At 62.2% G+C, this 57671-nt stretch carries 35 protein-coding genes, 2 rRNA genes, 1 pseudogene and 1 CRISPR repeat array (1 of these 39 running past the window's edge); of the genes and pseudogenes, 11 read left to right on the top strand and 27 right to left on the bottom strand.

Features of this window, described 5'->3' with window-relative positions:
* The 4 genes from AC1AYP_RS09425 to AC1AYP_RS09410 all read right to left on the bottom strand — a co-directional run.
* A protein-coding gene (locus tag AC1AYP_RS09425) for a hypothetical protein (protein ID WP_476547679.1) crosses the window boundary here: on the bottom strand, window positions 1-594 show its 5' portion. 405 nt of this gene lie to the left of the window's left edge; only the first 594 of its 999 coding nucleotides appear in the window; the start codon lies at window positions 592-594; its stop codon lies off the left edge, out of view.
* 5 nt (window positions 595-599) lie between these two features.
* On the bottom strand, window positions 600-1559 hold the full coding sequence (locus AC1AYP_RS09420; protein WP_476547677.1) for an ATP-binding cassette domain-containing protein: 960 nt from the start codon (window positions 1557-1559) through the stop codon (window positions 600-602).
* Window positions 1556-1924 carry a GntR family transcriptional regulator gene (locus AC1AYP_RS09415; protein WP_476503340.1) on the bottom strand — a complete coding sequence of 123 codons (369 nt, stop codon included), beginning with the start codon at window positions 1922-1924 and terminating at the stop codon, window positions 1556-1558. Before AC1AYP_RS09415 ends, AC1AYP_RS09420 begins: the two co-directional genes overlap by 4 nt.
* Before the next feature lie 70 nt (window positions 1925-1994).
* A complete protein-coding gene (locus AC1AYP_RS09410; protein WP_476547675.1) occupies window positions 1995-2516 on the bottom strand; it encodes a hypothetical protein in 522 nt (173 codons plus the stop codon).
* A 249-nt stretch (window positions 2517-2765) separates the two neighbouring features.
* Here AC1AYP_RS09410 and AC1AYP_RS09405 point away from each other — a divergent pair, with 249 nt between their 5' ends.
* Complete coding sequence (locus tag AC1AYP_RS09405; protein ID WP_476547671.1) at window positions 2766-3467, top strand: DUF1206 domain-containing protein; 702 nt, start codon at window positions 2766-2768, stop codon at window positions 3465-3467.
* A 33-nt stretch (window positions 3468-3500) separates the two neighbouring features.
* On the opposite strand, the gene AC1AYP_RS09400 is transcribed toward AC1AYP_RS09405, so the two are convergent.
* The 5 genes from AC1AYP_RS09400 to AC1AYP_RS09380 form a co-directional block, all read right to left on the bottom strand.
* On the bottom strand, window positions 3501-4286 hold the full coding sequence (locus AC1AYP_RS09400) for an ABC transporter ATP-binding protein (protein WP_476547712.1): 786 nt from the start codon (window positions 4284-4286) through the stop codon (window positions 3501-3503).
* A 49-nt stretch (window positions 4287-4335) separates the two neighbouring features.
* Window positions 4336-5139 carry an ATP-binding cassette domain-containing protein gene (locus tag AC1AYP_RS09395; protein WP_476547669.1) on the bottom strand — a complete coding sequence of 268 codons (804 nt, stop codon included), beginning with the start codon at window positions 5137-5139 and terminating at the stop codon, window positions 4336-4338.
* Complete coding sequence (locus AC1AYP_RS09390) at window positions 5129-6007, bottom strand: ABC transporter permease (RefSeq protein ID WP_476545130.1); 879 nt, start codon at window positions 6005-6007, stop codon at window positions 5129-5131. The genes AC1AYP_RS09395 and AC1AYP_RS09390 overlap by 11 nt, the downstream gene beginning before the upstream one ends.
* Window positions 6008-6036: 29 nt before the next feature.
* Window positions 6037-7005: an ABC transporter permease gene (locus AC1AYP_RS09385; protein ID WP_476545125.1), complete on the bottom strand. Its 969-nt coding sequence runs from the start codon at window positions 7003-7005 to the stop codon at window positions 6037-6039.
* A gap of 93 nt (window positions 7006-7098) precedes the next feature.
* On the bottom strand, window positions 7099-8802 hold the full coding sequence (locus AC1AYP_RS09380; protein ID WP_476545127.1) for an ABC transporter substrate-binding protein: 1704 nt from the start codon (window positions 8800-8802) through the stop codon (window positions 7099-7101).
* A 504-nt stretch (window positions 8803-9306) separates the two neighbouring features.
* Between AC1AYP_RS09380 and AC1AYP_RS09375 the strand changes: the two genes are divergently transcribed.
* Entirely contained in the window at window positions 9307-10371 is a 1065-nt protein-coding gene (locus tag AC1AYP_RS09375) for a hypothetical protein (RefSeq protein WP_476503333.1), read from the top strand.
* Between the two features lie 219 nt (window positions 10372-10590).
* Window positions 10591-14030: a CRISPR direct-repeat array (repeat unit 36 nt; unit sequence TCCTCAATGAAGTTCCCGGAGTGAGACTCCGGGAAT).
* 241 nt (window positions 14031-14271) lie between these two features.
* Here the strand turns inward: AC1AYP_RS09375 and cas2 are convergent.
* The 12 genes from cas2 to AC1AYP_RS09315 form a co-directional block, all read right to left on the bottom strand.
* The gene (cas2, locus tag AC1AYP_RS09370; protein WP_476533138.1) at window positions 14272-14568 is read right to left on the bottom strand and encodes a CRISPR-associated endonuclease Cas2; all 297 of its coding nucleotides are present in this window, start codon (window positions 14566-14568) and stop codon (window positions 14272-14274) included.
* Window positions 14565-16154: a CRISPR-associated endonuclease Cas1 gene (cas1, locus tag AC1AYP_RS09365; RefSeq protein ID WP_476547667.1), complete on the bottom strand. Its 1590-nt coding sequence runs from the start codon at window positions 16152-16154 to the stop codon at window positions 14565-14567. Before cas1 ends, cas2 begins: the two co-directional genes overlap by 4 nt.
* Entirely contained in the window at window positions 16144-17274 is a 1131-nt protein-coding gene (locus AC1AYP_RS09360; protein WP_476533141.1) for a hypothetical protein, read from the bottom strand. Before AC1AYP_RS09360 ends, cas1 begins: the two co-directional genes overlap by 11 nt.
* Entirely contained in the window at window positions 17274-20402 is a 3129-nt protein-coding gene (gene cas3g / locus AC1AYP_RS09355; protein ID WP_476547665.1) for a type I-G CRISPR-associated helicase/endonuclease Cas3g, read from the bottom strand. The genes AC1AYP_RS09360 and cas3g overlap by 1 nt, the downstream gene beginning before the upstream one ends.
* Window positions 20399-22072 (bottom strand): type I-G CRISPR-associated protein Csb2, encoded by a 1674-nt coding sequence (gene csb2 / locus AC1AYP_RS09350; RefSeq protein ID WP_476547663.1) that lies wholly within the window; start codon window positions 22070-22072, stop codon window positions 20399-20401. Before csb2 ends, cas3g begins: the two co-directional genes overlap by 4 nt.
* 12 nt (window positions 22073-22084) lie before the next feature.
* Window positions 22085-23350, bottom strand: a complete 1266-nt coding sequence (locus AC1AYP_RS09345; RefSeq protein WP_476547662.1) for a type I-G CRISPR-associated protein Cas7 — start codon at window positions 23348-23350, stop codon at window positions 22085-22087.
* A gap of 325 nt (window positions 23351-23675) precedes the next feature.
* Window positions 23676-26972 carry a mupirocin-resistant isoleucine--tRNA ligase gene (gene ileS / locus AC1AYP_RS09340; RefSeq protein ID WP_476547660.1) on the bottom strand — a complete coding sequence of 1099 codons (3297 nt, stop codon included), beginning with the start codon at window positions 26970-26972 and terminating at the stop codon, window positions 23676-23678.
* 430 nt (window positions 26973-27402) lie between these two features.
* Window positions 27403-28389: a nucleoside hydrolase gene (locus AC1AYP_RS09335; protein ID WP_476547658.1), complete on the bottom strand. Its 987-nt coding sequence runs from the start codon at window positions 28387-28389 to the stop codon at window positions 27403-27405.
* 31 nt (window positions 28390-28420) lie between these two features.
* The gene (locus AC1AYP_RS09330; protein WP_476547656.1) at window positions 28421-31840 is read right to left on the bottom strand and encodes an AAA family ATPase; all 3420 of its coding nucleotides are present in this window, start codon (window positions 31838-31840) and stop codon (window positions 28421-28423) included.
* A 1-nt stretch (window position 31841) separates the two neighbouring features.
* Entirely contained in the window at window positions 31842-33221 is a 1380-nt protein-coding gene (locus AC1AYP_RS09325) for an exonuclease SbcCD subunit D (RefSeq protein WP_476547654.1), read from the bottom strand.
* A gap of 140 nt (window positions 33222-33361) precedes the next feature.
* Complete coding sequence (locus AC1AYP_RS09320) at window positions 33362-33799, bottom strand: hypothetical protein (protein WP_476547652.1); 438 nt, start codon at window positions 33797-33799, stop codon at window positions 33362-33364.
* Entirely contained in the window at window positions 33796-33930 is a 135-nt protein-coding gene (locus AC1AYP_RS09315; RefSeq protein WP_476547650.1) for a hypothetical protein, read from the bottom strand. The genes AC1AYP_RS09320 and AC1AYP_RS09315 overlap by 4 nt, the downstream gene beginning before the upstream one ends.
* 254 nt (window positions 33931-34184) lie before the next feature.
* Here AC1AYP_RS09315 and AC1AYP_RS09310 point away from each other — a divergent pair, with 254 nt between their 5' ends.
* The 9 genes and pseudogenes from AC1AYP_RS09310 to AC1AYP_RS09270 all read left to right on the top strand — a co-directional run bounded on the left by AC1AYP_RS09310 (window position 34185) and on the right by AC1AYP_RS09270 (window position 55653).
* Complete coding sequence (locus AC1AYP_RS09310) at window positions 34185-35240, top strand: hypothetical protein (RefSeq protein WP_476547649.1); 1056 nt, start codon at window positions 34185-34187, stop codon at window positions 35238-35240.
* Between the two features lie 5 nt (window positions 35241-35245).
* A complete protein-coding gene (locus AC1AYP_RS09305; RefSeq protein ID WP_476547647.1) occupies window positions 35246-36214 on the top strand; it encodes a hypothetical protein in 969 nt (322 codons plus the stop codon).
* A gap of 50 nt (window positions 36215-36264) precedes the next feature.
* A complete protein-coding gene (locus AC1AYP_RS09300) occupies window positions 36265-37080 on the top strand; it encodes an ImmA/IrrE family metallo-endopeptidase (RefSeq protein ID WP_476547645.1) in 816 nt (271 codons plus the stop codon).
* A 57-nt stretch (window positions 37081-37137) separates the two neighbouring features.
* Complete coding sequence (locus AC1AYP_RS09295; RefSeq protein ID WP_476547643.1) at window positions 37138-40122, top strand: DEAD/DEAH box helicase; 2985 nt, start codon at window positions 37138-37140, stop codon at window positions 40120-40122.
* The gene (locus AC1AYP_RS09290; RefSeq protein ID WP_476547641.1) at window positions 40119-44945 is read left to right on the top strand and encodes an Eco57I restriction-modification methylase domain-containing protein; all 4827 of its coding nucleotides are present in this window, start codon (window positions 40119-40121) and stop codon (window positions 44943-44945) included. The genes AC1AYP_RS09295 and AC1AYP_RS09290 overlap by 4 nt, the downstream gene beginning before the upstream one ends.
* A gap of 43 nt (window positions 44946-44988) precedes the next feature.
* Window positions 44989-46680: an SIR2 family protein gene (locus AC1AYP_RS09285; RefSeq protein ID WP_476547638.1), complete on the top strand. Its 1692-nt coding sequence runs from the start codon at window positions 44989-44991 to the stop codon at window positions 46678-46680.
* 94 nt (window positions 46681-46774) lie between these two features.
* Window positions 46775-47587: pseudogene (locus AC1AYP_RS09280) on the top strand (DEAD/DEAH box helicase); the annotation flags it as partial.
* A gap of 165 nt (window positions 47588-47752) precedes the next feature.
* The gene (locus AC1AYP_RS09275) at window positions 47753-53329 is read left to right on the top strand and encodes a helicase-related protein (RefSeq protein ID WP_476547710.1); all 5577 of its coding nucleotides are present in this window, start codon (window positions 47753-47755) and stop codon (window positions 53327-53329) included.
* On the top strand, window positions 53329-55653 hold the full coding sequence (locus tag AC1AYP_RS09270; RefSeq protein WP_476547635.1) for a UvrD-helicase domain-containing protein: 2325 nt from the start codon (window positions 53329-53331) through the stop codon (window positions 55651-55653). The genes AC1AYP_RS09275 and AC1AYP_RS09270 overlap by 1 nt, the downstream gene beginning before the upstream one ends.
* 201 nt (window positions 55654-55854) lie before the next feature.
* Here the strand turns inward: AC1AYP_RS09270 and AC1AYP_RS09265 are convergent, their stop codons facing one another.
* The 6 genes from AC1AYP_RS09265 to AC1AYP_RS09240 form a co-directional block, all read right to left on the bottom strand.
* Window positions 55855-56004 carry a hypothetical protein gene (locus AC1AYP_RS09265; RefSeq protein ID WP_476547633.1) on the bottom strand — a complete coding sequence of 50 codons (150 nt, stop codon included), beginning with the start codon at window positions 56002-56004 and terminating at the stop codon, window positions 55855-55857.
* A 13-nt stretch (window positions 56005-56017) separates the two neighbouring features.
* On the bottom strand, window positions 56018-56236 hold the full coding sequence (locus tag AC1AYP_RS09260; protein ID WP_476547629.1) for a hypothetical protein: 219 nt from the start codon (window positions 56234-56236) through the stop codon (window positions 56018-56020).
* Window positions 56237-56375: 139 nt separating this feature from the next.
* Complete coding sequence (locus AC1AYP_RS09255) at window positions 56376-56765, bottom strand: hypothetical protein (RefSeq protein ID WP_476503290.1); 390 nt, start codon at window positions 56763-56765, stop codon at window positions 56376-56378.
* A 183-nt stretch (window positions 56766-56948) separates the two neighbouring features.
* Window positions 56949-57131, bottom strand: coding sequence for a hypothetical protein (locus AC1AYP_RS09250; protein ID WP_476547627.1), 183 nt, complete (start codon window positions 57129-57131; stop codon window positions 56949-56951).
* A 19-nt stretch (window positions 57132-57150) separates the two neighbouring features.
* Window positions 57151-57267 (bottom strand): 5S ribosomal RNA (gene rrf / locus AC1AYP_RS09245).
* A gap of 160 nt (window positions 57268-57427) precedes the next feature.
* Window positions 57428-57671 (bottom strand): 23S ribosomal RNA (locus AC1AYP_RS09240); the annotation flags it as partial.

The following is a 57671-nucleotide window of genomic DNA, read 5'->3' as shown; positions in this document are numbered from 1 at the left end:
GACGCCGCCCGTGGAGGCCGGAATATACTGCCATGCGTACAGGAACCGGTAGGAGAACGGCGTCTGGTAGAGGTCGTTGCCCCACCAGCCGTAGACCGGGGATGCGCCGGCCGTCACCTCGACGGAACCTTGCCGAACGCGATCCACCAACCCGTATTCCAGCGCGGTCATCGCCACCGCCGACAGGGCGCTGGCTGCCACACCGCATGCGGCCGGCGCGAACGTCAGCGAGCGCCGGTCCACGCCGTGGCACAGTTCCGGCCCCACGAACGCCAGGAACCAGACCAGCCCGGCGGCGAACAGCATCAGCCCCATCAATGATTCGATGTCGGCGGCGCCGGCGCCCATCATGATGTCGTCAAACGCATACGGCATCCGCACATGCCAGTGCCCCTGCAGGGTGAGATACCGCACGCCGCCGCCGATCGCGGCCATCACGACGCCCACGCCGAGCACCGCCGCATACAGTCCCGCGCATCGCCGCATCATGACGCGCGTCTGCCGGCCGGCCCGATGACGCCGCGCCGTCCGCACCGCCACGCCATCGGCATGCACGTCGCTTCGCGCATCGCCCGACGTTGTTCTTTTCGTCATCGCAGTCATCGCGACACCTCGTCTTTCTCCGTTCCGGCACCGACGACACCAGAAGAATCGTCGGTCTCGTCGATGGCATCGTCGTCGGCCGTATTCCCCGCAACACCGCCGTCGCCGGTCACGCGGATGAAGTAGTCCTGCAGGCCGAGCCCGCTCACGGCGATGCCGTCGGGCACGTCGCGTTCGTCCACGTGGCCGCGCACGGTGACGGTGGCGAGACGCCCCATGCGCTCGACCGCGACCGGCTGCAGTCCTTCCGCGTGGACGAACGCGTGCACGCTCGTCTCGTCGCCGACGAGTACGGTGGCGCGGGAGGCGACGTCGCCGGCGTCGAACGCGTCGACGACCCGGCCACGGTCGAGGATGACGGCGCGTTCGACGACCTGCGCGACCTCGTCGATGATGTGCGTGGAGACGACGATGACGCGCGGCCGTTCGGCGAACGATGCGATGAGAAGCCGGTAGAAGCGTTCGCGGTTCGCCGCGTCGAGCCCGTTGACCGGTTCGTCGAGCAGCAGCACGTCGACGGGCAGGCACAGGCCGGAGACGAGGCGCACGATCTGGCGTTGGCCGAGCGAAAGCCCGCCGTATGAGGCGTTCGCCTTGATGCCGAACGCGGCGAGCATGCGATCGGCCGCCTCGCCGTCGATGCCGCCGTAGTAGCGGCCTTCGCGCTTGAGGAACGAGGAGACGTGCATGCCGAACAGGAACGGGAGCGTCTCGTTGACGAGGTGGATGCGCGCCTGCGCGTGCTCGTTGTCGCGCACGTCCTCGCCGTCGAGTTCGACGTCGCCGGATGTGGGCAGGAGCCGGTTGGCGATGGTGGCGAGCAGCGTGCTTTTGCCGGCGCCGTTGCGGCCGAACAGGCCGTGGATGCCCGGTTCGAGCGTGAGGTTCACGTGGTCGAGGGCCGGCGCGGACGCCTTGTGGAAGGTCTTGGTCAGGTCGTTGATGATGAGGCTCATGATCGGTATCCCCTGTCGATGATGTCCTTGAGTTCGTCGGCGCCGATGCCGAGCCGTTTCGCCTCGGCGATGAATGCGCCGACGCGCGTGGTGAGGAATTCGTCGCGTTTGGCGTCGCCGGCCTTGCGCCTGGCCCCGGCGGTGACGAACATGCCGAGCCCGCGGCGCTTCTCCAGCAGCCCCTGGTCGACGAGCAGGTTCATGCCTTTGAGCACGGTGGCCGGGTTGATCTTGTACGTGGTGGAGATCTCCGTGGTGCTGGGCACCTGCTCGCCTTCGGCGAAGGCCCCGGAGACGATCGCCTCGCCCAGCTGTTCGGCCACCTGACGGAACAGCGGCGTGGTCCCCGAAAAATCGAATCGCATGTGGCTTCAACTCCGTTCATGGTGGGTCCGTGGCCATGCGCGCGGCGTTTGCGCACGGCCACGGGCGGCGTCACTCCCAGGCGGTTTTGGCCGGATTGGCGCGCATGTCGTCATACAGGTCGAAGACCTCATCGTACCCGTATCGCTCGCCGCACGCCGCGACCTCCTCGTTGCCGGAGAAGGTGCCGTCGGCGTTTTTGACGACCGGCCCGGTGGGCAGGGTGTTGTAGTCGGCCTTGGCGGCGTAGACCGGCTCGGTGGGTTCGACCCATCGGATGCCCTTGGCGGCGAGACACTGCGTGTATCCGGCGGTGAGACCGGACAGCTCGTCCTGCGTGATGACGCCGTCGGCCAGCACTTGCCTGGCCTCGGCACTGGAGACGGTGTCGCGCAGCCGCGCGATCTCGGACGCATACGTCTTCTGGACGTCGTCGGGCACGACCGGCTCCAACGCATCCGCCGGCCGTGCGGCCGCGGAGGTCGAAGCCGGTTCGCCCAGCGCATCGCCGCGCGCATTGACCGACAATCCCGCCAGCGGGATCAGCATCGCGCACACGACCGCGATCGCCGCATATCGCCCTTGGATCTTCATGATGACCTCCTTGCAGCCTGATGAATAATCCGATGCAAGCAACCTTGTTAGTTAGTCAGTTAGTTACTTGTTTAACTAACCATATAACCAACCAATCGCGCCGTCAAATGCGACGTGCCATATCGACACGCCAAACCCACCCGGACTTCAACAATGATATATTTATTGATAGTTTATCAATATCATTACCGATAGATAGAGCGCCATTCCACCCGCACGCCTACGAAAACCAGCCGAAAGGAGGCGACAATGCTGTTGCGCATCGATTCGACGAGACTCCGCTATCTGCTCGAACGACGACGGGAGCGAATCGGATTCGGACACCGGGAAACGCATCTGACCGCGGTCGCGGAAGGGTTGTTCCTCATACTGACCGCGTGCACGACGTCCATGGGCATATGGTGGCGGTTCGGATTCGTCGCGATCGCCGTCGCGGTCACCGTATACGCCGTACTGTCCACTATCATTACTTGGAGCAAAGGCTACAACGCCGGGAATCTGTACAGGGAGCTGATCGATTTGGACCGCACGGAGATACGAAGCAGCATCATCGCCGTCAACGACGGCAACCGGTATCTGCTCTACCACGACACCGGCTGGGACTGCGACTTCTTCCCCAACCACGCGACGCGCGACGACGAGTCCGAGAACCTTCGCACGCTGACGGAATACTTGTCGCGCGGATTCGACATCCCGCAGGCGGATTTCACGCTCACGCGCGTAGGCGGAGAGTCCCACGAGAAATGGTCGGCGGAGCACCACGAGACACGGTTCTATGATTACGTTCTCTACAAAGCCGACGTCACGCACATGCCCGAAGCTTGGAAGGCCGACCGGTTCCACGTGGACTCGAAGGACTGCCGTTGGATGACCGTGGACGAGATGCTCGCCGATCCGCGTATCCGTGAGATCAACGCCGACGTGGTGGGCATGGTCAAAGCACGGATGTAGGAGCCATCCGCCACCAGCCCATATCGCGGGACGTTACAGCGAAGCGGCCTCGATGAGGCGGCGCGTGTAGTCGGACCGCGGCGACCCCAATACCTGCGCGGTGGGGCCGGTCTCCTCGACGCGGCCGCCGTGCAGCACGAGGATGCGGTCGGCGATGTGCTGGACCACGCCCAGATCATGCGAGACGACGATCAACGCCGGACGCTCATCCCGCCCGCCGGCGGCCCCGGAGCCGTGCACGATCGACTGCAGCGTCTCCAGGATCCGCACACGGGCGGCCACGTCGATGGCGCTCATCGGCTCATCGGCGAGAATCACCTTCGGCTCGTTGACGATGGCGCGTGCGATGGCGACGCGCTGCGCCTGCCCGCCGGACAGGTCGCACGGGTAGCGGTTCAGGAACTCGCGCGGGTCGAGGCCGACTCGCGCCAACGCCTGCACGGTCTTCGCGCCGACCTCGTCGAACGCGTAGCCAAGCGCGCGACGGCGCAGCCACAACGGTTCGGACACGGAGCGTTCCACCGTCCACCGCGGGTCGAGCGAGCCATACGGGTCCTGGAACACGATCGACGATTCGGCACGCAAGGCGCGCATGCCGGCGGAGCCGTGCGAGACCGGCTCCCCCCGGTATGCGATCTCACCGGAGTCGGCGGCGCCGAGTCCCAGCATGATGCGCGTCAGCGTGGTCTTGCCCGAACCGGACGCGCCGATCACGGCAAGGCACTCCCCCGCACGCACCTCGGCGGACACGTCGAACAGCACCTGACGACGCGTCGGACGCGCGAACAGCCGCGTCAGACCGCGCAGTCCGGCGTGCATGTCGCGCGCGGCGAACGACGCGTCGACATGACGGGCGGCGAGCAACGGTTCAGTCATGGTGCACCTCCAGCGTGAGTGTGCGTGCGGCGGCGACGAGTTCACGGGTCGGCGCGGCCTGGGGCGCGGCGAGCAGGTCGGCGGTCGACCCGGATTCGACGATGCGTCCCGCGTCGAGCACATAGCACCGCGTGGTGGCGCGTTGCAGCACGGCGAAATCATGGGTGATGAACAGCATGGACGCGCCCGCGTCGTCGACGAGCGAGACGAGCAGGTCGACGATCTGGCGTTGCGTGATCGAGTCGAGCGCGGTGGTCGGTTCGTCGGCGATGATGAGTCGTGGCGACGTGACGAGCGCCGCGGCGATGCCGACGCGCTGCCGTTGCCCGCCCGACAGTTCGTGCGGCCGTTTGAGCAGCGCGTCCTGCGGCAGGCCGACCTTGTCGAGCATCGCCTTGATGCGGTCCACGCGTTCGGCGAGCGTCAGATCGTAATGCAGGTAGAGCGGCAGCCCGACGATCTGCGCGACGGTCATCACCGGGTTGAGCGCGCGCGTCGGGTTCTGGAACACGACGCCCACGTATCGCCCGCGCAGGTCGGCGAGTGTGCGCTCGTCCGCGTAGACGGACGCAGCGCCGCCCGACGTGAGGATCGCCGTGTCTCCCATCGTGATCGCGCCGGACAACGCCGCCTCGCGCGGCAGCAGTCCGAGCAGCGATTTCGCGATCATCGATTTGCCGGAGCCGGACGACCCGATGAGGCCGACGCGCTCCCCGTCGCCGATATGCAGGTCCACGCCGTGCACGATCTCCTTCGCGCCGAGCGCGACGTGCAGGCCGGAAATCTCAACGGCCATCGGGAGCCTCCTTTCGACCGGCGTCATGCGGAACCGCCGTCGCGACCGCCGCCCGCAACGCGGGATTCGCGACCGGGTCGGCGGCGTCGCGCAGCGCGTCGCCGAACAGGTTCAACGCGACGACGACGAGCGTGACGACGAGTCCCGGCCACAGGACGGTCAGCGGGAACACGTTGATGAGTTTGACCGATGTGGCGAGCGAGTGCCCCCAACTGGGCACGCCCGCGCCGACACCCACGCCAAGGTACGTGAGTCCCGCCTCAGCGAGCACGGACGTTCCGGCGGACATGGACAGCTGCACGGCGAGCACCGGCGTGATGTTCGGCACGATGTGCCTCACGAGCACGCCGAAGCCGCCGGCACCGTTCGCGCGCGCCGATTCGACGTACTGCGAGCGTGCGGCGAGCAGTGCGGCGGGCCGCGCGACGCGGGCGAGGTTCAGTCCGTAGGCGATCGAGCAGGCGCCGACGACGACCGCGGCGGACGCGCCGAACGGCACGGCGAGCAGCAGCGCGATGAGCACGGTGGGGATGGAGATGAGCGCGTCGACGACGGCGACGGAGATGGAAGCGAGCGCGTTCGAGCGCGCGACCATGAGCCCGACGAGCAGCAGTCCCAGCGCGCCCGAGCAGACGACGGTGAGCGCGGCGATGGCGAGGTTCGTGCGAGAACCGGCCATCAGCCAGCTCAGCACGTCGGCACCGGTGCCGTCGGTGCCGAGCCAGTGCGAGGACGACGGCACGGCCCACACATGGTAGCCGTCGGTCTCCAGCAGCGGCCGCGGCGTCCAGAACAGGGAGACGAGCGCGACGAGCAGCCAGATCCCGAGCGCGACGAGCGCATAGCGTCCCGTCCCGCGCGACCACATGGTTCGTGCGATGATGCGCAGTCGCGCCATCATTCCTCCTCTCCGGCGGCGAGGCGCGGGTCGAGCGCGCGGTGCGCCAGGTCGACGACGAGACCGAGCGTCAGGAAGAATGCGGTCAGCAGGAACAGTTCGCTCTGCACGGCGACGAGGTCGCGGTTGCCGACGTCGCCGACGAGCAACGCGCCGAGCCCGGGCAGGGCGAACAGGTTCTCGATGACCATGACGCCGGTGATCATCGAGGCGAACGTCAATCCGATGACGGAGACGAGCTGCGGGGTGGCGAGGCGGAGCCCGACTCGCAGCAGCGCCTGCGTGCGCGTCATGCCGCACGCCATCGCCATGTCGACAGGACCGCCTTCCGCGGCGATGTCCTCCAAGGCGGCGCGCGTGTAGCGCATGATGCCGGCGGCCGCGACGAATCCGGTGGCGAGCGCGGGCAGGACGAGTGAGGCGAACGCGCGTCCGGGCGCGCCCGTCCAGCCGTCGGCGGGGAATCCCTGCGACGGGAGCACGCCGAGCAGGCCCATGCCCCGGCCGAACAGGAGGAGCAGCAGCAGGCCGCTCCACAGGGCGGGCACGGCGCCGCCCGCGATGGCGAGCACGTGGAAGAATCCGCGCAGTCGGCGATTCCGCGTGATGACGGCGGCGCAGCCGAGCGGCAGTCCGACGGCGAGCGCGACGACGAGACTCATGACGATGAGCGGGAACGTGATCGCGGCGCGCTGGCCGACCTGTGCGGCGACCGCGCGGCCGGTCAGCGCAGACATGCCGAGGTCGCCGTGCAGGAGACCGCCCGCCCAGTCGAGGTATTGGACGGGGTATGGCCGGTCGAGGCCGAATTCGGCGCGCAGCTCGGCGACGCGCGCGGCGGTCGCGTTGGTGCCGGCCATGACGACGGCCACGTCGCCCGGCAGGATACGCAGCGCGGCGAACACGAGCACGGAGATGCCGAACAACGCCGCGACGAACAGCAGCAACCGCCGTATCACGAATCGCATCGATGATCCTTTCCTATCATGGCTCCCTCTGACGAGGGAGCTGGACGCCATAGGCGGACTGAGGGAGAGATCCCGTGGCCCGTCACCGCTCAATCACTTCTCGTAGGTGATCTGCCACAGGGGCAGCACGGTCTGGCTGAGGTTCTGCGGGAAACCGTGGACGCCCTTCGCGTAGGCGATGGTGACGCGCCAGGAGAACAGCCAGTCGGCGGGAGCGTCCTCGGAGACGATCTTCGCGGCCTTGGCGAGATAGTCGGAGGCCTCCTCGTCCGTGGTGGCGGCGAGCGCCTTCGCGTACAGGTCCTGCACCTGCGTGTTGTCGTAGTGGTAGTAGTAGCTGGGGGTGGCCCACTTGTAGAAGTCGTGGCTTTCGGCGTGGTCGACGAGGGAGAGCTCGTAGTCGCCGTTGGTGTGCACGTCCTGCAGCCAGGTGGAGAACTCCACGAGATTGACGTGCAGGTCGATGCCGATGGGTGCCAGCTGGCTTTGCAGCTGTTCGCCGAGTTCGCTGCCGTACACGTTCGCGTAGGTGAGAGTGATCTCGAGCGGCTGGCTTTCGGTGTAGCCGGCGGCCTTCATGAGCCGCTTCGCCTTGGCCACGTCATGCGGGTAGACGCCGGTCAGGTCCTCGTAGCCGGGGTCGACCTTGGGGATCGGGCCGCCGAGCTTCGCGTCGACGCCGCCGCGCGAGGCGATGAGCTGCTTGTGGTCGATGGCGTAGCGGATGGCCTGGCGCACGCGCTTGTCCTTGAGTTTGGCATCGGTCATGTTGAACGCGAGCACGAACTTGTCAGAGCCGTCGCCCGCCTTGACCACGTAGTCGGGGTTGTCGCGGAACGGTCCGGCGAGGGTGGCGGCAATCGGCGAGAGCACCTGCACGTCGCCGCTCTTCAACGCGTTGATTCCCGCGTTGTCGTCGGGGAGGAAGCGGATGATGACGTTCTCGGTCTTCGCCTTGTGCGCGGTCCCCCAATACTTCGGGTTGGCCTTGAACACGATCTTGTCGCTCGGGTCGAAGGATTCGACCGTGTACGGTCCGGAGCCAAGCGCGCCGGTCTTTTCGTCCCAGGTCGCGTCCTTGTCGTAGACGAGGCCGGGGCGGCCGGTCAGGTACCACAGCATGTTCGAGTCGGGCGCGGAGAGCGTGATCCTCACCGTGTGCGCGTCGACGGCCTCGGCCTTGTCGAGGTTGGCGACCTGGTCGTAGTTGTAGTATTTCCTCGCCTTGAGCTCGTTGATCGACCAGGCCACGTCCTCGGCGTCGAGTGTGTCGCCGTTGGAGAAGTTCATGTGGTCGTTCAGGTGGAACGTGTAGGTGAGCCCGTCCTTGGACACGTCCCAGCTTTTCGCGAGGCCTGGATGCACCTTGTTGTCGGAGCCGCGGGAGACGAGGCTTTCGTACACGTTGCCGATGAGGATCTGCTCGAGCGCGGAGCCGGACTGGTGGCGGATGTCGAGGTTCACGGGGGCGAGCTTCAGTCCGATGGCGACGGTGTCCGCCGTCTTCGCCGAGGACGCGCTGCCTGCGCCTGCTCCGGTGCCGTCCGCATCGTCCTGCTTGTTCGTGAAGAACGCGTTGACGCCGACGACGAGCGCCGCGACGACGATGACGGCGATCAGCGACCACAGCCATGCCTTTGACCTGCCGCCGCCGCGTCGTTTCGATGATTTCGCGCGGCCTTCGAGACTCGCGTCGGTGCTGGCCGCGCCAGCCGTGTTGCCGTTTGTCGTATCGTTGTTCGTCGCCTTGTCGCTGGTTGCGCCGGCCTCGCCGTGCACACCGTCATGCTGGGACATGCAATGCTCCCTTGTCGTGGCGCACGCGTTCGCGGGCATGCTTACGCCCCGCGAATCCACGCGCGTGAATCGTGATTGATCGTCGGTTGACCGCCCACGCGGGTCGATCACCGGGTCCCACTATAGACCACGCCGCTGTCGGCCGCGGCATCCCCTCCCATCCGCTGCCATATGGAACCGCGACGGCGCTTCCATGGCCGTCATCGCGGCGGTATGCTGGGGACAACGCCCGCGTTCAATGAGGACACGGCGAGAAGGGAACCCGACATGAGCCAGCCATATCCGCCTCCGCAGTACCCGGGACCGCAATATCCCCAGAATCCGCAGTACCCGCAGAATCCGCACGGACAGTATCCACAGTCGCCGAACGGACGATACCCGAGTGGGCAGTATCCGGCGGGGCCGGGGTACCCACCGCCGTACGGTCCGCAATATCCGTACGGCGGCCGGCCGATGCCGCCGCGACGACCACCGCGGAAGAGCAGCGGCACGACGGTCGCCGTGGTGGCCATCTCCGTGATCGTGATCGTGGTCCTCACGCTCGGACTCGTGTTCGCCGGCATCGCGTGGAAGGTGAACGCCATCCAACGCGACCTGACGAGCGCCGTCGAAAACGGTTCCGGCGGCTCGGGGTCCGGTTCGGGAGGCTCGGGTTCCGGTTCGGGTTCCAGCGTCCTGCCGGACGACGGGAAGGACATCGTCCCGTGTTCGGCGTCCGAACAGTACGCCTCCTATACGGATCTCGTGAATGACACGTACGACAAGTACGAACGGAAGATCGACGCGGGCACGATCTTCGACGATCTGAACCTGCAGCCCACGCAGGATTCCGCCGATTACGTGCACGATTTCATGCTCATCCTCACGGACCGCAAGGCGGCGCTGCGGTTCGGCTGCGAGATCACCACGAGCGTGGACGAGCTCGACGACATCTACGCGGCGAAGTCGGACGAAGTCAAGGAGCTGGAACGCAAGCTCAACGACCATGAGGATTTCGGCATCAAAATCAGCATCAAACGTTCGGATGGTTCCGTCTACGAGTCCGACGGCGGCGCTCCCCCGGAACAGACGATCTCCGACGTGGAGGCCGCGATCAGGGCGGTGCCGGTCACGCCGGGCGCCGACGGCACGTATCTGGGCGTCGGCGAAAGCATCGTCCAGGCGGCGGGGCTCAGCGCGAACTACGATTTCCAGCAGATCTACCAGTACTGCTCGCGTTCCGCCGACAACGACGAATACACGGTGGCCGCGTTCTGTTCGGCGAATCCGCGCGTGATCTACGTGAACCAGGCGCACGCCGGATACTCGTCCAACATCACGACCCCGTACTATGCGGACGTGATCAAACACGAGATGGGCCACGCGCTCGTCTACCAGCAGTGCGGCACGACCCGTCCGCCGGTCGGCGTGAACAGCGAGGCCCTGGCGAACAGCTACGCGCTCAAATACCTCGGCGGAGACCGGTCCAACCTGCAACGCAACACGAAGTCCTACCCAGAATACGCGATATCGGACGCCAGCGACCAAGCCGCCGAACGAGTCCACAACAAACAATGCACCGCCGGCTGAGAGCCGCAAGCAATCCGCTTCCCTCAGGCGGAGCAGCCCGGCAAAGCCGACCGTACCGGACATTGTCCTCGCTCCCCCTTCTAGGGGGAGCTGTCCGGCGACGCCGGACTGAGGGGGTACGCCACACTCCGCAAACCACAACCCCACAGGCCAATGCATTCCCGGAGCAAGACTCCGGGAATCCGACTTCGTCAGATATAGGTCCCCGTCCGGGTTCGCTCCTCAATGAAGTTCCCGGAGTGAGACTCCGGGAATATCTGCCGTTGGCCCGAGCTCAGCGACGTGTACAGTCCTCAATGAAGTTCCCGGAGTGAGACTCCGGGAATCCGTATGCGTCCTCGTAGGCCTTGCGCACGTTGGCGTATCCTCAATGAAGTTCCCGGAGTGAGACTCCGGGAATGGGAACGGTCGAGGACAAAGGCAATCCCGGTGACGTGGATCCTCAATGAAGTTCCCGGAGTGAGACTCCGGGAATACGCGATCTCACGCTCGGCCAGCTCCTCAACGAGGCTCCTCAATGAAGTTCCCGGAGTGAGACTCCGGGAATGCCCGACGTGACTATGAAGCCCGCCGGCGGCCTCCATCCTCAATGAAGTTCCCGGAGTGAGACTCCGGGAATGATGGGGTCCACCCAGGCGCGCACCCAGTCCGACAGTCCTCAATGAAGTTCCCGGAGTGAGACTCCGGGAATGACGCACGCCCAGCAGCATGCCTCCGGCCTGACGCTTTCCTCAATGAAGTTCCCGGAGTGAGACTCCGGGAATCTTCACCAAGTAACCGCCGACCTGCAGATTGTCGATGGAATCCTCAATGAAGTTCCCGGAGTGAGACTCCGGGAATATCGCGTACACGACGCTGGTGGCGTGGATGCTCGCATCTCCTCAATGAAGTTCCCGGAGTGAGACTCCGGGAATTCTGCGACATGGTGCTCAGACTGGCCCGCCAGTACCATCCTCAATGAAGTTCCCGGAGTGAGACTCCGGGAATGCTCGGCTACGCGCCGGGGGCGGCCGGGTGGAAAACTCCTCAATGAAGTTCCCGGAGTGAGACTCCGGGAATCCTTGCAGCGGCCGATGGGCAGGACGATGGGGTTGCCTCCTCAATGAAGTTCCCGGAGTGAGACTCCGGGAATGGATGGGGTGCGAGTGTGAATCTCGTGAAAGGAGAATCCTCAATGAAGTTCCCGGAGTGAGACTCCGGGAATTCGCCAGGATGACGCGCCTGTTGCCGTCGTATACCCGTCCTCAATGAAGTTCCCGGAGTGAGACTCCGGGAATCCAGGGCGTCATCAGCGACTCGACCGGCAAGGTCATTCCTCAATGAAGTTCCCGGAGTGAGACTCCGGGAATATATCGCCCTTGTCGCCCACGCGCGGCGAATCCGGCCCTCCTCAATGAAGTTCCCGGAGTGAGACTCCAGGAATCCGGATCGTGCTGCAGGTCGGGCCGTTTGCTGACCGGTCCTCAATGAAGTTCCCGGAGTGAGACTCCGGGAATAGTGATCCGGGGCCGAGTGTTCTGATTTTTTCCGTCTCCTCAATGAAGTTCCCGGAGTGAGACTCCGGGAATATGGGCGTGCCGTCGACGATGTTCACGCCCAGACGTCCTCAATGAAGTTCCCGGAGTGAGACTCCGGGAATCGGCGCACCGGACTGTGGACGGTCAGCCGCGAGGATCCTCAATGAAGTTCCCGGAGTGAGACTCCGGGAATGTCATGTTCTTGTCCGTGCCGGTGACGTTGTCGCCGCCTCCTCAATGAAGTTCCCGGAGTGAGACTCCGGGAATCGTAGACGACTTCGATGGTGCATCCGCAGTTGGCGTGTCCTCAATGAAGTTCCCGGAGTGAGACTCCGGGAATCTGCGTGGCGTGGTTGCGCACCCGCACCGTTTGCGATTCCTCAATGAAGTTCCCGGAGTGAGACTCCGGGAATCGGGTCGAATCCTTTGACCCGGCTTCCGGTCGGATCCTCAATGAAGTTCCCGGAGTGAGACTCCGGGAATCTGAGCCGCGGACGGACACCGTGGCGGGCGCCGCTCCTCAATGAAGTTCCCGGAGTGAGACTCCGGGAATCATGCGTGATGGCCGGACCCGTTTTTGTGCGGACGTTCCTCAATGAAGTTCCCGGAGTGAGACTCCGGGAATTTTCGCGCCCGAGGGTCGGAAGGCGTACTCCCCCTGTCCTCAATGAAGTTCCCGGAGTGAGACTCCGGGAATATGGGTCGGCGATGAAATCTCCCGACGACCATGATCCTCAATGAAGTTCCCGGAGTGAGACTCCGGGAATTATGACCCGCACCATGAGTGCGTCGCCTCGGAAGATCCTCAATGAAGTTCCCGGAGTGAGACTCCGGGAATCAGTAGGCCGTTCCGCGTCCGTCGCCGGTCTTCACTCCTCAATGAAGTTCCCGGAGTGAGACTCCGGGAATCAGTAGGCCGTTCCGCGTCCGTCGCCGGTCTTCACTCCTCAATGAAGTTCCCGGAGTGAGACTCCGGGAATTACAGCGTCGCACCGTGGAGCTTCGCCGCCGCCTGGCATCCTCAATGAAGTTCCCGGAGTGAGACTCCGGGAATCGGACAGCCGCCGCCCGCCGCGTGCAGTTCATACGCTCCTCAATGAAGTTCCCGGAGTGAGACTCCGGGAATTCCGCCATTCGTCGGCCCCGCTCGTCCAACGCCTGTCCTCAATGAAGTTCCCGGAGTGAGACTCCGGGAATCGCTGGGCTCGTATCCGAGCTGGCAGAGTGCCGATCCTCAATGAAGTTCCCGGAGTGAGACTCCGGGAATGAGCCCCGTCATCCGCGACAGTCGCGGTCATGCCGTCCTCAATGAAGTTCCCGGAGTGAGACTCCGGGAATTCGCCCGCCGCATCACATGGCGACTCGGCTGGAACCTCTCCTCAATGAAGTTCCCGGAGTGAGACTCCGGGAATGTCCACCAACGGACTCGACGCGACGGCGTCGGTCGCACCTCCTCAATGAAGTTCCCGGAGTGAGACTCCGGGAATTATATATAACGCGTGCCAAATACGGCGATATTCCGTCCTCAATGAAGTTCCCGGAGTGAGACTCCGGGAATCGCGCCTCATCCGCCGGCACCCAACGGACCTTCGCTCCTCAATGAAGTTCCCGGAGTGAGACTCCGGGAATAGCTCACGACCACCATCGCCGACAAGGAGACCGTGGATCCTCAATGAAGTTCCCGGAGTGAGACTCCGGGAATCGCGTAGAATTCACGCACCGCCGCGCACGCCTCCTCTCCTCAATGAAGTTCCCGGAGTGAGACTCCGGGAATTGGCCTCTTTGCCGCCGAGCACGCCCTTGAGGTCGAATCCTCAATGAAGTTCCCGGAGTGAGACTCCGGGAATCAGAGCAGGACACACACGAGCAAGGGACCCAAGACCACTCCTCAATGAAGTTCCCGGAGTGAGACTCCGGGAATACGGGTGCCTGCGGGTCGCGCGCATGCGCGAGCGTCGCTCCTCAATGAAGTTCCCGGAGTGAGACTCCGGGAATCCGGTACGGCGTGCAGACCGCCGCCGTCTCCCCGGTGATCCTCAATGAAGTTCCCGGAGTGAGACTCCGGGAATCCCCGACCTCGCGCCGAACGGGCTGAACTACATCTACTCCTCAATGAAGTTCCCGGAGTGAGACTCCGGGAATAGCCGGGTGGCAAATCCCTGTGGGAGTTGGGCTCCTGCGGGGATTTGCGAGAGCTGCCAGTACCAGTATAGGCACACTCGGTCTGGGAATCGTTCCACAATCGGATTCCCCTACTGCCACCGGTTGCGAGCGCTTCCGGGGGATATACCAGCTGATTCAGCTCTCGCAGAATATTCCGCATACTCTCTCTGTAGTTTTCAAACGGCATGCATGCGTGATGCTCAAAGACTGATCCAACTGTTCAAATCACTGTGGGAATCACGGTGTCCTCGTATCGTCGATGTCCGAGAAACGTCAGATTCCGTTTTGTTCGACTGCTGAGACCGACATCGCATACAAGAACGGAATCCGACGTTCCATCGATTTCGCGTTCCAATGCCGATTGCAGTCTCAACAGCTGCGCAGGACGTATGCGGAGGAGAAACACGCTGTATTGCAGACGCTCGCCATGGCTTTGCAGCACCTTGGCGACATGCGAACGCCGCACGTCATCGTTGATGTCGTATGCGATCAGATAGCTTCGCTGCTCGTCACTCATCGTATGCGAATCCCCTTGTACTCATGCTGCGTTCCGTCAAGATAGCCGAGAATCATCCTGGCCTGGATCTCGATGATTCTGCGCCATGATGCCTTATATCCGAAAATCGGATGCGTCAACTCGGTCTGCAGTCGACGCTCATACGCGGATATGAGTGACTTGCGTGCAGTGTCGCTCAGCCGGACCGATCCCAGTGAATACGAGAATCCCCCAGGTTTCACTTCTCCGTTGTTGATGACCGTCTGAACTACGGAGTCCGCCACCGGAGCGCGGAACTCCTCCATCAGGTCAAGCGCCAAGGCCGGCTTGTTGCGCTTGCTGCTGTGCAGGAATCCCGCGTAAGGGTCCAGCCCGCAGGAAATCAACGCCCGCACGCAATCCGACAACAGCATCGAATACGTATAGTCGAGCAACGCGTTCACGGCATCGGGAGCGGGACGTCTCCTCCGTGCCGTCCATGGCCATTCGTTTCGCTTATCCGGCTTGATGAGCTGCCCGAACTGACTGAAATACACGGAAGCGGCCTCACCTTCCAGCCCCAGCACGTCCTGCCACCGATTCGCATTACGAGCGGTCTTCTCGATTGCGAGAAGTTCTCCGACAGCCGGATTCGCCTTGTCGGATCGACGCAGCAACACCGCTTGATTGTGGATTTTCGCGACGACGAATTCACGCGCGAGTCCTAACCGTCCTTCACGCGAGGCGACATGCTGATCAGCGCGCTGCTCACCGTTCGGACCATACGAGGGCATCGTCCAACCATACAGCCGCCCGGTCCCACTGCACCACAGAATCGGCACGTCTCTCCACATCAGTTCACGAATCAGGCCACTGGAAAGATCCGTGTTGCCATGAATCTGCAACCCTTGGATGGTGTCCAAAGGAACGGACGCGAGTTCCTCGCCATTCTTGACGACCACCATCCTGCCCGCCCGACTAAACGCCTTCGCTCCCGGACTGGCCAGATGCGTGACCTGATTATCAGGCGAAGCGACCATGACCCGTCTGGGCACCGCTTGCAGTTTGCGTTCCTCGGGCAGACAGATACCGACATGCGAACATCTCATGCACCGCGCACTGTCCTCAAGTGGCTCCGGCGCGGAGTCCGAGGTAATGAGGCGACGCGTATCCTCCACCGCCCGACGTGCGTTCCGATAGTCGTCCTCGTCCAGTTCGACGACAACGTTGCGATGGTGCGTGGTGAAGAATATCTCGGTTTGCGCGACGCGATACCCCATATCCTCAAGACACGCGGCCTGCAATGCCAGCTGGATGCGCATGGCCTCAGTGACGATCATCTCCCGCTTCACGGGAGTGGCCTTGTATTCCCGGATGATGACGCCGTCGTCGGTGAGCTTCGCGGCGTCAAGACGCCCCGATACGTTCCACGTCTCATGACGGATGTCGATCGACTGGTATTCGTCGGCATCCCCTATGGTCCCGACACGGTCGACCTTACGGTGATCGTACATGCCGTGGGCCATTTGGGCGCTGTCGACCTTCTCACCCACGGCTTCCAGCCATGCGCGACGTGGACAGAACATGTAGTTCGCCACCAGGCTGATCGGAATCGGCTCATCGTCCATGGGCTTCTCCCTCCGACCGCAACGACAGAGCCTTGCCCTGCAGCAGCCAGCGTTCGGGTGCCGACTTGTTGTTGGACACCGACTGGGGAAACAGCATGCAGGTCTCCACGCCTTTGTCTATAAGCCACTTCCGGCTCTTCTGGACGTTCGCCGTCGTGAGCAGTTGCGCATCGATGTCGTCTTTCGCCCTCTCTTCTTCCTTCGTCTCTCCTTCCTTTGTCTTCTCTGCTGCTTTCGGAATACCCAATACGGATTCCAAGGCGACGACCAGCAACGCCTGGCTACGCACCACGGCACGATACCGTTGCAGCGTCCACGGCTCATCCCATAGAGGCAGCACCGCGAACGGGTTCCGTCCTTTGACCTGGAACAACGCGGTCGTCGGACCACGTTTCGCCTGGGTCGACCGGAACACCGGAAAAGCGGACACTCCGAACAACGCGCACCAGACCTGCGCGTTATCGGTGGTGGAGGGGAGACGCAGCCCAGTGGGGCTCCTGCTGTCGGATTTGTTCTTGCCGATCTCGTCGACGACGGAAATGCCGACCAGTCCCTCTGCAATCTGCTCATCTGTCCTGTTTGCGATCGCTCGCGCCAACGGCACCAGACGACCGGTGACGAATTCCTGACCTCGATTGCGCGGAACCATCTCCCAGCGGGACGCTCCCCTGTCCGGCGTATAACCTTGCGCGTCCATGGAACCAGCCCAATAAGCCGGCTCACCCAACGCGCCTACATATCGTCGATCGAGTATCGTCTGCAATGCGTCGATGGCTTCGCACCTGTCGTGCTGCAGTGACTCCCATCCCTCATGCGCGGACGACATTCCCAGCCGGGGACTGAGGGTCGCCCGTTTCGCCCCACCGGAATACGTTCCGTTGGCACCAAGCCACGAGGATTCATGCCAGCGGCGCGCATGCTCATGCACGATATGCGCGCACGCGTTCCAATCCAGACCATCGTCATTAGTACGGATGTGGGCGTGGTGCTCACTGCCATTCCACCATATTTCGCATGTTCGCCCTTCGTCCGCATCCTCGAGAATCGAGGCGAGACCGACAAGCAGCAGATGCGTGAACGCGTCATTGAAATGCCCGCGTAATTCCAGTTCACTGGTCATCAGTTTCCCTCCTTGGATACGGTGATGTCGGCGGAACGGAGAATCGCCTCGAGGTAGGCCATGCCCCAGTATCCGTAGCGGATGTCGGTGTTCTCGACGATGCGTTCCCATATGCCTTCATCGAACAATCGTCGTGCAGACGCGTATACGGCGTCGACAGACGGCTCATGCTTTTGCTCGTCATCCTGGTTCCGCACCGCTGGGGGAATCAGCGTATCGGCATCGTCACGGAAGCATGACCTGCCATGCCCGTGCGATGTGCCGGAAAGACGTGTCACCAATTCGATGTCATTGGCCTGCAAATCGTCTCTCTGCGCCCAGCACTCCGCCGCGGACCGCTGCTCGTGCCGCCACCCCTGCAGATTCAGCGCACGACGGATACGCGCCTCGCGCTTTGGGGAACGAATCCCGCTCTTCGCCAAATCTTCCTCCGAATGATTATGGGAAAGCAGCTTCAGCATCGTCTGGAATCGGGAATCCTTCTTCCCGTCATCATGGTGCAGCGCCGCCATCTTCAAATCGACGACCATTCCCTCGGGCAATCCGAGGACGGACACGAACCGTTCCACACGGCGTTTCACGGCAGGCTGGTGTCCGCTCTCCTCATCATTCAACGACACAGTCTTGCTGGCCTTCGTGAAGTCTTTGGAGACGTGCAGCTCCTGCATGTCCCTGCCGTCGGAAAGAGCGGAGACCGGCTTCAGCACCAGCCACACCTCTTGCGAATCGACAGCGTCGACGCCGGGATACACCGTGGGAAGGAGAGGCACACCGGCATCATCTTCATCATCGTTTTCAACGGCTTCGGCAAACCGTTCGTTGGCCTCCTGTACGGCATTTCGCACTTCAGACGAGAAATCGCCCAAAGGTTGACAATCATCCACATTGCTGGTGGATGAATCAGAGGAGGATTCCTGCGTCTCTGGTATCCCATCGCTCTGGACCTTTTCCCGAATTTTGGCGATTGCATCGTACAAAGCCTCGGTCGTAGGGTCGGCTTCGGGATTAGCTGAGATGACGACGCCTGTGCTCTGGCAGAGGTTATAGACGTCTTTCTCTTGCTCAGCGGCATCCAAGCTGACGATGTGCATATCCGCATTGAACAATGGAGCCGTGGAGTCCACAATCAGCATGTCGCCCGCCTGCAGCGAATCCGTCAGCTTCTCGGAGCCGTCCCAGCGGGTTATGGAGGATTCCGACCCACGCCGCTTCGGTTTCATGATGAAGATACGGGATTCCACATCGTCGGGGGAAAGCCTCTTGCCGATGTCGTCGATATTCCCCCACATCAATGGGAACGATTCATCCGCCACGGGAGGAATATCCTGCAACAGCTCGATCGCGGTTGCATCGTCTGCCGGCAGATCGCGAACGACCAGACCGATGTCCGGCCCATTGGCCGGAGACAGGTCGTCGCGCAACCACAGGTCGAGCCCCGCTCTGCCCTGGTTGGCGAGCCCCACGTCGGCGGCGAGCTCCTCATCCGTGTGGGACAGGTTCTCGATATCCCAGATTTCGGGCCGTTGCCACAGCAGGCGCGTTGGAGTCGCTGGCTTGGGAGGGTGTTGCGCACACCGCCAAGCGGATAGTCCTTCAGCATCCTTGCTGAGGTGTTTCAACCAATGCAAAGCCTCTTCTACATCCTCCGCACGGTATGGGACTGTCTGGTCGGCGTCGATTTTCCGCGTCACCACGGTGATATCGCCCTGCTCGCGCAGGCCGCGGCGGTTCACGCGACCAGCTCGTTGGACAAGCGCGCTTCCCGATGGAAGCTCAGTAATCAACGAGGCGAAATCGACGTCGACGCCAACTTCCATCGTCTGTGTGGCGACCACGCATCGTAATCCCGTCTCCCGGATCGCATCGGAATCCCCTTTCAGGGCGTCGAAGATCCGTCCATGAACCATTTGGTTCTTGTCGTACTGGCGCATGGGGCCGATGAATCCACGAATCGGCGTGTTCGAGTCAGGTGCTTCCCCCGCATCGGTTTCCGTCTGGGATTTTCCTCGCTCGCCTGCGCCATTCCGACGGGCGTACTCTTTTCGCAATGCCTTCAGCACAGCTGTCGCGGTCTTCACCGTATTGACGATGCAGCCGACTACGCCACGCTCATCACCGCGTTCATCCTCGGCTTCGATGGCCTTCATGCACTGCTTCACCAACGTCGCTACGACGTCTTTATCCGTTTTCCCGCCCGAAACCAGATGAACCGTCTTGGGTTTCAGCATGCGGGCGGCGAGCGCGGAGTCCGCTGCGAAGTCGGGTTCTTCGACGCCGATGCGGATGTCGTCGACGGACGAACCGTCCTGCGTCGCCGTCGTGGAGACGACTTGGAGCACCGGTCTCGACGCCATAAGAGGACTGCCGCACAGCTTCTCCAGACGCGCGACGGATTTCGCGGTGACGACCAACTGACGGTTGAGATGCGCCTCATCGGCGACCAGCACGGTATCGTATGCCAGCATGCCGGCTTCGATCGGCCGCGCGGCCGCGCGCGTACCGTATCCGTGGAACAGCAACCGGCTGCCGAACATATCGGGGGTGGCGCACAGAATCTGACATTCCGTCGGATGGTATCGCCATTCGCGGGTCGTCTCGTCGACCGCTTCACCACCCCGTAACCGGGTGACACGTAGCGCCTGCGGGCGCGATACTGCGTCAGCGTCTCCGCCATCCGAAGATTCCCGGAGCAGAAGGCCTTGTCGGATATTCCGCAGAACGGAATCATCGTCCTTATCGGCGGAGGCGTCATCGAGCTTCGCCAACAGGGCGAGGGCCTCCTCATACTGGTCATCCACCAGTGTGCGTCGATTGACGGTCATCACCAGACGACGTGGTAGCCGATCCAGTTCCGTACCGGACAGGAGCTCGTGCCATTCGTTTCCCGAATCCGTTGCCAGTCCTGCCAACGCGTTCAGGAAGACGTGCATGTCGATGACCATGGTCTTGCCGGCACCGGTCGGCGCCTCAAGACGGTCCGGCCACCTTCCGTGATCGATGATGCTGTCCAGCAACCGGTACTGCCACTGATATGGCTTACGGCCGGAATGGATACAGGCGATGTATCTGTCGAACTCAGTATCGATCTTCTTCCTGACCGAACCAGGAATAGGCATCGCGTTCGTCATATGACCACCGGCTTTCCAGAGTCGTCAATCAGATTTTGCGGTATATCGATAGGAACGAGCAGGCCTCCTCCGAGATGCCGGCTCTGCCCGATGGCCATGACCGTACGGTTCATGTCGTCATCGTCGAAACGCAGCCATGCGCTCATACCTGATATAAGCGTTCTCGGCTGTGTCTTGTGGACATAATCAATCATCGACGTACGGGATTCGGCATGCGCATGGAATATCTTCACCGGAGATTCCTCTGCGCATACACGATTCACGAGAGACCAGTAGGACCGTCTCCGCCCCTCAGTAGCATCGGCTTTGCCTATGCCAGTGTCCTCATCATCGACGAATCGTTCACGCAACACATGTCCGATGGCCAGTGCCATGCTTTCTTTGACTCCCCATACAGGTTCCTGTCCTTTAAGACGCTTGACGGGATAGGTCTCGCGAATGCACAACGGATAGGGAATCCAATATCGCTTGCTTCCTTCAGGAACCGCAGCCCAAATCTTATCGGCATCGGTCTCCCGCATCTTTCCAAGGTAGAGCGTGTCCCCGTTCCGGGAGAAGAAGAGTCGCTTCCCTTCAAGCGAGGCACAGACATCGGCGAGTCGTCCGACCTCATCCACAAGCATGTCATGCGGCACCATCACCAGGAATCCCGGCAGGATGTCCTGCAGCTCCGCATCCACGATTCCCCTGAAATCGGAGGTCAATACGTGAATGGCGACATTGTTGGCAGGCCGCTGTTTGGAATCCTGCACGAAATCGTAACGCCCGGTCAGCATCGGCGACGCCCCGTATCCCCATTGGTGCACGAGCAACCGGTGCATGGCCACGGACCATGCCACGAGTTGACGCTCCCGAGGTGCCCACTGCTGGGGACTCGTCACGGGGATGAAGAAGCATCGGTTCCACGGCATGACGAACCGTTCCTTCGTCGGAGCTTTCGCTGGGATGTATCCGGCATTGCCGACAGTCGGGTACAACGCGTTGGGGAGCACGTTCTTCTCGGTCTCGTTGCCGGATGGCTTCGAGACCCGCTTGGGATAGGCGAGCGTATGTCCCTGCTGCAGATCCTGCAAATGCCCCGGTAGCGGGAAATGGAATTGCGTCACGGAAGGAAGCATCCACAACGGGACGTGCTCCTCCCGTACCAATGATTCCGGCAACGGATAGGTGGAAGGCTCATCCGTTGTAATGCGCACCGGCGCGCATGCTTCGCCCAGGTATGGTATCTCCCAGCACAGGTCGCGCAATGCGCCCGCAACTCGCTCATCCGGAGCTTGCTTCCACTGCCATATCAGGTCGCCCTTTTCCGAGGAATCGTAGGCAACCGAAGAGCAGGCCCGGGCTTCCTTGATCGCGGACTCGCCGCTCTTCTTATCCCAGTTGCCACGCTTCCGATACACGACGGCACGCGAAGCCACGTGCCGTTCCCTGGGGAGATGAATCGCGTCGGGAGGATTGCCTTCCAGCCACGAGAGCGCGTCGCGTATCGTCGCATCGTCCATGGTGCGGTCGTTCCCACGGAACTCGGACTCGAAGCCGAACGCATTGTAGGCGGCAGCCACCACGGCCTTGTAGAAACGTTCCGGGGACGGATAGAGTTCAGGCTCCCCGGTCTCGTTCGCTCCCTGATACGTGTGCATCAGGAAAGAAACTCGAATAATGAACGGCATTCCCGCCTCCGGCTACTCGTCAACGTCCTCGGCCGAGGCCACCTTCGTCACCAAGGGGTTGCCGGTGACGTTGAAAGTCTGACCGTGCCAGTCCACACCCGCTTTCACGTGGGCCTGCTCATACGCCTCCTCCAGCAACGCATCGGCATGCTCCGGCGACAGCGGCACCAGTTCGGTGGACTTACCGTAACGTTCATCCAGAATGGTCACGGGAGCACAGGACTCACGCAACGTGCAATTGGCCCGCAAATTCAATTCCTGATTACTACCCGCCATGGCGTCGAGAATCATCGCGGCAATCAGCACGCGGATGGCCTGATCGCCTTCGGTACCACGGTCGAAATGTAGCGTGCGCAATATGGAGAAGCTCAGCACATGCGTACGTACGATGTCGCTGACGGCGATGCCGTCAAGACCATCTACTTGCGGCGGAATCGCTCCCAAGCCGATGCGAGATCCCTTACCATCTTTCTCAAATGATTTTCTTGTCGAATCGCTAAGGTCCATTCCAATATCGTTAAGAAGCGATGCAGCATCTTTTTTATCGAATTTGATGCCAGCCGCAATGGGATCGATTCGAGCACCAGCACGCAGGATACTGGCGTCCTTACCCTGCTGGGCTACCACTCCGATGATTTCTCCGTTGTATGGGGAAGCGAGACGAAGCTGGTTGTTCTTACGCGTCGAATCCCATCCGCCGAAGGTGACCGTGATGGGAGACAGATCGAACAACGGCATCAAATCAGTCAACGTAGCGTTACGGGCCTTGACGTATACGGGATTCTTGGAAACAGGCTGCCCTCCAATCTCGCCAACACGGATATGCCCATCGAACGCGCGCTGCGGCAACGTCACATCGTATACCGAACGCTCAATCAGCTCACCCATCTCATCCGCGGACTCATACGTCACACGCATGCGCGGCATCCGAGAGAATACCGGATGGCCGCTCTCGATGGCTTGGGCGATATACGCCTCGGCACGGTTGTTCTGCGATGTACGGGAATCGATGAGCACGACCTTCTTGACTTGTCCATCGCCTGCCGGTTTGCCGGAGGCGGTCACCCTCCCGTTTTCGTCGAGCGGCATAAACCGGTCTTCGAATACATAAGTAGCACCACGACCACCGGCGTACTTGGCCGGAGCCACGATGCCATCCATACCGGCCGCTGGCTCCAACAGCGTCCTCTCGGTCAAGGTGCTGGGGCCTCCCAGCTTCGCTGCCCTGTTCAGGTCGTCAAGAGTCAGTTCCCGAAGACCCTTCTTGTCGCCTGCCATGTCATACCTTTCTTTCAGGGGAACACCCATGTTCCCGCCTACCGCAATTGCCGCCAAAACCAGAGTACGCCGAGACGAGCGCGACGATACGTGACACCCATCATCGACCTCCTTACTGCTGCCTTGTACGCGGCGTTGGATTCAGTATAAGGACGCCTCAGCGCACCGGTACATATGCACCGGAAAAACAAAAGAAAAATCCGGATGCCCTGTCTCCAAGACATCCGGATTTCTCAATATCGGCTTAATCAAGCCAATTCATCGGCGTGTCACGCGTGTCGCGCACGTCATGCACGCGCTGCAATCATCGCCGTAATCGCAAGCCTCACGCCTTCGCCACCTCAGCCGCGAGCTCCTCACCCGAGACCACATCGAACGTGTCGGCCTTGGTCTCGGCTGCGATCAGGTCGCGGAACTGCTCGACCTTGGCGACGGCGTCCGCCGGCACGGTGAGCTTGAGCGCGATGTGGTCGGCCACGTCGAAGCCAGCGGACTTGCGGGCGTCCTGCACGACGCGGATCGCGTCGCGCGCGTAGCCTTCGGCCTCCAGCTCGGGGGTGAGCGCGGTGTCGAGAATCACGAAGCCGCCGGTCGGCAGCGCGGCGGACACGGACACGGCCTCCTCGGCAGCGTCCTTCTCCTCCACGCGGTTGATCAGCTCGTACTCACCCTCCTGGAGCGCAATCTCGCCGGACGGCGTCTCGACGACCGGCGCACCGGTCGCGGCGTCGACGTGCCAATCACCGGACTTGGACGCCTTGATCGCGAACTGGACGTCCTTGCGCAGGCGCTTGCCGGCGACGCGCGCGTTGACGCGTAGCTCGTGCACGATCTTGAGGCCCTGCGAGGCGGCGTCCTCCAGCGTGCAGAACTCCACGTCCTTCACGTTGAGCTCGGACTTGAGCACTTCGGCGTAGGCGCGCACGGCGTCCACGTCCTCGGCGACCACGGTGAGCTTGGAGAGCGGCTGGCGCACGCGAATCTTCGCGGCCTTGCGCAGCGACAGGGTGCCGGAAACGACCTCGCGTACCTTCTCCATGGCCGCGACGAGCGCCGGATCGTCGACGAGCACGCGGCCCAGCTTGGTGTCCTCGCCGGTCTTCTCGTCCACGACGAACGGCCAGTCGGCCAGGTGCACGGACTCGCCGCCGGTCAGGCCGCGCCATACGGACTCGGCCTCCATCGGGGCGAGCGGCGCGAGCACGCGCATGAACGCCTCGAGCACCGTGTACAGCGTGTTGAACGCGTTCTCGTCCTTGGCGAGGAAGCGGTCGCGGCTGTTGCGGATGTACCAGTTGGTGAGCACGTCGATGAAGTCGGATGCGGCGTCGCACGCGTCGGAGATCGCGAACTCGTTGAGCGACTTCTCGGCGGCGAGCACGAGACGGCGGGTGCGGGCCAGCAGGTAGCGGTCCAGCTGCGGCAGGGACGCGACCTCGTCGGCACGAAGCTGGCGCGCGTCGTAGCCGGCGGCGTTCGCGTACAGGGTGAAGAAGTAGTAGGAGCTCCACACGGGCAGCATGACCTGGCGGACCGTGTCGCGGATGCCCTCGGCGGTGACGATCAGGTTGCCGCCGCGAAGGATCGGCGACGACATGAGGAACCAACGCATCGCGTCGGAACCGTACTTGTCGAACACGCCGTTCACGTCCGGGTAGTTGCGCAGGTGCTTCGACATCTTCTGGCCGTCGGAGCCGAGCACGATGCCGTGGCATATCACGTTCTTGAACGCCGGACGGTCGAACAGGGCGGTCGCCATCACGTGCAGCAGGTAGAACCAGCCGCGCGTCTGGCCGATGTATTCGACGATGTAGTCGGCCGGGAAGTGCTGCTCGAACTTCTCCTTGTTTTCGAACGGGTAGTGGAACTGCGCGAACGACATGGAGCCGGATTCGAACCAGCAGTCGAGCACGTCGGAGATGCGGCGCATCGTGGACTTGCCGGTCGGATCGTCCGGGTTCGGACGGGTCAGGTTGTCGATCCACGGACGGTGCATGTTGATGTTGCCGTCCTTGTCGCGCGGGTAGTCGCCGAAGTCGGCCTTCAGCTCCTCGAGCGAGCCGTACACGTCGACGCGCGGGTGCTTCGGATCATCGGACACCCACACCGGGATCGGGGAGCCCCAGAAGCGGTTGCGGGAGATCGACCAGTCGCGCGCGTTGGCGAGCCACTTGCCGAACTGGCCGTCCTTCACGTTGTCCGGGATCCAGTTGATCTGCTGGTTGAGTTCGAGCAGACGCGGCTTGATCTTCGTGACGGACACGAACCAGGAGCTCACCGGCTTGTAGATGAGCGGCGTGGCGCAGCGCCAGCAGTGCGGGTAGGAGTGCACGTAGCTCTTCTCCTGGAAGAGGATGGCGCGGCGCTCCTCGGGGATCTCGGCGAGCGGGCCGGACGCGTTGCGCAGGTCGCGCAGGATCGGCTTGTTCGCGTCGAACACATAGAGACCCTCGTAGTCGGGGCACTGCGCGGTGAAGCGGCAGCCTTCGTCGAGCACGTCGGTGCTCTTGACGCCCTTCGCGTTGAGCGTGTTCATATCGTCCTCGCCGTAGGGGGCCTGGTGGACGAGGCCGGTGCCCTCGACGGTGTCGACGTAGTCGGCGGTGAAGATCGTGTAGCCGTTCGGACCGGGCACGTTGCCTTCGGTTTCGGCCTTCTCGCCGGCGAAGTACGGGAAGACCGGCCAGTAGCGGCGGCCCTCCAGCTCGGCGCCCTTGAGCTCGCGCACGATCTCGTAGTTCTCGCCGAGTTCCTTCTCGTAGTGCGGCAGCAGGGCCTTGCCGAAGTAGAACTTCTTGCCCGCGTACTTGCCTTCGGTGGGCTTGACCTCGACGTAGTCGATGTCGGCGCCGACGACGATCGCGAAGTTGGTGGGGACGGTCCACGGGGTGGTGGTCCAGAACACGGCGTAGGCGTCCTCATCGCGCAGCTTGACGGCGACGGAGACGGTGGTGTCCTGACGGTCCTGATACACGTCGGCGTCCATGCGCAGCTCGTGCGCGGACAGCGGCGTGCGGTCCTTCGGGCAGTACGGCAGCACGCGGTAGCCCTGGTAGGCGAGGCCCTTGTCGTACAGCTGCTTGAACGCCCACATCACCGACTCCATGTACGGGATGTTCAGCGTCTTGTAGCCGTGCTCGAAGTCCACCCAGCGGGCCTGACGGTGCACGTAGTCCTGCCATTCGTGCGTGTACTTGAGCACGGAGGCGCGGCAGGCGTCGTTGAACTTGTCGATGCCCATCTTCTCGATCTGGTCGACCGAGTCGATGCCGAGCTCCTTCTGCGCTTCGAGCTCGGCGGGCAGGCCGTGCGTGTCCCAGCCGAACACGCGGTTGACCTTGCGGCCCTTCATGGTCTGGTAGCGCGGGATCACGTCCTTCGCGTAGCCGGTCAGCAGGTGGCCGTAGTGCGGCAGGCCGTTCGCGAACGGCGGGCCGTCGAAGAACACGAACTCATTCTGGCTGTGGTCGCCGGAGGGGTTGCGTTCCACCGACTTCTGGAAGGTGTCGTCCTTGTCCCAGTAGTCGAGGACGGTCTCCTCCATGTTGGGGAAGCTGGGGTTCGGCGCGACGTGCGCGGTCTCGCCGCCCTCGTTCGCCTTGGGATATACGTTGTCGCTCACCGTGTGGCTCCTCGTAATGCGTCGTTGGTTCTTTACGAGGACGACTTTGGTCCCGGCGTTCCCACGCCGTCGCCTTGGCGACGTGCGTGCGTCCCGCCGGCACCGCCACCGCGGTACCACCTCGCTTGCCGCGCGTGGATTCGCGTCTCCAGGAGACGCCCGTCACGTCGCGACCGCTTGAGTTCGGCTGTGTCGGGCCGATCCCGTCGGTTCTAGTAAGCGCGAATCATGAATCCACGCCGTTCTTCCGAAGACTCCCCGCTGATGACGGATCGACGCCTTGACTTCGGTTGCACATCGTAGCACGCCGCATGCCCGGCGCAAGACGCGTCTCAGACGCCGCGTCCCGCGCCCGCATGCCATGCCGCATGCCGTGCCGTGTGAGGCATGCCGCCACACGTGCCGTGCCTCACGCGGCGGTTCGCGCCGCCTACCGCTCCCCCGCCGCGACGGCGCCGACGCGCGTCGTGAATGCGTCGAGGAAGCGGGAGACGTCCACGCCGACCGCGGCGTCGACGGTCTTCTCGGCCGTGCTGAGCCGGTCGTAGTCGCCGATGGTGCGTCCGCGCGTCGGCCCGTCCAGGTCGACTTTGAGGTTGATCGGCAGCGTGGTGACGAGCGTCGGGTCGAGCGCGACGGCCACGGCGAGCGGGTCGTGCAGCCCGCAGCCGCCCATGCCGGGCGCGCTGACCGCGTACGCGTCGATGTAGTAATCGGTCATGTCGGCGAGGAACCGTCCGGCCGGTGTGCCGGTCTCGCGCCAGACCGCGGTCTCGCGTTTCGTGAGCAGCGTCTGCATGGTCACGTCGAGCCCGATCATCGTCACGTGCGCGCCGGACCGGAAGATGCGGTCGGCGGCCTCCGGATCCTGCGCGATGTTCGCCTCCGTCCACGCGTTCACGTTGCCGGGGACGGTGAGCGCGCCGCCCATCATCACGATGCCGCCGATCATGCTTCCGATGCGCGGCTCGCGTTCGAGTACGGCGGCGATGGTGGTCATCGCGCCGGTCGGCACGAGCCACAGGTCCTTGCCGTAGGTTTCCGCCGCGTCGATGATGAAGTCGACGGACGGTTCCGTCGCGGCTTCACGCGTGGGATCCGGGATGTCGACTTCGCCGATGCCGTTGCGACCGTGGATGAACGCGGAGCCGCGGCTCACGGTGAACGTGCCGTCGCCGCCGTTCGTCTCGTCGGCGGCGATCGGATGGTCGACGCCCCGGTGCACGGGGATGTCGGGGTGTCCGAACAGTTCGGTGACGGCGAGCGCGTTGCGCACGCCCTGCGCGACGGTCACGTTGCCGTAGGTGCCGGTGATGCCGATGAGTTCGGCGTCGGGGCTGCCGAGCGCGTAGGCGATGGCGAGCGTGTCGTCGATGCCCGTGTCGAGGTCGAGGATGAGTTTCTTCCGGTCGGTCATATGCGTTCCGCCTTCCTGCCGTGTGCCGGCTTCAGGCTATCACCTCCAATCGGCTTTCCCCGTCGGGGGCGACACGGCTGACGCTGATGCGTTCGGCGATCTGGTCTTTGAGCCAGTCGACGTGGGAGATGATGCCCACGTCGCGGGTGCGGCTGATGCGGCGCAGCATGTCCATCACGTCGGCGAGGTAGTCCTGCGAGAGGGTGCCGAAGCCTTCGTCGACGAACAGCGTGTCCATGCTGATGCCGCCGTTCTCCGCCTGGATGATGTCGGCGAGCGCCAGCGCCAGCGCGAGGGAGACGAAGAACGTCTCGCCGCCGGAGAGGGTGCCGGGGTTTCGGGTCTGTTCGGTGCGCCGGTCGAATACGGTGATGTCGAGTCCGGTTTTCCTGTTGCCCGTGGCGATGGCGTCGTCGACGAGCCGCAGCTCGTAGATGCCGCCTTGGATGTCGCCCAATAGTTCGTTGGCGCGGTCGAGCACGTCGCGGAACCGTTCGGTGACGGCGTAAGTGATGAGCGTGAGCCGGTTGGCGGCGCCTGACGCGCTTTTGTCGCCGTTGGCGAGGGCGGCCATGCGCTCCAGCGGCGCGAACCGTGCGGTCCGCCGCGCCCACTGGCCGGCCGCCCGTTCCATTCGTTCCGCCTGCGTCCGCCAGTCCTGTCCGAGCGTGGTGAGCGCGCCGACGCGGCGACCGGTTTCGGCGACGTGCCGTTCGGCTTCCTGCACGGCGGCGGCCAGCGCGTCCGTGTCGATGGCGGCGATCGCTTCGCCCAGTGGCGTCGGCTCGCCGGCCTCCGTGTATGCGGTGAGGGTGGTCTGCGACGCTGTTGTTCCCTCTGCATGCGGTTTCGCCACGTCGAAGGCGGTTTCGGCGATGCCCATCTCGCGCATGCCGTCTTCGCCGATGCTTGTGAGGGCTTCTTTCAGCTCGTTGCGTGACCGCACGAGGTTGGCCGCGGCCGTGTGCAGCGCGTCCTCGTGGCGTCGGATGCGTTGTCGGAGGTCGTCGCGTTCCCGCTCGTCCAGTCCGGCTGAGGCCGCTTCGTCCATGGTGGTGAAGTGTTCGCTTTCCTTGAGCGCGCGGTCGCGTTTCGTCTGCGCTTCGCCAATGTTGCGCGCGGCGGCGTCCGCTTGGGCTTGGGCCTGCGTGTATCGGCGTTCCAGTTCGTCGCGTTCGTCGATGGCCTGTTTGAGCCGTGCCGCCTCCTGCTCCTGCGCCTTGGCTTTGTCCAGTCGGGCACGGGCATCTGCCCGTTCCTCGGCGATGCTGGCTTTGGTGTGTCCTCTGGCGTGTTCCGCGGCGGTGTTCGCGGCGTTTCCGGCTTCACTCTCCTTCGCTTCGGCGGCGGCGAGCGCGGTTCGCATCTGCTGCACCGCCTGTGCGGCGGCGTCGATGGCCTTCCGGATATCGCGCAGCTTGTCGCGTCTTGCGCGCGCCGCGTCCAGCGCGTCGATGGCGGTTTCGAGTTCGGCGATCCGTTCCGAAGCCTGTCCGGCGTCGAGCCCCTCGCTGTGCTCGCGATGCGCGTCGAGGTCCCGTCCGGCTTCACGCAACGCGGCACGCGCCTGTTCCGCCGCGGCCTGCTTTTCGGAGACGCGGCGCTTCAGCTCGACGATCTCCTTGGCGTCGGCCGCATCGTCGGGCATGATGGCGGGATGCGGGTGATCGGTGCTGCCGCACACCGGGCAGGGTTCGCCATCTTCGAGCGTTGCGGCGTACCGGGCGGCACCCGATCGCCTGATGGCGTCTTCGGCGCTTTGCAGGGTGCGTTCCGCGGCATGTTGCGCGGCTTCCGCCTCATCCCGCCGCCGTTCGAGTGCGGGTGCTTCCGCCGTGAGCCGTTCGACCTGCCGCGCGTGCCCGAGCACGCGTCTGGCCTGGTCGAGCCGCGCATGGAGACCTTGTTCGCCGCCCAGCTGTTCGGCAATCTGCTGCAACTCCCGTTCGATGTGCCCGGGATCCGGCAGCTCGTCCGATGCCTGCTGCGCCTGTTCGACGGCGGCGCGCGCCCGGTCGAGCTCCTGTTGCGCCCAATCATGCTGCGTCGCCGCCCGTTCGGCGGCGACGACGAGCTGTTCGTGCGTGTCGGCGCGTTCCAGGTCGGCGCGGGCCGCTTCGACGCCGGCGGAGGCTTGAAGCGCCTGTTCGCGTCGACGTTCCAGATCGTCCCGATCCGTCAGCTGGTCCAGCTGCCGTTGCAGTGCCGTGGTTTGGTCGACGAGACGCTGCTGTTCGGATTGCAATACGCCGGTCTCCCGGTCAAGTGCGAGGATGGGCTGCGCTTCGATGGCGCGCGCCAGATCATGACGGCATCGTTCGATGGCGGGATCATCCGCCTGCACGTCGTGCAACACCCGGACGTCGCGCAGTTCGCACGCCGCAGCCTCCCGCAGCGTCTCGGCGTCCGTCTGCCGCGCCCGAGCAAGATCGAGCATCCGCCGGGCCTGCGTGTTCTTCATTTCACCGTCACGTACCAGCGCATCGCATTCAGTGTCGATGTCGATGACGGCATCGCGGAGGCTTTGCCGGATCTCGTCCGGCTCGCGCGCGGGATAGGCGAGGCTGCCGGCATCCTCACGATCGAGTCCCCATCGCGTGTTGGACAGGATCTCAAGCTTGTTCTCCGTTCCGCCGCCATCCTTCAACTGGCTGCCATCTGCTCCTATGATGCCTCGTTGTTCGAGGATGCGCTTGGCGGTGGCCCTGGCCGCGGCGATGTCACCGACGAGACGGATCCCCTCCTTTTCCACGTCGGCCCTCATGCTTTTGCGGCGCTCCGCAAGCTCGGTCTGGATGTCCTCGTAGATGGTCGCGCCGAACAGGTCCTCGACGAGCTCGGTGCGCTTTTCCGGATTCAGGGACAGGAACATGGCGAACTGGCCTTGCGCGAGCATGATGGTACGCGAGAACTGTTCCCGATCCAACCCGATGATCCGCGTGATCTCCGGACGCACGTCACCGGCGCGCGAGGTGATCGCCTCGGCGTGACCGGCTTCCTCCGCGTAGGCGAAGTACCGTTCCGGATCATTGCCCGGAGCCTCGGTCAGAGCGGCGATGCCGCGGTCGATTCTCATGAGCTTGCCGGTGGCGTTATGTGGGGTGAACCCGTCGCCGCGGGTTTTCGGCTGGTCGTATTTCGGAGTGCGTCGCACCTCGTAGTAATCATCGCCGGATTGGAAGATCAGATCGACGTAGGTTTCGGTCCGTTCGCCCGTGAGGAACCGGGAGCGCACGCGCTGGCCGTCGCCGCCGGCGTCCAACGTGTCCTTCTCGTTGCCGGAGATGTTGCCGTACAGGGCGAACGTGAGACAGTCGAGAATCGTGGTCTTGCCGGCTCCGGTCTCCCCGTCGATGAGGAACATGCGCGAACGGGTCAACGCGGCGAAGTCGATGGCGTATTCGCCCTTGTACGGGCCGAACCCGCGGAATTTCATGGCGATAAGCCTCATGTCAGTCCTCCTTCTCCATGCCGTCGATCATCATCCCGCCGGAGTCGCCCTCATCGGCGACGACGCCTTGCGTGTGCTTCGCCGGATCGTCGGATACGATTCCGTCCGCATGCTCGGCATGCTTGGCCCGGACGGCCTCCAACGCGGCCTCCAGCACCTGATGCTCCTCCTCATTGGCCTTACGGCCAAGCTGATGTCGCACGAACTGTTCGAGCACATCCATTTCGGAGGATGCCGTTCGAAGGTCCACGGCTCTCCGCCCTGTCGACGCACGGCTCCGGTCGTAGACGATGTTTTTCTCCAACGCATGCTCGTACCGGTCGTCGATCTTCTGGTAGAGTCCCTGCGGGAATTCGCCGACGTGCACGGTGACGGATACCCAGTCGTCATGATGGGCGACGGCGGAATCGCCCAGGATCTCGTCCACTGTGCCTTCCAGCCGCACGAACGCGGGCTCGTCGGATTCCACGTCCAATGTGCGGAGGTTTCCCACGTGTCCGTCGACGATGTCGAGCAGCACCACGCTCTTGCCGTTGCCTTTCACCGGAGGCACGCGGCTTTCGGAGAACGAGTAGGCGAGCAACGACCCGCTGTAGCGTGCCTGCGGCGTGCGGTCGAAACCGAACACGGATTCGTCGACGGGCAAGTCGGGCACATTCACCCGCTGCGGCCGGTGCAGATGACCGAGCGCCAGATAGTCGAGACCGCTATGGGAGAAGAGCCCAGCCGGCACACTGTCGACGCCGCCTACGGCGATGCCCCGCTCGGAGTCGCTGGGCGCGGCACCGGAAATGAACGCGTGCGCCATAAGCACGGCGGCCACATGCGGGTCGGCGGCGCGCCGGTCGGCGAGGTCACGTGTGACGAGCTCCATCGCCGCGCGCATCATGCCCTCATGCGAGCGCGGGATGCGATAGTCAACGCCCGCCTGCTCCAACAGTTGCTGGAGTCCGGAGCGCGCCGTGTCCGGGTCGAGGTACGGCAACGCGTACACGGCGAGCGAGTCGCCGCCGCGCGTGACCGTCACCGGTTCCGCGATGGTGTCGAGTCCGCAGCGCACGTGCACGTTCGGACGCATCAGACCGGCGCCGGTACCGAGACGGATCGCGGAATCATGGTTGCCGGGCGTGATGACGATCTCCAATGGTCGACCATCTATCTCGAGTCGTCCGAGCCGATCGAACATCGCATCGAACAGACGGATCGACTCGGCGGATGGCACGGACAGGTCGTAGACGTCGCCGGACACGCACAGCACGTCCACGTGCTCGCGCACGATCACGTCGATCAGCCATTCCAACGCCCTGCGCTGGTAGTCGAGCAGGTCCACGCCCTTGAACCTGCGCCCGATATGCCAGTCGGAGGTATGCAACACCCTCATGCCGGCTCCTTTCGTCCCGTCGGCGGACCGTCTACAGCACCGATGCGCCACGGTTCGCCGAATCCGTTGTCTTTCACCCACCGTAATCGGATAATCCCGGCCCGATGCATATGTACCGTTTTCCGTTCGCCGAGCCGTCATCAGAAAACGTCCGGCGTGTCACGCGTAGTGGACGCGACGGTGCCACCGTTCCGCGCCATGGTCTTACGACGCCGTACTCCAGTTGGGGAGGAGTTCTTCGACTTGCCCGTGCCCGCCGCAACGGCGCTGCCGCCATGTCGCATGCCCACAGCCCGATTCTCATCCAATGCGCTGAGGAACATGGCCTCCGCGACCACAAAGCCGAGCACCGCCGCACCGACGACGACCCACAGACCCCAGCCCATGATGATCTGGAGGATCGGAACCGCCGCGAGCGCCAGCATGCCCAACGTCCGACGCACCTGGACAAATCCGTCGATACGCTTGTCCACCCACATCACAATCCGGTAGACCGCATACTGGACGATGGCGAACACGGCCACGACCAGCGCGTCGAAGACCACGATGACGACGTTCGCGAGGAAATCAGTGGTCATGTAGTTGAACACCGCACGAACGTCTCGCCGGCCGACGAGCTGAAAAACATCGACAGCCCCACGCCATTGACCAGCAGCACGCCGACGAGCACGGTGAACACGATTTTACCCAACGTTTCAAGGAACCTCATCCCAATCACCTTTCCTTCCCACCGGTTGTCCCGGCGGATTGTCCCGCGGCGGACGGCCCCGCTCCGGAACCGCTCCCGCGCCTTACACCAGTCGAAACCGGACAAGCCACGAGAAGTCACGACACGCCTCATTTCTTCCCGTTTCACGCAAGTACGCGCGTTGTCCGGTTGAGAAGAGAGTGTCCGTCGGAAGCGAAGACGACGGGCGACGACAACCGTCACGATGACGCATACGATGATGAAAGGAGACGCCCATGCCGGAAGCCCCCATGCCACGAAAATCGGCCCGGTCGGAGGAGACGCACTTCCACCCCATCGGCGTACCGCGCGTCCGGACGGTAGACTGGGCGACAGTCACACCGATGCAAGGAGGCGACATGTCCAGGCGGAAGAACGACGAGGACGACGAGGACAATTCGAAGACCCGTTACTATATCGACGAGTACTTCGGAGAGACGCGGCACAAGGGGAAGCGCGAATTCGGCCCGAAAGCGATCGATTTCATCGCCATACGGATTCGGGCAGGGTATAAAAAGTACGGCCCCACGCTGCCGGAAGGCGCCCCGGCATCACCGGACGAGTGCATGAACGCGTTCTGGGAGAAGAAGGCCGCATATCTGCACAAGAAGATGCGCACCAGCACGATGAAGAACGATCGATCGTTCGAAGCCTGCGTGACCAAAACCATCAACGGGTGGTTCCGCAACCAGTACGCGGAGACCTCTTCGGGCCGGATGCGCGAGGTGGTTCGCGGACGCCTCGGCAAGGCCGAGGACCGGTTCACCAACGACAATCCGCAAAAATACTGGGGGCTAGTCGGAGGCCCCGACATTCCCTCGGAAGCGCGGGAATCCGAGTTGCGCAAGGTCGTCTCGCGGTATCCCATCGACATCGATTTGGATGCCTTCATGGATTCCGACCGCAAACGCAGCCCCAGCTATGGCAAGCCAGGACAGATGGAGGACATGCTGGAGGGCGTGATCGAGACCGCCGACGGCACGTTGCCGCTCGACACGCTGTTCCACCTCGTCCAATATCGTCTGCCGATGCTGGTGGAAGCCACTCGGGTCGACATGACGGACGAGGACGGCAATCCTATGGACATCGCCGACGACGCCGCTTCCGCAGAGGATGTCGCCATCAAAGCGGTGACCGACGACACGCGCGAACGGCAGATCGAGCACATCCTCTCGCTCTTCGAAGAACACGAACACGATCGGAAATGGGTACGCCGATACATCGGCAGGCATCCGGAAGTATACAGGATGCTTCGCAATCTCGGCATCGACCCGGACGAACAGAAAGCCTGAACATCATGAACACCACACGATCCTTTACCGAGCTGCTCGGCATGTACGACCAGCTGAAAGACACCGACACGGAACTCATCATGCCCAGCGGCGATGATGTCGATTCCCCCGAGCGCATCGAACGTCAGCTGGCCGAGGGAGTGAAGCGCGACCAACTGTGGATCGCCGAACAAGACGACGATTCCCTGTATGTGCTTGTCACGGAGGTGAACGACGACCCGCGCATGGCGACCGTCATCCCCCTGTCGAACGACCTGCATAGCGAGACCGACGATTCGCTCGTCATCGGCAACACGCCGTTGGGCATCGAGATGGTCGCCTGGCCCGGCCTGCAGGCCATCATCCCGGTGCGTCTGCTCTACAAGCCGTTGAAGGAACTCTCCGAGAGCACCGTCAAGGCCATCGAGAACGACGACCTGCGGTTCGCGAAGAAAACCGACGCGATCCGCCGCGGCCACGACAACGAGGAGAATGACTCCCTATTCGTGGAGAACCGTGAGGACATCACCGCGATCCTGCTCAAGTGGCACTCCATGTGCTTCGACCTGCCGAAGCTGCACGAGGAGGACGAGGAATCCGACAAGGCTACGGCGTTCCACACGGACAATTCGTTGGTCGATCAGTCCAAGGAGCTTCAGGACGTCCTGCAGCTATCCCCTGCCGAGCGTCTCGCCATCGCCCGAGGAAAAGCGCTGACCCCCGAGCAGCAGCGCCTACTCGCCGAAGCCAATGTCACGAACCGAATCCATAAGGAGGAGACCATAGGCGACGACTATCTCATCATGGCTGAGCAACCACGTTGGCGTGCCGCAGCGGACGCCTTCGCGGAAACCAGCGAAGACGATCCGCGTCTGGCCCTGGCGCATCGAGCCCAGTTCGGATTGGCCGCGCGAGTCTCCGGGCACGGTAAGACCGCCGTCGAGGAGGCCATGGCCAAGGCCGCGGAAAGCATGATCGAGGATTCCCGCCGGTAATGGACATATCCACTCCGTACTCGCGCGCATTGAACCATCAGGTAAGCCGGATGCTTGAGCTGGCACAGGCCAGGCATCCGGATTTCCTGGAGGATTGTCTCATCGACCCTTGGCGCATCGCCACCCAATGGAAAGGGGACCTGAGCATCAACAGGGTCGACTCCATTGTGACCAGCGGATTAGCCGACCAAAGCGATACCGTGGTCGATGACCGGCATGACCTGCTGGGGCTATTCCACCCCGCAATCGGAGATGAGACAGTGAACCGCATCGAAGTGCAGCACAGACGGGGAGACTACACACCCCGCCGTAATTTCACACTGTTGCATGAAATCGGCCATTACCTGCAGCAGACCAGCGACGAACTCGTGGACAATCTGATCGGCATCAGCAGTCTGAATGTCGACAAACGGTTCGAGGAGGAGGCCTGCAACCGTTTCGCCTCCGTATCACTGCTGCCTCGCGAGTATGTGGAGAGCGTTCTGCACGGAGGCGTGGTGGACGCCGGCGTCGCCAGTCGCATGTACGAACAGGGGCGAAGAAAGCGCGGCAGGAACATCCGCGTATCACGTCCGGCCATAGCCCGGCGTCTCGTCGATTTCCTCTCCTTCGACGGCAGCGTGACGCTGACGTCGGGGAAAGAGCTGACCCTACGCGCTCATCGCGATGGCCGCATCGACTACGACGAAGCATTGACCACGACGGAGCTTGATATGATCCGGCTGCTGTGCAACTGTTCCCCGATACCGCCTCAGCTAAGCCGTATCGTGACATTGGAGAACGGAACGTCGGCTTTCGCCAGCATATCGTGCTCTCCTTCCGGCGCTACGCCCCGCTATTTCATCGTCACCCAGATCGTCGGCTGAACACCTGGTACACGACCAGTACAGGCGCATACACATCCAGGAAAGGACACAGGAACCGTGAGCACCTCCCCTACGACTGTCCCATTCGACATCTCCCCCGGCATGCGGGTGCTGATTCGCGATCAGGAGTGGATCGTCTCAAACGTCGAATCGAACTCCTTGGACAATCACGCCGTGACGTGCATCGGTATCTCTCCTCTGGTGCGCGACGTCCAGGCGACGTTCCTTGACGATCTCGACCGTATCATGCCGGTCGACCCCACAAAGACACGTTTCGTACCGGATGATTCACCTCATGCGATGCGCTCCCACCTGTTCGTGGAGAGCCTGCTGCGCGATTCCGCGCCGACGGACGATACTATCCATGTCGGCGGCAAAGCGGCCATGGATTCCCTGCCATATCAGATGGTCCCCGCCCGCCAGGCGCTTTCCCGCCCCCGTCAGCGCATCCTCATCGCCGACGCCGTGGGCTTGGGCAAGACCTTGGAGGCCGGCATCCTCATGTCGGAACTGATCGCCCGTCATAAGGGGCGTCGCATTCTCGTCGTTACCGCGAAAAGCATGATGGCGCAATTCCAGGAGGAGATGTGGGAGCGTTTCACGATTCCCCTGGTCAGTTTGGATTCGGCGCGCATCCAGCGCATCCGCATGGAGATTCCGGCGAATGCGAATCCGTTCTCCTACTATGACAAGACAATCGTCTCCATCGATACGCTGAAACGTGACATCCAGTACGGCGCCGCATTGGACGCCTCGTATTGGGACATCATCGTCATCGACGAGGCGCAGAACGTCGCCGACCGCGGCACGGGAGTCCGTAAGGCCCAGCGGGCGCGTCTCGCGCAACGTCTGGCTTCCCGTTCGGACACGCTGATCATGCTGTCGGCCACGCCGCATGACGGCAAGCCGCAGAGTTTCGCCTCGCTGATGAACATGCTGGATCCGACCACGCTGCCGGATCCCGAACACTATACGACCGAGCAGGTCGGCCAGCTGTATGTGCGACGGTTCAAGAAGGACGTGCTGGCCGACGTGTCCGGCAGCTTCCCTGAACGCAAGGTGACGCAGATCGCCTGCGCCGCGTCTCCACGCGAGGAGGAGGCGTTCGACGTGCTGACCGGCCTGCATCTCGTCATGGACGCGAATCGGAAGCGCTCGAACGCCGGCCTGTTCCGCACGCTGCTGGAGAAAAGCCTGTTCTCCTCTCCCGCCGCCTGCATGAAGACCATCGAGACCCGCCTGCACCGGCTCGCCAAGACCGATCCGGGCGACCGTTCCGGAGACGCCGCGAAATTGGAGGAGCTGCATGAGGTTCTCCGGCGTATCCGCCCTGAAGATTTCTCCCGATACGCCCGTCTGCTCGACATGCTGCGCAGCGAAGACTACGGATGGTCCGGCGAGGACACGGCGGACCGCATCGTGATCTTCACCGAGCGCATCGAGACGAAGAACTTCCTAGAACGTCAGCTCACCCACGATCTGAAGCTGCCGAAGGGCGCGATCGTGTCGATGGACGGGCAGATGAACGATGTCGACCAGCAGGAACTGGTCGAGCAGTTCGGCAGAAGAACGTCGCCCATCAGGATCCTCATCGCATCCGACGTGGCGTCCGAAGGCTTGAACCTGCATTACCTCAGCCACCGTCTCATCCATTTCGACACCCCGTGGTCGTTGATGGTGTTCCAGCAGCGCAACGGCCGCATCGACCGATACGGCCAACGCAGCCGACCGGACATCCGTTTCCTGACCATCGCCTCGCGCAACGAGAAGATCCGCGGAGACGCGCGCATTCTCGAGATTCTGCGGGACAAGGAGCAGCAGGCGCATGACAACATCGGCGACCCCTCGCTGTTGATGGGCGAGTTCACCATCGAAGGCGAGGAGGCGATCACCCGCGACGCCATCGAATCCGATATGTCTCCCGAGGATTTCGCGTTGCGACTGCATATTCCGGATGAGGACATCGACAAGGCTCCTGAGGACTCCACCCACACGGACGCCGAGACCACGGTGGACCCGAACGGCAACGACGATCCTCTCACCATGTCCGATATGCTCGCCTCGCTGCTCGATGAAGACGAGGATGAAGACGAAGCGGACACCGCAAAGAAGAACACCGCCGATGAGACGTTGATGGACGATTTCTCCTATGCATGGGAGGGACTGCAGCGCCCCGAGTTCAAGGAGGCCGCCGGCCTGCGCTCGATGCGGCCGCTGCGGGAGGCCGAGGGCTTCTCGGTCGAGTTCGACAAGGACAGCCAGTTGCGGGCATGGCTGCGTCGCCATGTACCGGATACGCAGGTGTTGAAGGACGATGCCGGCGAATGGAGCACGGATGCCGCCTACTGCGAACGTCAGGCCTCGGGAGTCATCGCCCGGCTGCGCGATGAGGATTGGAGCCGTACCCAATACCTGTGGGCGTTGAATCCGTTGATGGAGTGGATCCGCTTGAAATCCACGTCCTTGTTGTACGCCCGTGACGAGGCGCCGATGATCGGCGTGACGAACGGTCGATTGGGTGATGACGAGACGATCGTGCTGATCAATGGCACGATCGCGAACAGGCATGCGATCCCGGTCATCGACGAGTGGTCGGGCGTACGCTACCGGGGCGGCACGTTCGCCGGCATCTTCCCCTTGGATGAGGTGTGGAAGGTCACCGGGTACCGTGGATCGGTCGACCCGATGACGGGAAGACGACGGTATGTCAATCCGATGGGAAGCGTACCGGCTCGGGAACAGGCCGCGCACGCCGAATCCCTGCTTCCGGACGCCGTGGATCGCGTATACGCCCTGCTGAACGAGGTGAAGCGGGAATACGTCAATCGTTCCATTCAGGAGATCTCATCCCAACTGAATCGCATCGAGCGTTGGCACACCGACCGGCAGATGCTCGAATCCCTAAGCCCCGATGCGGAAGCCTTGCATCGGCGCAGCAATGAAATCTATGCCGAATACACCGGATGGGTCACCGACTCGTTGACCGCTTCGGGAGAACCGGTGGTCCGCGTGGCGGCGGCGTTTACAGGAGTGAACCGATGAGCACGAACGAATTGAAGAACGAGACCTTCCCGGGCATCGACGCGGTGAACGGTTTCTATACGCCGTTCTACATGCAGGAATTCTTCCCCGGAAACGTGAAGGAGACGTCCGCGAAATGGAAGAGCCTGCCCGCCGACCGGCGACCACCGTCACTGGTGAGGGCGATGCGTCGCCCGTACACGGACATCGTCAACGGCGATGACGGACTGTTGCGGGATGAGGCGATCACGGCGTTCACCGACGGCATGTTGGAGGCGCTCGGCTATGGCGACGAGCTTGCCGCCCCGGCGATGACTTCGGCCATTGCCAGCGGCGGAGCGTCGATTCCGCTGCGTCTGCAGGTGGACGACGCGTATGGCCGACCGTTGCTGCAGGTGTTGGTCTCTGTGGCGGATGATGCGGATTCCGGCATTCTGGAGAGCCTCGTGGATGGTTCCACGCATACCGTCGAGGAGTGCGCGCGCATGCTGCTCGCCGATGCCGATGAGCCGGCCCGTTGGATTCTGGCGGTGGGGTTGCATCAGGCGGCGCTCATCGACCGGCGCAAGTGGGCGGACAGGAAGTGCCTGCTGTTCGATTTCGACACGATTTTCAGCCGTAACGAACCGCACGTGTATCAGGCTGTCGCCGTGCTGCTGCACCGGTCGAGCCTGTGCCCGGATGAGGGCGATTCCGCGTTGGACTCGTTCGACGAGGCCTCGTCGCGTCAGTCGGTCGAGGTGTCGGATGGATTGAGATCCGCGCTGCGTGAATGTGTGGAGATCCTCGGGAACGAAGTGGTCCATGATTGGACCGTCGGCAAGGGGCGCCCGATCGATGGTCCTGACGGTATCGACGCGTCCGAGTTGACCGTGCAATGCCTGCGCACCATGTATCGTCTGCTGTTCCTGCTGTTCATCGAGGCGAAACCGGAACTCGGCTATGCGCCGATGCGCTCGGAGGCGTACCGCACCGGCTATTCGCTGGAGAGTCTGCGTGACTTGGCGGAGCGGATGCGCGGGCGCATGGACGAGGCGGAGAACACCACGTATCTGGCGGATACGCTGCGCGGACTCGACCATCTGGTGTTCGACGGCTATCCTACCGACGAACGCGAACTGCGCCGGGTGATGAACCAGGATGTGGTGAACGCCGTGTTCACGGTCCCCTCGTTGAAGGCGCACATCTTCGACCCGGAGCGCACTCCACTCATCGAGCACGCCCGTCTGCGCGACAGCGTGATGCTGCGGATCATCGACCTGATGAGCGTGACGGGCGCGAGGCAGGCGAAGAGCGGCGGCTCACGCAGGCAGCGCATCTCCTATGCCACGCTCGGCATCAGCCAGATGGGCGCCGTGTATGAGGCGCTGCTCTCCTACCGCGGGTTCATCGCGAAGGAACGGTTGTATGAGGTGAAGCGGGCGAAGGACCGGTTCGACCCGCTGGATGTCGGCTACTTCGTCACGGCCGCGCAGCTCGCCGATTATGCGGACGACGAGCGCGTGCGCTACGAGTCGGGGCCGCATAAAGGCGAGCCGCGCACGTATGAACCAGGCACGTTCATCTACCGTCTGGCGGGCCGTGAACGCGAGACCTCGGCCTCGTACTATACGCCGGACTCCCTGGCGGAATGTCTGGTGCGCTATGCGTTGAAGGAGGTCGAACCGCGCATCCGCAAGGCCACGGACATTCTCGATCTGAAGATCTGCGAGCCGGCGATGGGCTCGGCGACGTTCCTCAACGAGACCGTCAACCAGCTGGCCTCCAGGTATCTCGCCATGCGCGAGAAGGAATGCGTGGCCGAGGAGGGGCCGAGGGCGGCGATTCCGGCCGAACGCAGGCAGGCCGAGCTGCAGCGGGTGAAGATGTTCATCGCGGACCGCAATATCTACGGCGTGGATCTGAACCCGATCGCCGTGGAATTGGGAGAAGTGTCATTGCTGTTGAACACGATCTGCGAGGGGTCGTTCGTGCCGTGGTTCGGCACGCAGCTGCAGTGCGGCAATTCGCTGATCGGCGCGCGGCGCGTCGGTTATACGGAAGCCGAGCTGAAGAACAAGACGAAGGAGCGGCGTTGGTATGAAGTGACGCCGAAACGCATCGGATTCGACTCGAGCTCCTCGCGGGCCAATCGCATCTACCGGTTCTTCACCGGAGACCCGGGCATGTGCCTGTATGACGACAAGATCGTCAAAACCACCGAGAAGACCAATCTCGCCACGATCAAGACGTGGCGGAAGGGATTCACCGCACCGTATGCGGATGCGCAGGTGAAGGTGATGCGGCGCCTGTCCAAGGTGACGGACGAACTGTGGCGCGGCCAGATCAGACAACGCCGTGAACTGGAGAAGGTCACCCGCGACAAGCTGGCCGTCTACGGTTATGGGGACACGGATACGACGAAACGCACGCCGACGAAACGCAGCAGTGTGCAGGGATCGTTGGATGCCGGCGCGTTCGCTTCGGAGAACCTGTCCATCCGCGAAAAGGACGAGATGCTCGCCCGCTCCTACCGATCCGAACGGGCGCGCAACGCGAGCGCCTACGCGCGGCTGAAACTGGCGATGGACTACTGGTGCGCCCTGTGGTTCTGGCCGATCGACCGGGCGGACGACCTGCCGAAACGCGCCGACTTCCTGGCGGACATGTCGCTGATCCTCACCGGCGACGTCTCCGGCGAGGACTTCCATCTGGTCTACGAGGACGACCAGCTCACCCTCGACGAGGCGATGGCCGCGGACGACCAGCGCGACTACGTGTACGACCACAAGGTGAATCTCGACGAACTGCGTTCGGGGAGCAAGCCCGTGAACGAACGCATCCGTCTTGTGGAGCGCATCGCCCGGGAACAGCGGTTCTTCCACTGGGAGCTGGAGTTCGCGGACGTGTTCGCCGACGGCGGCTTCGACTTCATGGTGGGCAACCCGCCGTGGGTGAACGTGCAGTGGAACGCGAACGATGCCGTCTCCGACGTGGACCCCTCGTTCGCTATTCATTCAATCAATGCAGCTGAAATGAGCAAGAAATTACCCTCGCTGTTGAAGAACTCTCGTTTTAGGGGGACACTACTTCACGAATATGTCGGTGTAGCAGGCTCACTGTCTTTCTATGGTTCCATGGGGAATTACCCACTGTTGCAGGGGCAACGCACGAACCTGTTCCGATGCTTCCTGCCGAACGCGTTCGACTTCACACGCAAACCGCATGGCGTGAGCGCCTTCGTCCACCCGGATGAGGTGTACGGCGATACGCGCGCGGGCATCCTGCGCGAGCAGATGGTGCGCAGGCTGCGCTACCATTTCCAGTTCATCAACGAGCTCAAGCTGTTCGCCGGTGTCGACCACCACACCCTATTCGGTCTCAACGTGTACCGGAATCCCGAATTGGACGATGCTCCGGTGGCATTCGACTCGATCTGGAACCTGTACGCGCCCAAGACCATCGACGAATCCTATGCGTCCGACGGCACTGGCGAGATTCCATCCGTCAAGGACGAGACGACCGGCACGTGGAACATCCGCGGGCATCGCGACCGCATCGTCCGGGTCGACGAGACCATGCTGAGGATGTTCTCCACGCTGGTGGGCGACGGCACGCCCGACTCGTGGCGGACCACGCCGTTGGTCGGCCTCTACGCCCGCGAACTGGCCTCCGCCCTGGAGCGCATGGCAAGCGTGCCGCAGACCCTGCGCGACTATGACGAGGACATCACATATTCACCGATGTGGAACGAGACCAACGCCCGCAAGGACGGCACCATCAAGAACGACATCCACTTCCCGAACGGCACGGAGCCGATCATCTACTCCAGTCCGTTCATCGGCGTAGGCAATCCGCTGCTGCAATCCACACGCCGCGACTACAAGACCAACAGCGACTACGATTTCGTGGATCTGACCGAGATCGGCGAGGACTACGAACCGCGCGTCAAGTATGCACAGGCGTGCACGGATGCGGATTATCTGAAGCGTATGCAGACGATGAGCGACGGCAGCCGGTTCGATGCGGTGTATCGATTGGCCAATCGTGAATATGTGGGCTTGGGCAGCGAACGCACGCTGCAAGCGGCTGGTGTTCACCCACGCGCAGCGTGGGTGCACACCATAGCAGGCTATGGTGTGCACCCAGAGCGCTACGCGTTGCTCGCGCTCATGAGCGGCCTAGAGGCCGCTCTTCCCTACGATTTCCGTATTCGAGCCGCGGGCAAGCCGCATATCAATAAATCCACTCTAGAGACTCTGCCCGTTCCCGACACCGATTCCCCGTTCGCCTCCGAAATCCGCCTCCGCGGACTCCTCCTCAACTGTCTCACCAAGCCGTACGCCGAACTCTGGAAATCCTGCTGGAACGACGCCTACCCAACCATGGGCTGGGCGAAGACCGATCCGCGGCTCAAGCCGGAACGGTTCACACGGCTCACACGGGAGTGGGACCGGCATACCCCGCTGCGCACCGACTACGAGCGTCGCCAGGCGCTGGTGGAGCTCGACGTGCTCGCCTCGATGGCGTTGGGATTGACGCTCGACGAGCTCATCGACATCTACCGGCTCACGTTCACCGTGCTCAAAGGCTATGAGGACGACACCTGGTACGACGCGAACGGGCGCATCACGTTCTCCAAGAAGAACTACGGCGATCTGACGTACAAGCGCGGCGACTTCGACAACATCCGCGACGCGCAGCCGGGCCGCACGTTCACCCGCGACATCATCGACGACACGCGGCCCGGAGGCCCGCACGAACGCCGGATCGCATACGTCGCCCCGTTCGACACATGCGACCGCATCGCCGACTACCGCACCACATGGGTGTTCTTCGCGCACAAGTACGGAATGCAGCAGTAGCATGGAACATGCGACGAGGCCGACCGACGAAGGGGATACGCCGATGAACGAGGATTTCAACACGCAGGTGCGCGCCACGGTGCTACGCCTGCTCACCGAGGCCAACCGCGTGCCGTTCCTGTTCGTCGGTTCCGGCATATCCCGCCGCTACATGGGCTCCGAGGATTGGGACGGTCTGCTCAAATGGGTGTGCGAAAGCGTCGGCGCGCCGATGAAACCGTACTTCCAGTACAAGATCGCCGCCTCGGCCGACACCACCGGAGGCAATCGGAAGAACACGGTGTACCCGCGTATCGCCTCGCTGATGGAGAAGGATTTCCTCGAAGCGATCAACCGCCCGGATTACGCCGACTGGGTGGAACGGCACCGCGAGGAATTCGAATCGGGAACCGATCCGATGAAGGTGTACATCGCCGACCATCTGCGCACGTTCCGCCCGACGTCGATGACCGACGAGCTGGACATTCTGCGCAAGGCGACCCGGCACGTCGCCGGAGTGATCACCACCAACTACGACGGTCTCATGGAATCGGTCTTCCCGAAATACGATGTGTACGTACGTCAGGAAGACCTGCTGTTCTCCCCGCTCGTGGGCATCGGCGAAATCTACAAGATCCACGGCTCCATGGACGACCCGGCGTCGATGGTCATCGACGAACGAGACTACCGGCGGTTCGAGGAGCACCAGGACTATCTCACATCGAAGATACTCACCATCTTCGGCGAGTATCCGATCATCTTCCTCGGTTACTCGCTCAGCGACGAGGATATCCGCCGCATCATCTCCTCGATCGCCTCATGCGCGGGCGAGCGCCGGGCGCGTCAGATCGCCAGACGGTTCATCTTCGTGGAATACGCGGACGACTGCGCAATCGCCTCCACCCGTTACGAGGTCGACAACGGCCAGGTGGTGGAGATGACGGGCATTCGCACACCGGATTTCGCACCGATCTACGAGGCCATCGCCAAAACCAACCAGCGCTACGCGCCGAAGGTCCTCAACCAGATCCTCAGGCAGCTGTACAAGGCATCAGCCACCGGCACCGACGCCGAAAGCGTGGTGGCCGTGGAACTCTCGCACATGGACGAACTGCCGCCCGACAAGAACGTCATCGTAGGCGTGGGCGTGATGGACTATGGGCGCAAGGTCACGTTGGACGACCTGTGCGAAGACGTGCTGTTCGGCAACAAGCGGTTCTCCCCCGAACTCGTCGTCAGCGAATATCTGGATTCCATGCTCAAGCAGGGAGGCGCACCGATGTACTACTATCTGCGCTGTTACGAAGGCCCCCTGGACGAACGAATCAATAGGGAGGTCGCCGATAAGCGAACGATGGACGCATATCTCAGCAAGACCGAATCCAGAAGAAGGCACTCGGGAAGGAGCAAGTTCGATGATTACAGCATCCATGGTCTTATCGGACAATTCCATGAGAACGCCTATAAGTATCTGACGCTGCTCCATCAGAAGGAAATCGACGTCGATGCTCTTGAAAATCTGCTGAAGGTCACGGTCAAAACGAGAATCGAGTCAGGACAGCATCTTGATTCCGTGCTGCGCAAGGACATCAGAATCTACGACTTCCTCAGATACGGCATCGACTACCTGAAAGACAGCACACCCCCACAGTCACCGTCATCAGCTCCATCCTTGGCGGAGGAACCCGGCGGATCAGCGGGGGTGCTACGTACAGAGGACCCGGACCACGCGCCAGTCCGAAATCCGCTTTCATAGTAGTGGGAACGGGCCGACAAATCAATCCATCACGTTCCGCCCGGCGAGAACGCACGGAAACTCATCGATCGACAACATATCCAGAGGTACAGCAATGATTCCCATCGTCATGGCACGACACATCCAGAACGGTCTCGCCGATTATCTGGAAGCCACGTTCCCGATGACCAACAAGCCGTTCCAAGGCTCGATGCGCCGACTGGCGAGGCAGGACGGAGCATTGACGCTCGATCCATTCGTCTCGGTGAAGCTGCCCTTCCGCACCGTGGCCGACGACGATCCGTTCCCCTTCGCCGAATGCCTGCACCCGGCATACCGTCCATACGCCCACCAGATGAGGGCGTTCAAGCGCATCGCCGCAGGCGAGTCCACACTCGTAGCCACCGGCACCGGCTCAGGCAAGACCGAATGCTTCCTCTACCCCATTCTCGCCCACTGCTATCGTCAGCGCCGCATGTACGGCCGATCCGGCATCAAGGCGATCCTCGTCTACCCGATGAACGCACTGGCCTCCGATCAGGCGAAGCGCATCGCCGCACTGATCCACGACAGTCCCGAGCTTAACGGCAACGTGACCGCCGGCATGTATGTGGGCGCCCAGAGTCTCGGAGCGAAGAACGCCAGCTCGGCAATGACCGAGGATTCGATCATCACCGATCACCACACGCTGCTCGAAAACCCACCGGACATCCTGCTCACCAACTACAAGATGCTCGACTATCTACTCATCCGCCCCGAGGACTCTCAGCTCTGGGACCACAACGACGAGGACACTCTCAAGTATTTCGTCGTGGACGAACTGCACACCTTCGACGGAGCCCAAGGCACCGATCTCGCCTGTCTCATACGTCGACTTACCGAGCGCCTGCACACCGATCCGGAGAACCTGTGCTGCGTGGGCACGTCGGCGACCATGGGCACCGAGGACACCACAGGTGGCATATGCGAATACGCATCCTCCATCTTCAACACCACGTTCACCTCCGATGCGGTGATCACCGAGGACCGTCTCGACGCCGAGGAGTTCTTCTCCCCCGACACGGCGGACGACGACTTCATCTATGACACCACCGTGCCCACGTCCGAACAGGCGAATCAGCTCATCGCATCGGAAGCCGACATATCCCCGAAGGCATACCTTCGGACCGCCGCCGAAGCCTGGATCGGAGAACTTCCCACAGACGATATCGAACAGCCCGGATACCGCATCATGCTGGGAGAACGACTCCGTCGTTCACGGTTCCTCGCCTCCCTGTGCGCCACACTCGGATCGAACCCGAGGCAAGTCGATGACGCACTTGCCGAATCCCTGTCCTCCGACATCCGTTTCGCCCGGCTCGATCGCCGCCGGAAGAAAGCCGCGCTCGACGCACTGATCGCGCTCGTCTCCTACGCACGATCCGGCGATCCGACGCGCCCACGCCCGTTCCTTGACGTGCAGGTGCAACTATGGGCCAAAGAACTACGGCGCATGACCGCAAGCATTGTTCCCATGGACGGCGACGTACACTACCAGCCCGAGCTGGAAATCAAAGACAAGGAGCTTGGACGCCATCTGCCCGTCATCAACTGCCGTGACTGCGGCGGCACCGGCTGGATCGGCATCGCCGGCAAGAACGGAAAAACCAACGTCGACGATATGAAGGCGTTCTACAACCTGTACTTCGAATTCCGATCGGATAATCCGTTCATCATCATGCAGCCGTGCCAAAAGGACTCCATCGCCTCCCCCGATGCGGGATCGGAATGGTTCTGCCCCCAATGCATGCGCGGAAGCATGGTCGAGCACTTCGAACCGGACGAGCGCGAATGCCCCGAATGTGGCACGCTGCGCATCGCCATGACGGTACGCAGCCTGGAAATCGTCGCGACCGAACGCAAGCATTACCGTTGCCCGTTCTGCGGCAGCGACCGCAGTCTCTCGCTGCTGGGTCTGAGAGCCACCCCGCAGATCTCCGTCATGCTGTCGCAGCTTTCCGCCGACGCGTTCAATGACGACGACAAGACCATCGTGTTCTCGGACAATGTGCAGGACGCCTCGTTCCGTGCCAGCGCATTCAACAGCCGCACATGGCGGTTCGCCCTGCGCAATTCGGCCATGGACTACATCATGCACGCAGGCAAGGAGGATGCGACGCTCGCCGACTATCTTGACGGGCAGACCGCGTACTACCACCGTAGATATGCGGACGATGCCGCCTACATCGTGCGGTTCATCGCCCCCAACATGACGTGGATGCGCGAATACGAGTCCACGATCGCAGGTAATCCGAGCGGGCCCGAGCGCAAAACGCTCATTGGTCTCATCGACCGCCGGCTGCGATTGGAGTCACTGCTGGAATTCGGCTTGCGCTCACGTACCGGCCGCACTCTGGGAAAATCCGGTTGCGCGGCGCTATACGTCGACCCGCAGAAACTGGGAGAGGCGGCACGAAGGTTCCGGGAACGGGCCATCAACGAACTTGCCCTGGACGACGGTACAATTCGTCACGATGACTGGGCGCGGCTCCTTGCGGGACTGCTTGACCTGATGCGTTCCAACGGGGCATTCTTCGACGAATCATATGAACGCTATCTGCATGACGACGCGAACCGGTTCCTGTTGTCCAACAACAGGAACACCGGTGTCTGGTGGATGCCCGGATCATACTTCGATATCCTCCCCCGGTTCTTGGCCACGTCTCCGCAAGGCAAGCAGAAGAACTCATACGACACATTGGATGCACCGTCCTATCGTCGTTTGGCGACGAGATACCTAACGGATTCGGCGTTCACCGGCGATATCGGACCTCAATTGCTGACCCTCGCGCTGGACTCCTGCGTGGAAGCCGGTTTCGTGAGAGAACGCGACGTGCCCGGAAGATTCGGCGGCAAATCGGTGTTCGGCCTCGACGAATCCTCCTGGCATATCGGCACGCAGGTCGTCCAACTCGCCTGCGACGACTGCGGGCGCATGACATTCTGCGAACAACGGAATCTGAACGTGTGGGAAGGAACCCGCTGCGACACGAGGGGCTGCGTGGGCCGTCTGCACGTCGTAGAGGAATCGGTCCCATCCTATTACGGCAATCTGTATCGCTCCGAGCCGGCGGAACGCGTCCATGCCGCCGAGCATACGAGCCTGCTGGACGGCGATGATCGGACGAAATTGGAGCAACAGTTCAAAAGCGCCGGGCATACCCCCGGCGCGGCGAACGTGCTCACCTGCACGCCGACCTTGGAGATGGGCATCGACATCGGCGACCTGTCAACCGTAATCCTCGCCTCGATGCCGCCCTCCCAGGCGCAATATCTGCAGCGGGCCGGACGAGCCGGACGCCGTGACGGCAATTCGCTGGTGCTCGCCGTCGCCAACAGCAGACCCCATGACCTCTACTTCTATCAGCGTCCGCTCGACATGATCGGTGGAGACGTGACGCCTCCCCACATCTTCCTGGAGGCGACGGCCGTTCTGGAACGCCAGTTCATCGCCTACACGCTGGACCATTGGGTGCATGAGCTGCTGGAGCGGGGCGTCAAGCCGAACGACATCATTCCCAGCACCCTCAAGCCCTGCCTGGCGAATGTGCGCAACCAGTCGACGAACGCGTTCCCGTTCACCTTCATCGACTACGTGAAATCGCATGCCACACCATTGCTCGACGGATTCAACACCCTGTTCGGTTCCGGTGCGGACGATGGCGTTTCCGCCGTTCGGGAGCGTCTGTCCGCTTTCGTCTATGGCACCGGCGAGACGAGCGGAGACGACAAACCGCTGACGCTCCGACTGCTTGACGTGTTCCGCAACGCCATCGCCACCATCGACGAGTTCACCGAACAACGTGCCCAAGTGGAAGTCATCATCGGCGATCTGGACGCCAATCCATCCGACCCCGCATATGAGGAACGCAAACGCGAATGTCGCATGGAGATCAATGGCATCGAAAAAACCATCAAGCGCTTGTACAAGGCCAACACGTTCAACTACCTATCCGATCAAGGCATTCTGCCCAACTACGCGTTCCCCGAATCGGGCGTCACGCTGCACACCGTACTGAAAACCGATACACCTGTCCAAAGCGGAGAGCCATCCGCGAAAGGCAGGAGGCAGCGGGGCAATAACTCCGAGCCCAGTACCAACGATTTCATCCGCCCTTCGGCCTCGGCCATCACCGAGCTCGCCCCCGGCAACACGTTCTACGCGAACGGACGCCAATACAGAATCAACCGCATCCTGCTCGCCAAGGGAGACATGGACGAGGACACGGTGATGTGGCGGCTCTGCCCCAACTGCTCCCATACCGAGCCGGCGTCCAATGTGATGAACCTCGCCGCCTGCCCCTCCTGCGGATCGCTCCAATGGGCCGACAATGGGCAACTGCGCGCCATGCTCCGCATCGACACCGTCATCTCGGAGGAACGATACAGCGAAAGCCTCGTCGACGGCACCGGCGATGCCCGGACCAACACGTTCTTCGTACGCGATTCCCTCGTCGACATCAAACGCGCCGACATCACCGCCGCGTGGCGAATCGACAAGGGAAACACCGATTTCGCATTCGAATACGCGCCGCATGGAACCGTACGTGAAATCAACTTCGGCAAATCCGGCGACAAAGGCAGCGAAATGGAGATCGCCGGCAACAGGAAGGTACGCAACGGATTCACCGTATGCACCCGATGCGGCTCATTGGCGGACGACAACGGCCGCATCCGGCACTCCTACGCATGCCCGAACCGCATGAACGTACTGCACGACGGGGACGAGACCAAGTGCCTGTTCCTGTTCCGCGACCTGAACACCGAGATGCTACGCATACTGGTTCCCGGCATAGCCGATTCCACCGGCGAAAGCACGGATGCCGAATCATTCACCGCGGCCGTGATGCTCGGCATGAGACTCCGGTTCGGCAGCGTCTCGCACCTCGCAGTCACGCTCAGCAACGAACCGCTACCCAACGGATCAGGTCTGCGCAAGACCTATCTGGTCATCTACGACACCGTTCCGGGCGGCACCGGTTATCTCAAGCAGCTCTCCGACGATTCCGAATCGTTCATCGACGTGCTGTCACTGGCAGCGATGGCCATGGTGAATTGCCCCTGCGAGGATGGCTGCTACCGTTGCCTGTACTCGTACCGGCAAAGCCACAGTCTCCGGAAAATCTCCAAGAAGACCGCAGGACTCATGATCAACGGCATCCTGGAAGACCGTGACAAGCTCATCAGGACGCAGACCGTTGCCGACGCCCCCGTCGACAATCTGCTCGACAGCAGGCTGGAAGCGCAGTTCCTCGAAGCGTTGGGGCGTCTTCATGCGAACCCGCTGGCCAAGGAAGCACATGACCGCGGGCGTCGAGCAATCCTGCGCAAGGAAATCGTCAATGGCAAGGACGGCCGCATACTGACCATCGGCGACAACGTCTGGGAAGTGGAACTCCAGGCAGAAGGCTCGAAGCTCAACCACCCGCCGGTCATACTATCGAAACCCGACTTCCTGCTCCATTGCATCAGCGACGGAAACGACACCACGGCAAGCGACGTACCGCGCAGACGCGACATAGCCGTCTTCACGGACGGTCTGCGCTTCCACGCCGGTATCGTAGCCGAAGACACGGCGAAACGCGAAGCGCTCCGCCGTGCCGGATACCGCGTATGGTCGCTTGATTACGACGATGTCGCCGGATTCCTCGACGACCCGGATGCGGCAAGCTTGTGCGATCCCGCTCTGGACATCAACGCCATGCCCGGAAAGAAGAATTACCGCGCATATGTAGAAAGCAGGCACGCCTCCATGCTGGACCCGGGACGTACCTCCACCATGGCCATGCTCGCCTTCTACCTCGCCAGACCTGATGCGGAACGATTGTTCACCGCACAGGCGGAAGGGCTCGGACTGGCCATGGTTTCCAAGAGGATCCTCACCACCCGTCCCGAAGTGACCGAACTCATGGAACACGTGGAGGATGCTCTGACAGGTGCACCCGACGAGTATGTCAACCACGCCGCATTCTCCTTCGGCGCCTCCGCGCGTCTACGCCTGTACGTCGGACTGATGCTCGGCGATGACGGCAAGTCCCTGATCAGCCACAACGACCTACTGTTCGACGACACCATCGCAGGATACGATGCAAGTGCTGCCGAGGATGACGACGACCCGATGCTCGCACTGGACGAAGACGACAGGACCACATTCAGGCGTGAGTGGTCGAGCTTCCTGCATCTCGTCAACATCATGCAGTTCGGCGACCACTTCCTGTTCGCCACCTCCACCGGATTGACCGATGACAGCGAGACATACCAGCCGTTGCGCAGGCAGGCGATCAATCAGGCGGACGCCGCGAAGACCCTCAGCGTCATCGGCGAGGCATGGGCGGAGATTCTTCAGGATAAAACCTTGGAGGGGGCGGATCGTCATGCCGCGGAGACGTTCGCCCGCCGATCCGCTCGGATTCCCGCTCCGGAACCATATTATGAATTGGAAGATGACAGCGGTGAGGTCATGGGCAACGCCACCTTCGCTTGGACGGACAGGAAACTCGCCTTCATCCCCGAAGAGTACGCGGAGGATGACCCCGAGAATATCGAGGCCTTCGAACGGCAGGGATGGCATATGATGACACAAGAGAACGAGGTGCTTGCCGCCTTCGCAGCGGAAGGAAAGGATGACTGATGGGAAACGCGACATTCACACCGCAGATTGCGTTGGAAAAAGGATTCGTGAGCTCATGGATGAAGCTTCCCTCCACAGTCATAGGCAAGGTAGGAACGTTCGTCGATAAATTCCAAAAGAACCCGCAAGCCTCCGGCATCAATCTGGAGAAAGTCCAGAATTCCCGTGACGGGAAGATGTATTCCGCCCGCATCGACCAGCGATACCGAATCATCATCGCCCACGATCCGAACAGCAACGTGTACATGATGTTGTATGCCGGAGACCACGACGATGCCTACCAGTGGGCCGTCAACAAGCGCGTCGAGGTCAACCCGAGGACACGCAGCATCCAGCTGTTCGACGACGTGACGGAATCCGAGAAAAACGTCCGACAGGCCTCCGACGGACAGTCTCGCGGCTTCGACAAGCCTCTGCCTCATGACTATCTGTCCCTGACCGAAAACGACATGTTGGATCTGGGAGTCCCCGACCTCTATGTCCAGCTCATGCTCGATCAGCGTACCCTGGCGGGCTTCAATCGCTGGGCCTGGCATCTTCCCGAAGACGCCAGAGCCTCATTGCAGCTCATCGTCGAGGGACAATCCCGATCGGAAGTGCTGCAGATGGTGCAGGAGAGCCGCAACCTCGGTCCTCTCCTTGGAGTGGAAAATACACCGCCTTCACCTTCGACGGATGTCATACAACAACCGACGGAGGGAAACGGACAGGGAGCCACCTTCCGAGAAGCACTGTCCTCCTTCGAAACCCAACAGTCCTTTGTTGTGGTGCAGGGCGAACAGGATCTCAAACGTCTGCTGGATGCCCCCTTGGCACAGTGGCGTGTATTCCTGCACCCATCCCAGCGTATGTATGTCGAACGCAACTATCACGGCCCATTCCGTCTGCTGGGCGGAGCCGGCACCGGCAAAACCGTCGTCGCCATGCACCGTGCCAGGCGTCTCGCCGCGCAGCTCCTTCGCAATCGCAGCAGCCAGAAGGTACTGTTCACCACATACTCCACGAATCTGGCGACCGATATCCGTGTGAACCTCCGTACGATCTGCACGCAGGAGGAGATGGACCGCATCGACGTCGTCAATCTGGATAGGTTCGTCAGCCGTTTCCTGCGCGATAAAGGTTATGATTACGCCATTTGGTACGACGGCGACCGTAATACCAGCCATCGAAGCATCAACGACGTATGGGACGAGGCGATCAGAGCCATTGGCGTCCCTGCGGCAGGCACGTTGTCCAGAGCGTTCCTCAAGGACGAATGGAGGCAGGTGATCATTCCGCAACAGGTCTCCTCGCTTGCCGATTACCTGCATGTGGTACGTCGCGGCCGTGGCACCCGACTCGCCCGCGCACAGAAAATCGCCGTATGGAAGATCGCGGAGCGGTACCAGCAGCTGATGAAGGCCGAACACGCCTGTGACATCGACATGGCGATGTCCATGACCGCCGATCTGCTGCGCGCATCGGATTCCCCGAAACGTTACGCGCATGTCATCGTGGATGAGGGACAGGACTTCTCCGCCCCCGCTTATCGCGTTCTGCGCGCGGTGGTCGATGAGCGCGACAACGACATGTTCATCGTCGGCGACACCCAACAGCGTATCTACGGGCGCACCGTCGTCCTGTCGAAATGCGGCATCAGTATCTCAGGCCGCAGCCGAAGGCTAAAGATCAACTATCGCACCACCGAGGAGATTCGGTCGGCCGCGGACCGAATCTTCGTCTCCAGCGGCGGCGATGTGGCGGATTCCGTGTTCACGGCGGTCTCCGGGCAACCCCTTACGGGCGCGCAGCCGGAACTGTTCGACGATCTGAACGGGCAGACCGAACCTGCCAACGATAGCCGGTCCCTGATGAACGGACCAGCCCCCCTCGTCAAGCGATTCGCCACCCAACAGGATGAATTCGCCTTCGCCGAACAATGGCTGGCCGACCGGTGTGGTAATCCCCATGCCGCCGACTACGACGCGAACAATCACACCGACGCACGCGATATCTGCGTGGTAGCCCGCAACGGCGACTTGGTCAAGGAATGGTGTGACGCACTCGACGAAGCACTCCCCTATGGGGTATACCAACTGAAACACGATACGGAAGACGACCGGCAGCAACCCGGTATCCGCGTATCGACCATGCATCGCGTCAAGGGTCTGGAATTCGACTACGTCATCGTCGTTGACGTCAAGGACGGCATCTGCCCGCCGCAGCCTGCCATAACCGAAGCAGCGGATGCCGTGGCGTTGCGCGAGGTCTACAAGCAGGAACGCAGTCTCATTTACGTGGCATTGACACGCGCCCGTAAGGAGGCTCTGCTGCTCGGCAGGTGATGCTTATGAGCATGCACGCAGGGAACCGGCCTTCAGCTCCGTGATGCTGCCCGCGAGCAAACACGTTCGCCGACAGACCATCAATAAGCAAGGGTCGTGCCCCCATGCGGAGTCGTTGTGGAGTTGCCGCCCTAACAATGTCAACGAAACGTTTGAGCGGAGCCACGGCTCGTACGACAGGCTCCGCAGCGTCATGCTCGCTCACATCACGTAGACGCCATCTGGGTCGCGCAGATCCCACCACGCATTCACCAGGTATTCGCCTACCTCCCCCACGCCAAAGTTCAACGGCCCAGCAGAATCTTCGCAATCAGCATCGTCATCCATCGCGAGACCGAACTGCTCTCCCATTTCCTTCGCCTCATCACGGCTGTAAGAACGTGGCATCCGCCGGGGACGCCACCCATTGAGGATCACCAGTCCCCGTGCAACTCACGTAGAACAGATCATCATCGAAATACCCGAAGATACAGTAGTCCCCGAAACGCAGACCATTGGCGATGTCACGGCGCGCAGGCCTCCGACCGGCACCACGGCCATTCACGCCACGAGCGCCGAGCTCTCTATCCATCTTGTCAACCATCACGTTCTCCTTCCCACTCTGCTGGGGCGTCTTGCGGCCCAATCCTTCCGGGCCGCTTCGCTATATAAGACCGGACAAGCACACAAAATACGCAACACGCCTCGAAAGTGGACTCTTACACGGCCATCGAATCATCGGATTAGTCGAGGCCTGCCGCCGCTCTCAGCACGTGGTAACCTGAAAAATCCGAATCCGCGGTGGACGCGACGGCGGCGGCCACGCCTTCGGCATTATCATCATCGTCGCCATCGTCGGACTTGATATGCACCGGATCGATGATGGGCATATAGCCGCCATCCGCGGTCTGCTGCGCACGGTTGACCTCCTCCCATGCCTTCTCCCAGTTGTTCACCTCCTCCGCGTACCCCGGATACGGTTCGATGTTGTGGACCTCCCAATCGATGATCTCCCGAGTCGTCACCGGATGAGACGGGTGGAATTCCTCCGTCAGTCCTTCCGGGATCGGCACTGTGTAATCCTCGATGTTGTCGTCGTCTTCAGCGGGATCGATGAATCGTACGGTTCCCATGATGTTCTTCCTTCCCGCCCCTATCCGGGGCTGATTCCGCGGTCCGGACCATCCGAACCGTTACGACAGAAGAAACCGGACAAGCACGCGGAATACGCGACACGCCCCGAAAATGGCCATTCGTACGCCTCATTCGGTTGGAAACAGCAACCCGCCAAACAGCACGGTGAAGCGTTAAGTTCCCTAATGCTCTTCGTGATCGTTGATGCAGACGTCGAATCGCAGGTCCGGTTCTTCGGGAGGTTCGGCGATGAACCGTTCAATCCGTTCCATCTGCTTGCGGCTGATGCCTCGCCTAGGGGCGTGCATGTCGCGCGTGTGTCTTGGAATATGTGAAAGGGCCCTTGGGAGCTGTTGCTCGACCAAGGGCCTTCCTTATCGTGTGATGCGGCGGCGTGCTACTCTCCCACACTCTCTCGGGTGCAGTACCATCGCCGTGCCAGGTCTTAGCTTCCGGGTTCGGAATGGGACCGGGCGTCTCTCCTGGGCTATGACCGCCGCAAATCTTCTCTTATCAGGGATGTTCCTCCCTGGATGCTGGTGGCTTGGGGACCGGATGGTGGACGCTTCATGTTGATCGTTTGGGTTGTGACGTCACGGTTGCTCCGTGTCGCGTGCATTCGCAGAAGAGGTTGATGCCGTCCCAACCATGGGTTGGGATTGAGTGTGTCGCGCTTCCCCGTTAGTACCGGTCGGCTCCACCCCTCGCGGGGCTTCCACGTCCGGCCTATCGACCACGTGTTCTTCATGGGGGGTCTCAGGAACCGTAGTTCCCTGGGAATACTTATCTTGGAGCGGGCTTCCCGCTTAGATGCTTTCAGCGGTTATCCCTTCCGAACGCAGCCAACCGGCGGTGCCACTGGCGTGACAACCGGCGTACCGGAGGTTCGTCCACCCAGGTCCTCT

The sequence above is a fragment of the Bifidobacterium sp. LH_424 genome (assembly GCF_056356895.1).
Note: the sequence above shows the minus strand (reverse complement) of the source record. Positions and strands in the feature narration are given on the sequence as shown.

Bases quoted from the DNA above. Each gene is read 5' to 3' on its own strand.
- cas2 (WP_476533138.1), bottom strand. From the start codon at position 14,568: ATGAGTGACGAGCAGCGAAGCTATCTGATCGCATACGACATCAACGAT.
- AC1AYP_RS09420 (WP_476547677.1), bottom strand. From the start codon at position 1,559: ATGAGCCTCATCATCAACGACCTGACCAAGACCTTCCACAAGGCGTCC.
- cas1 (WP_476547667.1), bottom strand. From the start codon at position 16,154: ATGGACGATGAGCCGATTCCGATCAGCCTGGTGGCGAACTACATGTTC.
- AC1AYP_RS09380 (WP_476545127.1), bottom strand. From the start codon at position 8,802: ATGTCCCAGCATGACGGTGTGCACGGCGAGGCCGGCGCAACCAGCGAC.
- AC1AYP_RS09405 (WP_476547671.1), top strand. From the start codon at position 2,766: ATGCTGTTGCGCATCGATTCGACGAGACTCCGCTATCTGCTCGAACGA.
- AC1AYP_RS09390 (WP_476545130.1), bottom strand. From the start codon at position 6,007: ATGTGGTCGCGCGGGACGGGACGCTATGCGCTCGTCGCGCTCGGGATC.
- AC1AYP_RS09335 (WP_476547658.1), bottom strand. From the start codon at position 28,389: ATGACCGACCGGAAGAAACTCATCCTCGACCTCGACACGGGCATCGAC.
- AC1AYP_RS09360 (WP_476533141.1), bottom strand. From the start codon at position 17,274: ATGACCAGTGAACTGGAATTACGCGGGCATTTCAATGACGCGTTCACG.
- AC1AYP_RS09330 (WP_476547656.1), bottom strand. From the start codon at position 31,840: ATGAGGCTTATCGCCATGAAATTCCGCGGGTTCGGCCCGTACAAGGGC.
- AC1AYP_RS09300 (WP_476547645.1), top strand. From the start codon at position 36,265: ATGCTTGAGCTGGCACAGGCCAGGCATCCGGATTTCCTGGAGGATTGT.
- AC1AYP_RS09320 (WP_476547652.1), bottom strand. From the start codon at position 33,799: ATGACCACTGATTTCCTCGCGAACGTCGTCATCGTGGTCTTCGACGCG.
- csb2 (WP_476547663.1), bottom strand. From the start codon at position 22,072: ATGCCGTTCATTATTCGAGTTTCTTTCCTGATGCACACGTATCAGGGA.
- AC1AYP_RS09325 (WP_476547654.1), bottom strand. From the start codon at position 33,221: ATGAGGGTGTTGCATACCTCCGACTGGCATATCGGGCGCAGGTTCAAG.
- AC1AYP_RS09410 (WP_476547675.1), bottom strand. From the start codon at position 2,516: ATGAAGATCCAAGGGCGATATGCGGCGATCGCGGTCGTGTGCGCGATG.
- AC1AYP_RS09345 (WP_476547662.1), bottom strand. From the start codon at position 23,350: ATGGCAGGCGACAAGAAGGGTCTTCGGGAACTGACTCTTGACGACCTG.
- AC1AYP_RS09265 (WP_476547633.1), bottom strand. From the start codon at position 56,004: ATGGGAGAGCAGTTCGGTCTCGCGATGGATGACGATGCTGATTGCGAA.
- AC1AYP_RS09290 (WP_476547641.1), top strand. From the start codon at position 40,119: ATGAGCACGAACGAATTGAAGAACGAGACCTTCCCGGGCATCGACGCG.
- AC1AYP_RS09310 (WP_476547649.1), top strand. From the start codon at position 34,185: ATGCCGGAAGCCCCCATGCCACGAAAATCGGCCCGGTCGGAGGAGACG.
- AC1AYP_RS09260 (WP_476547629.1), bottom strand. From the start codon at position 56,236: ATGGTTGACAAGATGGATAGAGAGCTCGGCGCTCGTGGCGTGAATGGC.
- AC1AYP_RS09400 (WP_476547712.1), bottom strand. From the start codon at position 4,286: ATGCACGCCGGACTGCGCGGTCTGACGCGGCTGTTCGCGCGTCCGACG.
- AC1AYP_RS09395 (WP_476547669.1), bottom strand. From the start codon at position 5,139: ATGGCCGTTGAGATTTCCGGCCTGCACGTCGCGCTCGGCGCGAAGGAG.
- cas3g (WP_476547665.1), bottom strand. From the start codon at position 20,402: ATGACGAACGCGATGCCTATTCCTGGTTCGGTCAGGAAGAAGATCGAT.
- AC1AYP_RS09270 (WP_476547635.1), top strand. From the start codon at position 53,329: ATGGGAAACGCGACATTCACACCGCAGATTGCGTTGGAAAAAGGATTC.
- AC1AYP_RS09285 (WP_476547638.1), top strand. From the start codon at position 44,989: ATGAACGAGGATTTCAACACGCAGGTGCGCGCCACGGTGCTACGCCTG.
- AC1AYP_RS09255 (WP_476503290.1), bottom strand. From the start codon at position 56,765: ATGGGAACCGTACGATTCATCGATCCCGCTGAAGACGACGACAACATC.
- AC1AYP_RS09385 (WP_476545125.1), bottom strand. From the start codon at position 7,005: ATGCGATTCGTGATACGGCGGTTGCTGCTGTTCGTCGCGGCGTTGTTC.
- AC1AYP_RS09305 (WP_476547647.1), top strand. From the start codon at position 35,246: ATGAACACCACACGATCCTTTACCGAGCTGCTCGGCATGTACGACCAG.
- AC1AYP_RS09315 (WP_476547650.1), bottom strand. From the start codon at position 33,930: ATGAGGTTCCTTGAAACGTTGGGTAAAATCGTGTTCACCGTGCTCGTC.
- AC1AYP_RS09415 (WP_476503340.1), bottom strand. From the start codon at position 1,924: ATGCGATTCGATTTTTCGGGGACCACGCCGCTGTTCCGTCAGGTGGCC.